51 protein-coding genes (1 of these 51 running past the window's edge) are annotated in these 57,671 nt (G+C 43.7%); 41 read left to right on the plus strand and 10 right to left on the minus strand.

Going from position 1 to position 57,671, the window contains the following annotated elements:
• The 7 genes from L4C38_RS12750 to purF all read left to right on the plus strand — a co-directional run.
• Nucleotides 1–1,907 (plus strand): FimV C-terminal domain-containing protein (locus L4C38_RS12750; RefSeq protein ID WP_428797939.1); only part of this gene is annotated, 1,907 nt, incomplete at its 5' end.
• A 293-nt stretch (nt 1,908–2,200) separates the two neighbouring features.
• Nucleotides 2,201–2,995: a tRNA pseudouridine(38-40) synthase TruA gene (gene truA / locus L4C38_RS12755; protein WP_428797940.1), complete on the plus strand. Its 795-nt coding sequence runs from the start codon at nt 2,201–2,203 to the stop codon at nt 2,993–2,995.
• 220 nt (nt 2,996–3,215) lie between these two features.
• Nucleotides 3,216–4,142, plus strand: a complete 927-nt coding sequence (accD, locus tag L4C38_RS12760) for an acetyl-CoA carboxylase, carboxyltransferase subunit beta (protein ID WP_428797941.1) — start codon at nt 3,216–3,218, stop codon at nt 4,140–4,142.
• A gap of 43 nt (nt 4,143–4,185) precedes the next feature.
• Nucleotides 4,186–5,451 carry a bifunctional tetrahydrofolate synthase/dihydrofolate synthase gene (folC, locus tag L4C38_RS12765; RefSeq protein ID WP_428797942.1) on the plus strand — a complete coding sequence of 422 codons (1,266 nt, stop codon included), beginning with the start codon at nt 4,186–4,188 and terminating at the stop codon, nt 5,449–5,451.
• Complete coding sequence (locus tag L4C38_RS12770) at nt 5,452–5,988, plus strand: SPOR domain-containing protein (protein WP_428797943.1); 537 nt, start codon at nt 5,452–5,454, stop codon at nt 5,986–5,988.
• A gap of 62 nt (nt 5,989–6,050) precedes the next feature.
• Nucleotides 6,051–6,542 (plus strand): CvpA family protein, encoded by a 492-nt coding sequence (locus tag L4C38_RS12775; RefSeq protein ID WP_428797944.1) that lies wholly within the window; start codon nt 6,051–6,053, stop codon nt 6,540–6,542.
• 35 nt (nt 6,543–6,577) lie between these two features.
• The gene (gene purF, locus L4C38_RS12780; RefSeq protein ID WP_428797945.1) at nt 6,578–8,092 is read left to right on the plus strand and encodes an amidophosphoribosyltransferase; all 1,515 of its coding nucleotides are present in this window, start codon (nt 6,578–6,580) and stop codon (nt 8,090–8,092) included.
• A gap of 42 nt (nt 8,093–8,134) precedes the next feature.
• Here the strand turns inward: purF and znuB are convergent, their stop codons facing one another.
• Both znuB and znuC read right to left on the minus strand, forming a co-directional pair.
• On the minus strand, nt 8,135–8,917 hold the full coding sequence (znuB, locus tag L4C38_RS12785) for a zinc ABC transporter permease subunit ZnuB (RefSeq protein WP_428797946.1): 783 nt from the start codon (nt 8,915–8,917) through the stop codon (nt 8,135–8,137).
• Nucleotides 8,910–9,698 (minus strand): zinc ABC transporter ATP-binding protein ZnuC, encoded by a 789-nt coding sequence (gene znuC / locus L4C38_RS12790; protein ID WP_428797947.1) that lies wholly within the window; start codon nt 9,696–9,698, stop codon nt 8,910–8,912. The genes znuB and znuC overlap by 8 nt, the downstream gene beginning before the upstream one ends.
• Before the next feature lie 82 nt (nt 9,699–9,780).
• Here znuC and znuA point away from each other — a divergent pair, with 82 nt between their 5' ends.
• The 5 genes from znuA (at nt 9,781) to L4C38_RS12815 (ending at nt 17,970) form a co-directional block, all read left to right on the plus strand.
• Nucleotides 9,781–10,659 carry a zinc ABC transporter substrate-binding protein ZnuA gene (gene znuA, locus L4C38_RS12795; protein WP_428797948.1) on the plus strand — a complete coding sequence of 293 codons (879 nt, stop codon included), beginning with the start codon at nt 9,781–9,783 and terminating at the stop codon, nt 10,657–10,659.
• A 417-nt stretch (nt 10,660–11,076) separates the two neighbouring features.
• Complete coding sequence (locus tag L4C38_RS12800; RefSeq protein ID WP_428797949.1) at nt 11,077–14,421, plus strand: helix-turn-helix domain-containing protein; 3,345 nt, start codon at nt 11,077–11,079, stop codon at nt 14,419–14,421.
• Between the two features lie 824 nt (nt 14,422–15,245).
• Nucleotides 15,246–15,476, plus strand: a complete 231-nt coding sequence (locus tag L4C38_RS12805) for a FeoA family protein (protein WP_428797950.1) — start codon at nt 15,246–15,248, stop codon at nt 15,474–15,476.
• A complete protein-coding gene (gene feoB / locus L4C38_RS12810) occupies nt 15,473–17,743 on the plus strand; it encodes a Fe(2+) transporter permease subunit FeoB (RefSeq protein WP_428797951.1) in 2,271 nt (756 codons plus the stop codon). The genes L4C38_RS12805 and feoB overlap by 4 nt, the downstream gene beginning before the upstream one ends.
• Nucleotides 17,740–17,970: a FeoC-like transcriptional regulator gene (locus L4C38_RS12815; RefSeq protein ID WP_428797952.1), complete on the plus strand. Its 231-nt coding sequence runs from the start codon at nt 17,740–17,742 to the stop codon at nt 17,968–17,970. The genes feoB and L4C38_RS12815 overlap by 4 nt, the downstream gene beginning before the upstream one ends.
• A gap of 52 nt (nt 17,971–18,022) precedes the next feature.
• On the opposite strand, the gene L4C38_RS12820 is transcribed toward L4C38_RS12815, so the two are convergent.
• On the minus strand, nt 18,023–18,451 hold the full coding sequence (locus L4C38_RS12820) for an HIT domain-containing protein (protein ID WP_428797953.1): 429 nt from the start codon (nt 18,449–18,451) through the stop codon (nt 18,023–18,025).
• Between the two features lie 105 nt (nt 18,452–18,556).
• Entirely contained in the window at nt 18,557–20,290 is a 1,734-nt protein-coding gene (gene argS, locus L4C38_RS12825; protein ID WP_428797954.1) for an arginine--tRNA ligase, read from the minus strand.
• Nucleotides 20,291–20,526: 236 nt separating this feature from the next.
• On the opposite strand from argS, the gene L4C38_RS12830 reads away from it, so the two are divergent.
• Complete coding sequence (locus L4C38_RS12830) at nt 20,527–21,126, plus strand: VOC family protein (protein ID WP_428797955.1); 600 nt, start codon at nt 20,527–20,529, stop codon at nt 21,124–21,126.
• Here the strand turns inward: L4C38_RS12830 and L4C38_RS12835 are convergent.
• Entirely contained in the window at nt 21,118–23,892 is a 2,775-nt protein-coding gene (locus L4C38_RS12835) for an insulinase family protein (protein ID WP_428797956.1), read from the minus strand. The genes L4C38_RS12830 and L4C38_RS12835 overlap by 9 nt on opposite strands.
• 289 nt (nt 23,893–24,181) lie before the next feature.
• On the opposite strand from L4C38_RS12835, the gene sixA reads away from it, so the two are divergent.
• The 23 genes from sixA to L4C38_RS12950 all read left to right on the plus strand — a co-directional run bounded on the left by sixA (nt 24,182) and on the right by L4C38_RS12950 (nt 45,564).
• Nucleotides 24,182–24,646 (plus strand): phosphohistidine phosphatase SixA, encoded by a 465-nt coding sequence (gene sixA, locus L4C38_RS12840; RefSeq protein ID WP_428797957.1) that lies wholly within the window; start codon nt 24,182–24,184, stop codon nt 24,644–24,646.
• Between the two features lie 112 nt (nt 24,647–24,758).
• Nucleotides 24,759–26,855: a flagellar biosynthesis protein FlhA gene (gene flhA, locus L4C38_RS12845; protein ID WP_428797958.1), complete on the plus strand. Its 2,097-nt coding sequence runs from the start codon at nt 24,759–24,761 to the stop codon at nt 26,853–26,855.
• A 32-nt stretch (nt 26,856–26,887) separates the two neighbouring features.
• Nucleotides 26,888–28,375 (plus strand): flagellar biosynthesis GTPase FlhF, encoded by a 1,488-nt coding sequence (gene flhF / locus L4C38_RS12850; protein ID WP_428797959.1) that lies wholly within the window; start codon nt 26,888–26,890, stop codon nt 28,373–28,375.
• Nucleotides 28,376–28,384: 9 nt separating this feature from the next.
• A complete protein-coding gene (locus L4C38_RS12855; protein ID WP_428797960.1) occupies nt 28,385–29,272 on the plus strand; it encodes a MinD/ParA family protein in 888 nt (295 codons plus the stop codon).
• A complete protein-coding gene (locus tag L4C38_RS12860) occupies nt 29,265–29,999 on the plus strand; it encodes an RNA polymerase sigma factor FliA (protein ID WP_428797961.1) in 735 nt (244 codons plus the stop codon). The genes L4C38_RS12855 and L4C38_RS12860 overlap by 8 nt, the downstream gene beginning before the upstream one ends.
• Before the next feature lie 45 nt (nt 30,000–30,044).
• Nucleotides 30,045–30,413 (plus strand): chemotaxis response regulator CheY, encoded by a 369-nt coding sequence (gene cheY, locus L4C38_RS12865; protein ID WP_075649797.1) that lies wholly within the window; start codon nt 30,045–30,047, stop codon nt 30,411–30,413.
• 46 nt (nt 30,414–30,459) lie between these two features.
• A complete protein-coding gene (locus tag L4C38_RS12870; RefSeq protein WP_428797962.1) occupies nt 30,460–31,182 on the plus strand; it encodes a protein phosphatase CheZ in 723 nt (240 codons plus the stop codon).
• A 10-nt stretch (nt 31,183–31,192) separates the two neighbouring features.
• Entirely contained in the window at nt 31,193–33,424 is a 2,232-nt protein-coding gene (locus L4C38_RS12875) for a chemotaxis protein CheA (RefSeq protein ID WP_428797963.1), read from the plus strand.
• A 26-nt stretch (nt 33,425–33,450) separates the two neighbouring features.
• A complete protein-coding gene (locus L4C38_RS12880; RefSeq protein WP_428797964.1) occupies nt 33,451–34,584 on the plus strand; it encodes a protein-glutamate methylesterase/protein-glutamine glutaminase in 1,134 nt (377 codons plus the stop codon).
• A 10-nt stretch (nt 34,585–34,594) separates the two neighbouring features.
• Nucleotides 34,595–35,371 carry a ParA family protein gene (locus tag L4C38_RS12885; protein ID WP_428797965.1) on the plus strand — a complete coding sequence of 259 codons (777 nt, stop codon included), beginning with the start codon at nt 34,595–34,597 and terminating at the stop codon, nt 35,369–35,371.
• Nucleotides 35,364–36,437, plus strand: a complete 1,074-nt coding sequence (locus L4C38_RS12890) for a chemotaxis protein CheW (protein ID WP_428797966.1) — start codon at nt 35,364–35,366, stop codon at nt 36,435–36,437. The genes L4C38_RS12885 and L4C38_RS12890 overlap by 8 nt, the downstream gene beginning before the upstream one ends.
• Nucleotides 36,438–36,471: 34 nt before the next feature.
• Nucleotides 36,472–36,966, plus strand: a complete 495-nt coding sequence (locus L4C38_RS12895) for a chemotaxis protein CheW (protein WP_182108428.1) — start codon at nt 36,472–36,474, stop codon at nt 36,964–36,966.
• Complete coding sequence (locus L4C38_RS12900) at nt 36,966–37,454, plus strand: DUF2802 domain-containing protein (RefSeq protein ID WP_428797967.1); 489 nt, start codon at nt 36,966–36,968, stop codon at nt 37,452–37,454. The genes L4C38_RS12895 and L4C38_RS12900 overlap by 1 nt, the downstream gene beginning before the upstream one ends.
• A 215-nt stretch (nt 37,455–37,669) precedes the next feature.
• A complete protein-coding gene (gene ccmA / locus L4C38_RS12905; protein WP_428797968.1) occupies nt 37,670–38,290 on the plus strand; it encodes a cytochrome c biogenesis heme-transporting ATPase CcmA in 621 nt (206 codons plus the stop codon).
• A gap of 14 nt (nt 38,291–38,304) precedes the next feature.
• Nucleotides 38,305–38,961 (plus strand): heme exporter protein CcmB, encoded by a 657-nt coding sequence (gene ccmB / locus L4C38_RS12910; RefSeq protein WP_428797969.1) that lies wholly within the window; start codon nt 38,305–38,307, stop codon nt 38,959–38,961.
• Between the two features lie 111 nt (nt 38,962–39,072).
• Nucleotides 39,073–39,825 (plus strand): heme ABC transporter permease, encoded by a 753-nt coding sequence (locus L4C38_RS12915; RefSeq protein ID WP_428797970.1) that lies wholly within the window; start codon nt 39,073–39,075, stop codon nt 39,823–39,825.
• A 2-nt stretch (nt 39,826–39,827) separates the two neighbouring features.
• Nucleotides 39,828–40,034 carry a heme exporter protein CcmD gene (ccmD, locus tag L4C38_RS12920; protein ID WP_428797971.1) on the plus strand — a complete coding sequence of 69 codons (207 nt, stop codon included), beginning with the start codon at nt 39,828–39,830 and terminating at the stop codon, nt 40,032–40,034.
• Nucleotides 40,031–40,516, plus strand: a complete 486-nt coding sequence (gene ccmE, locus L4C38_RS12925; RefSeq protein WP_428797972.1) for a cytochrome c maturation protein CcmE — start codon at nt 40,031–40,033, stop codon at nt 40,514–40,516. The genes ccmD and ccmE overlap by 4 nt, the downstream gene beginning before the upstream one ends.
• Nucleotides 40,513–42,471, plus strand: coding sequence for a heme lyase CcmF/NrfE family subunit (locus tag L4C38_RS12930; protein ID WP_428797973.1), 1,959 nt, complete (start codon nt 40,513–40,515; stop codon nt 42,469–42,471). The genes ccmE and L4C38_RS12930 overlap by 4 nt, the downstream gene beginning before the upstream one ends.
• On the plus strand, nt 42,472–43,023 hold the full coding sequence (locus tag L4C38_RS12935) for a DsbE family thiol:disulfide interchange protein (protein ID WP_428797974.1): 552 nt from the start codon (nt 42,472–42,474) through the stop codon (nt 43,021–43,023). It begins immediately after the preceding gene.
• Nucleotides 43,023–43,499: a cytochrome c-type biogenesis protein gene (locus L4C38_RS12940; RefSeq protein ID WP_428797975.1), complete on the plus strand. Its 477-nt coding sequence runs from the start codon at nt 43,023–43,025 to the stop codon at nt 43,497–43,499. The genes L4C38_RS12935 and L4C38_RS12940 overlap by 1 nt, the downstream gene beginning before the upstream one ends.
• On the plus strand, nt 43,499–44,716 hold the full coding sequence (gene ccmI / locus L4C38_RS12945; protein WP_428797976.1) for a c-type cytochrome biogenesis protein CcmI: 1,218 nt from the start codon (nt 43,499–43,501) through the stop codon (nt 44,714–44,716). Before L4C38_RS12940 ends, ccmI begins: the two co-directional genes overlap by 1 nt.
• A gap of 77 nt (nt 44,717–44,793) precedes the next feature.
• Complete coding sequence (locus L4C38_RS12950; protein WP_428797977.1) at nt 44,794–45,564, plus strand: MlaA family lipoprotein; 771 nt, start codon at nt 44,794–44,796, stop codon at nt 45,562–45,564.
• Nucleotides 45,565–45,800: 236 nt separating this feature from the next.
• Here the strand turns inward: L4C38_RS12950 and L4C38_RS12955 are convergent, their stop codons facing one another.
• From L4C38_RS12955 to L4C38_RS12970, 4 genes are all read right to left on the minus strand, one after another.
• Nucleotides 45,801–47,069 (minus strand): outer membrane protein transport protein, encoded by a 1,269-nt coding sequence (locus L4C38_RS12955; RefSeq protein ID WP_428797978.1) that lies wholly within the window; start codon nt 47,067–47,069, stop codon nt 45,801–45,803.
• Between the two features lie 333 nt (nt 47,070–47,402).
• Nucleotides 47,403–48,647, minus strand: coding sequence for an outer membrane protein transport protein (locus L4C38_RS12960; RefSeq protein ID WP_428797979.1), 1,245 nt, complete (start codon nt 48,645–48,647; stop codon nt 47,403–47,405).
• Nucleotides 48,648–48,885: 238 nt separating this feature from the next.
• Nucleotides 48,886–49,617 (minus strand): DUF3379 domain-containing protein, encoded by a 732-nt coding sequence (locus tag L4C38_RS12965; RefSeq protein ID WP_428797980.1) that lies wholly within the window; start codon nt 49,615–49,617, stop codon nt 48,886–48,888.
• Nucleotides 49,610–50,116 (minus strand): sigma-70 family RNA polymerase sigma factor, encoded by a 507-nt coding sequence (locus tag L4C38_RS12970; RefSeq protein WP_428798090.1) that lies wholly within the window; start codon nt 50,114–50,116, stop codon nt 49,610–49,612. Before L4C38_RS12970 ends, L4C38_RS12965 begins: the two co-directional genes overlap by 8 nt.
• Before the next feature lie 596 nt (nt 50,117–50,712).
• On the opposite strand from L4C38_RS12970, the gene fadI reads away from it, so the two are divergent.
• The 4 genes from fadI (at nt 50,713) to L4C38_RS12990 (ending at nt 56,451) form a co-directional block, all read left to right on the plus strand.
• On the plus strand, nt 50,713–52,020 hold the full coding sequence (fadI, locus tag L4C38_RS12975; RefSeq protein WP_428797981.1) for an acetyl-CoA C-acyltransferase FadI: 1,308 nt from the start codon (nt 50,713–50,715) through the stop codon (nt 52,018–52,020).
• Nucleotides 52,020–54,143 carry a fatty acid oxidation complex subunit alpha FadJ gene (fadJ, locus tag L4C38_RS12980; RefSeq protein ID WP_428797982.1) on the plus strand — a complete coding sequence of 708 codons (2,124 nt, stop codon included), beginning with the start codon at nt 52,020–52,022 and terminating at the stop codon, nt 54,141–54,143. Before fadI ends, fadJ begins: the two co-directional genes overlap by 1 nt.
• A 199-nt stretch (nt 54,144–54,342) precedes the next feature.
• Complete coding sequence (trpB, locus tag L4C38_RS12985) at nt 54,343–55,566, plus strand: tryptophan synthase subunit beta (RefSeq protein ID WP_428797983.1); 1,224 nt, start codon at nt 54,343–54,345, stop codon at nt 55,564–55,566.
• A 336-nt stretch (nt 55,567–55,902) separates the two neighbouring features.
• The gene (locus L4C38_RS12990; protein ID WP_428797984.1) at nt 55,903–56,451 is read left to right on the plus strand and encodes an NAD(P)H nitroreductase; all 549 of its coding nucleotides are present in this window, start codon (nt 55,903–55,905) and stop codon (nt 56,449–56,451) included.
• A gap of 96 nt (nt 56,452–56,547) precedes the next feature.
• Here the strand turns inward: L4C38_RS12990 and L4C38_RS12995 are convergent, their stop codons facing one another.
• Complete coding sequence (locus L4C38_RS12995; RefSeq protein WP_428798091.1) at nt 56,548–57,423, minus strand: LysR family transcriptional regulator; 876 nt, start codon at nt 57,421–57,423, stop codon at nt 56,548–56,550.
• 246 nt (nt 57,424–57,669) lie between these two features.
• On the opposite strand from L4C38_RS12995, the gene L4C38_RS13000 reads away from it, so the two are divergent.
• Nucleotides 57,670–57,671, plus strand: partial view of a response regulator gene (locus L4C38_RS13000; RefSeq protein ID WP_428797985.1) — a 2-nt sliver only. The gene runs 1,093 nt beyond the window's last position; just 2 of its 1,095 coding nucleotides fall inside the window; only part of the start codon is in view: it crosses the right edge, with 2 bases visible at nt 57,670–57,671; its stop codon lies beyond the right edge, outside the window.

The raw sequence follows: 57,671 nt of genomic DNA on the forward strand, positions 1-57,671 counted from the left end.
CAGAGCCAGAGCCAGAGCCAGAGCCAGAGCCAGAGCCAGAGCCAGAGCCAGAGCCAGAGCCAGAGCCAGAGCCAGAGCCAGTTGAAAAACATAACAGTACGCTGCCTACAGTCGACAATGAATTTGGTACGCCAAGTGATGATGATTGGCTGTTAGATGGCGATATCGAAGCCGAAAGCGCATTGGCGTCTCTCCGTGGCGAGGAGATTGATCAACAACCAATCGATCCGATTGAAGATGTTGAAGCAACGCCAGAGCTGGCTGAAATCAACACATCTAGGGTAAATGAAGAAGCTTCTGATGAGGTTATCTCTGAACCTACTGAGGAATCAGCGCCATTATTGGAAGAGTCTTTCGACTTGCCTGAGCAAGGGGAGGCGCTTGCTGAATTAGGTGCGGAATTAGATAAGCTGTCAGCCGCTGAAACTGCTGAGAATATAGTTCCGGCAGATCAAGATGAAGATGCAACCGTTGCAGAAGATGAAGAGTTTGAACTCGATGTAGAAGATCCGTTTGATGTAGAGTTGCCTGAATACGGAGTTGAGCCATCTACAGAAGATGTTGCTGTTGAGTCGATAGTTGAGCCACCGGTTGAAGAAGTCAGTGCAATTGTGGAGGATGCACTTGAAGCTGATACGAATGAGGCGTTCGAGTTTAGTGATGTAGATTTGCCTGAGTATGGTGAAGAGCAAGCCTTAGCAGATTTTGCTGGTGAGCCGATCTCTGAACCACGAGTTGAAGAATCTAACGTAAGTGTAGACGATACAGTTGAAGATGATGCTGATGAGTCGTTTGACTTTAGTGATATCGAGTTACCTGAATATGGTGAAGAGCAAGCGTTAGCGGATTTTTCAGCCGAGCCATCTGACCCAAGTGAAACTCAAAGTTCTGTTACGGATAGTACCCAACCGTTAGCAGAAGAACCTCGCTTAATTGTTGAGGACGAGTTTGAAGCCGAAGATAATGATGAGGCAGAACGACCAGAAGATAATGAAGAGCACACGCTTACAGAAACTTCTGCCGAGAACTTAGAATCAACCCAAACTCAAGATCCTGTTGAAGACAATGTTGAGCCGCAAGTCAATGAAATAGATTCCAATGCAGACGACAGCATTGCGAACTATGTTGATGAGGCGTTTGATTTTGGTGAGCCAGAGTTATCAGCTGTTGAAGAGTTAGCGGGAGACCAGTTCTTAGATAGAACGTTGGACGAGCATGATGTTCTATCGGGTTTATTTGGTGCGGACAATCATAGTGATGCGGTAGTTGAAAGTGAAAAGCTTGAAGATGATTATGATGAGAAAACCTTAAATGAGCTGCTAACAGAGGGTGATGGAAGCTATTCGCCTATTTCGAAGCCTGTCGATCGTGATGTCAGCGATTCGGCTGGGTTGGATCTGCAAGCTATGCTTGAGATTGGCGGTGAAGATTGGAATGGTTTTAGTCTGTCTCCTGATCAACAGGCAAATATCTCTGATGATATTCCTGATGATGAAATGCAAATATGGTCAGATGAAAATCAACCAGCACAAGCCAAAGTTCAAAATGAAGATTGGGAAAGCCAAGAAGATTTGGCGGATTTTAACCCCAAGGAGCATCAATACCGTACAATAGATGAGTTGATGGCAGAAGTCGAAAGACAAGAAGCCGGATTCGACCCTGATACGGAAGAACTTAAGTTAGATGTGGGTTTAGCGGATTTTCCGGATGTGATCGGTGAGATGAGCGATATAGACGTTGACTCTAACTCTGAAGCCGCAGGAAAACTTGATCTGGCTAAGATCTACATTGAAATGAACGATGCTGCTGGGGCGGTTAGATTGTTAGAAGAAGCTATCGTTGACGGCAGTGATGACATTCGTCGCGAAGCTAAAAAGCTGATTGATACTCTAAACAGCCGCGCATAAGCAAATAACATTGATATTAAAGGGGCTTAGGCCCCTTTATTGTTTATACCCAGGTAACCTCAAGAAGCTTAGTTCAGCGAGAGTCTGTCACTGCAACCATTTTTGCGTCAAATAACTAGGAAATAGATGGCTATTCCGCGTCGTTATTTTCCTTGAACTGGTGCCAATGACAAGACTCTGAATCCTGCATCCTGAAGTAACTTGGGTATATTCCAATCATCAAACTAAGATGGGCTAGCTTGGGTATAGCAGTTTCGCTATACTTTCGACCCCATTTTTTAAGAGAGACGAAGATGAGAATCGCTTTAGGTATTGAGTATAACGGTACTCACTACTTTGGATGGCAACGTCAAAAAGACGTTCAGAGCGTTCAAGAAGAGCTTGAACGAGCACTAAGTGTTATCGCCAATCATCCAGTAGCCGTTCTGTGTGCAGGGCGCACTGATGCAGGCGTGCATGGTACTGGGCAAGTAGTCCACTTTGAAACAACCGCCAACCGCAAAATGGTGGCTTGGACAATGGGGGTGAACGGTAAACTACCAGGTGATATCGCAGTGCGATGGGCTAAAGAGGTTCCTCAAGAGTTTCATGCTCGATTCTCAGCAACAGCACGCCGCTACCGCTATATTATTTTTAATAGCCAAATAAGACCGGGGATCTTGCACTCTGGGGTTAGCCATTATCATGGTGATTTGGATGAAGTGAAGATGCATCAAGCCGCGCAGCATTTGTTGGGTGAGCATGACTTTACATCTTTTAGAGCCATGCATTGTCAATCAAAAAGCCCTTGGCGAAATATGATGCATTTGAATGTCACTCGTTACGGACAGTATGTAGTGATCGATATTAAAGCCAATGCATTTGTGCATCACATGGTGAGAAATATTGCTGGTAGCCTCCTTTGTGTTGGTCGTGGTGATAAAGACCCAGAATGGATAAAATGGTTAGTTGAGGCGAAAGATCGCAAATTAGCTGGCGTAACGGCGAAAGCCGAAGGTTTGTACCTAGTAGAAGTGGATTACCCTAAAGAATTAGAGTTGCCACGCGCACCGATCGGACCATTATTTTTGCCAGATAATTTGAACTAATTGGCTGTAAATAGCTCATAATTAATAAGAATAACCAATAGGCGCTGATAAAAACTCGCCTATTTGTTTGGTTTGACGCAGCATAAGGACAAGTTGAGAAAAATAGGTACAACCAGTTTTTTGTCTACACTTGGCATTTTATATGTTTTAATCCTCACGCATAAATTCAGGTTTTTTTTCTTTCGCATTGCGCGGAAGATTGATAGAGAAAAGGTCTTCCATGAGTTGGCTTGAAAAAATTTTAGAAAAAAGCAATATCGTAAATTCACGTAAAGCGTCTATCCCTGAAGGTGTTTGGACAAAATGTACTTCATGTGAGCAAGTGCTTTATCACGCTGAACTAGAACGTAACCTAGAAGTGTGTCCGAAATGTGACCATCATATGCGTATGAAGGCACGCCGTCGTTTGGAAACCTTCCTTGATGCAGAAAATCGTGTAGAGCTGGCGAACGAGCTTGAGCCACAAGACAAGTTGAAGTTTAAAGACTCTAAGCGTTATAAAGATCGTCTTTCTGCTGCGCAAAAGAGCAGTGGTGAGAAGGATGCGTTGATCGTGATGCAAGGTGAAGTCATTGGCATACCTGTTGTGGCTTGTGCATTTGAATTTTCCTTTATGGGTGGTTCGATGGGCTCTGTTGTCGGTGCTCGTTTTGTGCGTGCCGTTGAAGCCGCGATGGAAAACAATTGTGGTTTAGTTTGTTTCTCCGCAAGTGGTGGTGCTCGTATGCAAGAGGCATTGATGTCTTTAATGCAAATGGCAAAAACCAGCGCCGCTTTAGAACGCTTATCTCAGAAAGGTTTGCCGTTTATCTCGGTAATGACGGACCCAACAATGGGTGGCGTATCGGCAAGTTTAGCAATGCTAGGCGACATTAACATTGGTGAACCTAAAGCATTAATTGGCTTTGCAGGTCGCCGTGTTATTGAACAAACCGTGCGTGAAGATCTACCTGAAGGCTTCCAACGAAGTGAATTCTTACTTGATCATGGCGCGATTGATATGATCGTTGACCGCCGTGAGATGCGTCAGCGCGTGAGCGGTATGTTAGCAAAATTGACTAACTCTGCGTCACCGTTGGTTGTTTCTGTGAATGATTCTCCGCAAGAACCTGAGTATTCTGTACCAGAAGCCAGCGAAAAAGGTTAAAGTACCACTAACAAACAACCACGGATTTATTGGTTAAAGTTAGATGAGTCAGACTCTTACTCCTCAAGCCACATCTCCACTTGTGATGTGGCTTGATTATTTAGCAAATATACACACTTCAGCTATCGACCTTGGTTTGGATCGCGTTCATGCGGTTGCAAGCAAAGCCAACCTGATCAAACCCGCACCTACAGTGATTACCGTTGCTGGCACCAATGGCAAGGGCTCTACTTGCGCCATAATGGAAGCAATCTTACTTGATGCTGGCTATTCGGTCGGTGTTTACAGTTCCCCCCACTTAATTCGTTATAACGAGCGTGTGCGTATCAACGGACAAGACTTGTGTGATGAAAAGCATGTGCAAGCCTTCGACTTTATCGAAAAGCAACGCGGTGAAATTAGCTTAAGCTTTTTTGAATATGGCACTTTGGCAGCGCTGCGTTCGTTTCAAACTGAACAAGTCGATGTTGTGTTGCTTGAAGTGGGGCTGGGGGGGCGTCTTGATGCAACCAATGTGGTTGATCATGATGTTTCGGTGATTACTAGCCTTGCGATTGATCATGTCGATTGGTTAGGGGATGACATCAATGTGATTGGGTTTGAAAAAGCCGGAATTTTTCGTACTGATAAACCCGCCATTTGTGGTCAACCAAAAGCGCCAGCAACAGTTGCTGCTCATGCTGATGATATAGGGTCTAAGCTGTTTCAGGTGGGTATTCAATATCAATACGCATTAACAGATAACAATACTTGGTGTTGGAGCCATGGTTGTTATCAACTTGATGCCCTCCCTGTTCCAAACCTTCCATTACCGAATGCCGCGACGGCGCTTATGGCGCTAGCCAGCGCGCATCTCGATATTAGCGATGTAAATATCGTCAATGGTTTACAACAAGCAACACTACCGGGGCGGATGCAGCAGATTTGCAAGCAACCGACGGTATTGCTAGATGTTGCGCATAATCCACATTCGGCTGAATATTTAGTTGAACAAGTAAAGCGACTGTACACCAATAAAACCATTCATATGGTGGTTGCAATGCTGCACGACAAAGACATTAAGTCGACATTAGAGATCTTATCTCCGCTAACTAGTTACTGGTACCCAGCTTCTCTATCGGGTCCTCGTGCTGCAACAGCAGTGGAGTTGTGCCAGTATCTGCCAGTGGGGCAGATTGAATATTCAAAACCGGTATTAGCATTTGATGCCGCAATGACACGAGCGAAACCAGAAGATGTCATTATCGTTGTCGGTTCGTTCCATACTGTCGGTGAAGTACTTGAGCACTGGCAGGTAAAAGGAGAGTAAATGGCAAGCAAGTTCCAAAATCGTCTAGTTGGAACCATTCTTTTGGTATCCATTGGCGTGATTGTGTTACCTGATGTGCTTGATGGGGAAAAAACACATTACAAAGAAGAAATCGCCAGTATTCCGATTAAACCTGAGTTAGATAGTGATATTGAATCTTTCGAGGTGTTGGAACCTGAAGATGACAGTGCGTCGCTGCCTCCTTCACCGGTAGAGGTTGTCGTGGAGAATGAGCAAGATGCCGATGAGTCATCAGTTTCCGTCGTGGTTAAGGATGTCCCTGAACGCAATCAATACCAAGAGAGCGCTTGGATCATTCAATTGATGGCTTTGAAGAATGCGGAGAACGCAGAAAATGTCGTAACGGATCTTAAAAAACGCGGCTATCAGGCTCACACAAAACTCGAAAATGGTTTTACTCGAGTGATTATTGGTCCTGATGTGTCAAAAAATAAGCTAGAGCGTCAAATTGTAGAGCTGCAAAAAATAACGGGCTCAAAAGGTCGTTTGCTTAAATTTAAACCACTAAATCCTTAAGAAAACGTTTGCGTCGGCGTTTTTTCTGTTAAAATGCGCGCGAACTGAAGATGTGAATACACATGAATTGGTTAGATATTGTAATTTTGAGCGTGATTGGCCTGTCGGCTTTAATCAGTTTAGTTCGTGGCTTCGCGAAAGAAGCTTTGTCTTTGGTTATTTGGTTTGGTGCATTTTTTATCGCCAGTCAGTACTACAGCCGATTGGCGGTGTACTTCACCAAAATTCAAGATGAGATGTTTCGTGATGGCGCGGCCATTGCTGCTCTGTTTGTTGCCACGCTGATTGTAGGTGCGTTGATAAACTATGTTATTGGGCAGTTGATTCAGAAAACGGGTCTGTCAGGGACAGATCGAGTGTTAGGTGTCGTATTTGGCGGGTTGCGTGGTGTATTAATAGTCTCCGCGGTACTGTTTTTCGCTGATACATTTACCACACTAAATCAGAATGAGTGGTGGACAAACTCTGAGCTTGTACCACATTTTAAACTGGTCATTCGTCCGTTTTTTGAGCACCTGCAAGCATCATCGAGTTTCTTATCTGGCGCGGGATAACGCGCCAGCCATTGTCGCAAATCGAGGGTTAGGACATGTGTGGTATTGTTGGAATCGTAGGCACAACGCCTGTAAATCAGTCTATTTATGACGCTTTGACTGTATTACAGCACCGAGGCCAAGATGCCGCTGGTATTTGTACCATAGAAAGCAATCGTTTTCGTCTGCGTAAGGCGAATGGTCTAGTCAAGGATGTGTTCGAAGCAAGGCACATGCAGAGGCTCCAAGGAAATGTCGGTATAGGTCACGTACGTTATCCTACCGCTGGCAGTTCAAGCGCTTCAGAAGCTCAACCTTTCTACGTAAACTCCCCATTCGGTATCACCCTAGCTCACAACGGCAATCTCACAAACGCGAATGATGTTCGCGAAAAGCTTTTCGCTAAAGACCGTCGTCACCTCAACACCACTTCTGATTCGGAAGTTCTACTTAACGTCCTTGCACACGAAATTGATACTGTAAAAGGTAACGTTGCTGCTGAAGATGTATTTCGCGCTGTAATGAACGTACATCGTACGATCCGTGGTGCGTATGCTGTTGTTGCGATGATTATTGGTCACGGTATGGTTGCGTTTCGTGACCCTAAAGGGATCCGTCCTATTTGTTTGGGCAAGCGTGAAGTAGAAGGGAAAACTGAATACATGGTTGCATCAGAATCGGTTGCACTTGACGCAGTCGGTTTTGATTTTATGCGAGATATTTCTCCTGGTGAAGCTGTCTATGTCACTGTTGATGGCGAGTTGTTTACCCAACAATGTGCTGATAATCCGTCATTGAACCCTTGTATGTTTGAGTATGTTTACTTTGCTCGTCCAGACTCATTTATTGACAAGATTTCAGTTTATGCCGCTCGTGTAGAAATGGGTAAAAAACTGGGTGAACGTATTCGTGATGAATATAGCCATCTAGATATTGATGTGGTGATTCCAATCCCAGAAACATCATGTGATATTGCCTTACAGATTGCACAAGCGATAGATATACCATATCGCCAAGGTTTCGTTAAAAACCGCTATGTTGGTCGTACCTTTATTATGCCGGGGCAACAGTTGCGTAAGAAGTCTGTGCGCCGCAAGCTCAACGCAATACGCTCAGAATTTAAAGATAAAAATGTACTGTTGGTCGATGACTCAATTGTACGCGGCACGACATCGGAACAAATTATTCAGATGGCTCGTGACTCAGGTGCAAAAAAGGTATTTATTGTTTCGGCTGCGCCTGAGATTCGATTCCCTAATGTATATGGCATCGATATGCCTAGTGCGAATGAGCTGATTGCACACGGTCGTGACAATGAGCAAATTTGCAAACACATTGGTGCCGATGAGCTTATTTTCCAAACATTGGAAGATCTGGTTGCTGCAGTAGGCTCGGGAAATACAGATATTGAGAAATTCGAGACATCTGTATTTAGCGGAGAGTACGTGACAGGTGATATTACTCAAGAATACTTAGAGTATCTTGATTCACTTCGTAGCGATGACGCTAAAGTTCAGCTTGAACTCCAGCAAGACTTAGCCAGTTTAGAGCTTTATAACGAAGGTGCTTAACTCAAATTGATGTAAAAACGGCTTCCTTTGGAAGCCGTTTTTTTATGCCGCTTGTTTGAATTGGCTTAGTAGGAAGAGCGCTGCGGCACTGATCACCACCGATGGACCTGCTGGGGTGTCGAAATGCCAAGACAGAGTTAGACCGGACAAAACCGAAATCGCGCCTAATACTGAGGCAAACATAGCCATTTTTTCTGGAGATCGAGCAAATCGGCGTGCTGTCGCGGCAGGGATAATAAGTAATGAGGTGATAATGAGTGCGCCAACGAACTTCATACCAACAGCGATAACTAAACCGACGAGCAGCATCAAAATAAGTCGCATTAAATCGATATTGTGCCCTTCAACACTAGCAAGCTCTTCGTTAATAGTCGTTGATAACAGTGGTCGCCAGAATATAGCCAACACAAGACCTACTACCACAACCCCGAGGTAAATAAAGGTAAGATCGCTAGATGAAACGGCGAGAAGATCACCGAATAGGTAGCTCATTAGATCAATTCTTACATTGTCTAAGAAGCTTACCGCAACTAAGCCAAGTGACAATGAGCTGTGGGCTAGTATTCCAAGTAATGTATCAGCGGCAACCACTTGTTGCCTTTGTAACGTGACAAGAAGGACGGCAAGCAACATACAGCAAGCGACCAAAGCTAAGTAAAGGTTAACGTCTAACAAAAAACCAAACGCTAACCCCATCAAAGAAGCATGCGCTAGCGTATCACCGAAATACGCCATTTTTCGCCAAACGACGAATGATCCTAATGGACCGGCTATGAGGGCAATCCCCAGACCAGCGAGAATCGAAGGAAGTAAAAACTCAATCATGATGATGATGACCGTGTGTATGATGTGCGCATTTTGATCCCGTACCTTTTACTGGTTGTCCGGATAGGTCGTGATGGTGATGATCATGTTGATGGTGATAAAATGCGATTGTTTCTTGGCGTGTTTCACCAAACAGTGCAATGTATTTTGGATGTTTTGCAATGGCAGCAGGAGCTCCTGAACAACAGATATGGTGTTGGAGACAAACGACATGGTCAGTTTTCGCCATTACGAGATGTAGATCATGGGAGACCATGAAGACTGCACAATTAAAACGATGGCGAATAGTGTCGATCAAATCATATAAGTCGATTTGTCCTTGAACATCCACTCCTTGTGCTGGTTCATCTAAAACAAGCAAGTCAGGTCTTTGCAGCAATGCGCGCGCGAGAAGCACACGTTGAGTTTCACCTCCTGAGAGTGAATGCATGTTGCTGATGAGCAGATGCTGTGCACCAGTTAATGCTAATGCATCTTGGATCTCTTGTTGGCTATAGCGACCTGCTAAGCGCAAAAAGCGTGATACATCGAGCGGTAAAGCTTCATTGAGTTTTAGTTTCTGTGGTACATAACCAATCTTCAGCTTTTTAGGTTTGCTGATCGTGCCTTTATAACGTTTTTGCAAACCGAGTAATACTTTCACTAAGGTCGATTTACCTGCTCCATTAGGGCCGATCAAGGTGGTAATTTCACCTTTGTTAATACTTAAGCTGACATTATCGAGAATTTGTCGCTCATCAAATTGAACGCTGATATTCGAAAGTTCGATTAGCGCAGTCATGAATGGAACTCATTTGCAATTGACTAATGTTATAATGTAACATTTATTACTAACCAATACCATATACCGGTGTCATAACACGATGAAAACTAAATTCGCTCTTTTACTCACGTTGGTGAGTAGTGCTGTCACGGCTCAAGAAAACCTGGTTTTAACCAGTATTAAGCCAATTCAGATGATTACTCAAGAAATTATGCTAGGGGTTGGTGATCCTGATGTTTTGTTGACATCAAATGCGTCACCACACGATTACGCACTTAAACCATCTGACGTCAAAAAAATAAAAGATGCCGATTTGGTTATTTGGTATGGCAAAGATCTCGAACCATTTTTAGCCAACGTACTAGAAAAACAACCATCGACTATCGAACTCTCTAAAATTGACGGTTTAGCGTTGCGAGAGTTTAGTCACGATGGTGATGATCATGACGGACACGACCATGGCAATTATGATCCTCATTTTTGGTTAGGTCACCAACCAACACTACAAGTCGCTAAGTACATAGCTAATCAACTCAGCAAAATGGATGAGGAAAATGCTAAGTTGTACCAAGCGAACTATCATAATTTGGAACAAAAATATGCAGCAAAAAAATCCGAAATTACAGATCGTTTAGCCCCTGTAAAGCACCATGGTTATTATGTGTTTCATGATGCCTACGGCTATTTTGAACAGGATTATGAACTGAATCACCTGGGACACTTTACGGTTAGCCCTGAGCGTAAGCCGGGGGCAAAAACACTTATAAAAATTCGTAATAAACTCAAGGCACAAGAGGCCAAGTGTGTTTTCTCAGAACCACAATACACACCAGCTGTGATTCAATCTGTTATGCGTGGTAGTCCTGCAAAACTTGGTGTTTTGGATCCTGTAGCGTCCGATATTACAGTTGAAGCGGGTAGCTACTTTGAATTTATCGATCAGATATCACAAAGCTTTGTGAAGTGTTTAAGTGAATAGCGCATAGTTTTAACGCATTACAATATATTATACCCAAGTAACCTCAAGATGCTTAGTTCAGCGAGAGTTATTAGGTTTGCAGGCAAGGCGTTGATTCGAAAATCTAGTCGCTCTAAATTAAGAATCGACAACGCAGTCTGCGAACCTAACAAACTCGCCCTTCGGGAGCCTGTCACTGCAACCATTTTTGCGTCAAATAACTAGGAAATAGATGGCGATTCCGCGTCGTTATTTTCCTTAAACTGGTACCAGTGACAAGACTCTGAATCCTGCATCTTGAAGTAACTTGGGTATATAGGGCGGTTTCAGTATTCAATCAGGTGGTTATCCAATAGAATAAAGCGTAAATTGCATCAGTGAGTACATAAATAGTGTATTCATTTAAATGTTTATTTATGAATTCTAGGGATTTTTTGAGTGAAACACGCCTTTTGGATCACGCTACTCTATTTCGTGACACAGATAGCTTACGCTTTTGATTCTTCACCGTCGGTGTTTTATCCACTTCCGACAGAGAGTCAGGGGCGCGTGTTTACCGCGCAGCAGCTCTTTCTTGCCTCAAGTGGAGGCTTATGGATTCATGATGTTCGCGGCAAAGTCCTTTTTTTCGACGGTCAATCCGTGGCCCCAAAGTGGGGCTCTGCGCTTCCATATTCGACAGAAAAGTTAGTGGTACAAAATGACAGCTTTTGGACCTTTGACTCAAATCTAGTTTATCGTTCCAGTTCTAACCATCAGCGTGAAGTTGTATTTGAGCTCTCACCCGGTAGTGAAATCACCAAAATGGGTTCAGTGAAAAACTACATCTGGGTTGCGGACGAAGCAAATTTTTATACTTATCGTATATCAGATGGCGATTTTGAAACCTACTCATTGATGGAGCTGTACCGCTACAATCAATCTGTAGGCTTTGCGCCTAATGATGCATTGAGGCTGAAAGAACGTTGGGTATTGGCAACGAATGGCGGCGTTTTTGTTTCAGAAGGACAAGGATTTCGACATGTTTCGCGTTCAAAAGGTAATGCGATAGAGCAATTGTATTTTTCTGAAAGTCGTCGTGAGCTTATTCTTGGTTCGAGGAAAGGAGCGGTGGTTTACGATATAAATAATACCGGCAAACCTAAATTTATTATCCCATCACCTAATGTCACTTCGATTTCTGAGACAACGCAAGCTTATTGGATAGGAACGGAAAACGGTCTGTATGTATACTCGTTTATTACTGGAAAAATAAGAAAATACTCAGGTGAAAAAGACGCAGGTTTTGCATTGGAAGGGCGTCGTATTCACTCGATAATTAATGATAATAGCGGGGGGATGTGGGTTGCGACCAATAAAGGCATCTATTTTTTCTCGCTATTTGGCGATATATTCGAACGTTTTCCTACCCAAAATGTGGGCTCTAACTCCTACCACCCCAAAATAAATAACTTGGTTGCTATGGATAGTAAACTCGGTTATTGGGCACTCAAAGATACTGGTCTATATCATTTGCCGAAAGGGCAAGAAAAAAACAAACAATTGGTTTATTCCGCAAATGTACACAATATAGTTGAACATGCAGGTATTGTTTGGCTCGCGACGAACGCGGGTCTTATTGCATTAGATGCAAATACAGGTGAAAGACGTGTAGATATCATCTTGCCCGAAGTTCTAAACAGTAGCGTGGTGACTCATTTAGCAGTTGATAGTAAAGGAAATATTTGGGTAGTAAATGATAAGAATATTTGGTGCTATAACCCTGAAAAGGGTGAACTGAAAACGGTTGCCAATCAATGGATGTTGCCAGCACATGGTACGTCAAAGCTCAAAGTGATGACTCTAACGAGCTTGGATGAGTTACTGTTAGGGACTGAACATGGTGTTTATTTACTTAAAAATAAACAACTTAAGTTTATGACTCAAAGTTCAAAATACGGTTCAGTGCATAGTATGGAGGAGGGCAGTTCTCATCAAATATGGATAGCCAGCAGTTATGGCGTCAATATATTCGATACCAATACTGGCTCGTTGCTTCCTTTATCATTGGTTGATGAACATGTAGGGCCAAAATGTTTAGTAAACAACAACACCGGTACGTGGTTAACTTCTTCAGCTGGTTTAAGCCACTATAGCGCCAATGGTCAACTTCTTGGGCATTATGGAGCGCCGTTTGGTGTCATAAACAATGAGTTCTTGTCTAATTTTTGCTTGTTAGATGCGTACGACCAAGATTCTTTGCTGCTGGGTTCTTGGCATAGTTTGATACGAGTGAATAGTAGAGATTTGATAGTTAGTCCACTGCCTGATGCGACCGTTTTGTTTTCCCAAGTCAGAATTAATCAAAACCTGGTGGCATTCGGTTCGACCCCACAATCAAAAATTATTGCGCCTTATGGGGAGTCTATTTCTGTTCAAATGGGTATATTACCGCATATAAGTGGGTCATCGCTGGAGTATCGACTTAATAATGAAAATACTTGGACGCAGCTTGATGGTTACCAAATTGCTATGGAAGGGCTTGCTCCGGGTCAATATAAGTTGTATGTCAGACCAGTAGTTAATGGTATAGAAAAAGGTGGTGAGAGAAGTATAACATTTCTGGTGACAGAGCCTTGGTTTTTAAGTTCTCTCGCATTTATTGCGTACGTTGCAACAGGGCTAACTATATTGTTTGGCTCGGTATATTGGCGTTCAAGAATGATGACCAATGCAAACCGAAGATTAAAAGCGCAGGTTGCATTAAAAACGAATCAATTACGTCATCAAAGCCGAATTCTTCTTAGTAATAATCACCAATTGCGTAAGCAGTTACAGGTTCGTCGTTTAATATTTAGTCAGGCTATTCAATCGTTTAGAGAAAGGCTACGAACTCCCAATCAAGTTGACGAAAATGTAAATCATTCTATTAAGCGTCAAATGGTTGAACAAATATCCTCGGAGCTCGAATTGCTTCTTAATGTGAGAGAGTCACAAGGGCAGGAGTCTCCCGCTTACAATCTATCGATGATATTTGCTTCCACATTAAATGGTTGGTGTGAAGAGTTATCTAAATCAGGTGTATCTGTAGAGATGGATTCGTCTGGTGAGTGTGATGCCTACGTACTGCTTAAATATTTTAATCTCGATATATTGTTGAACCTACTATTTGATGGGTTGGTTAAGCGTTGCTTCAGGCATCAGGTGGTACATGTTGAGATCACCTGTACAAAGAATGAGGTTCTTCTACAGATTACTGACTATGGCATTCCAATCGATCTCGAAGTGGAAGGATACTGGGGAGAGATCACTAAGTTAGTTGATATCAGTGGCGGCTCATTATCTATTGATGAAAGAGACGGTCAAAATGTGGTGTATCTATCATGGCCGCGCAGTAAAGCATTTGATGAAAACTCCGTTGTAGGTTTAGATAATTTCAACTTGAAGGGCGTAGATGAAACGACATCCGACCCATTTATCGAGCGACTAGAGGAATTGGTGTTAAAGCATTATACAGAACCAGAATTTAGCACCTCAACAGCAGCCAAAATGTTATTTGTTTCTGAACGCAGCCTACAGAGACGATTTAAAGGTGCAACGCAACGAACTTTCTCTGATTACTTAAGTGAAGTTAGACTAGATAATGCTTGTCGACATCTATTGGCGGGCATCAAAGTTGCTGATGTTGCCTATGACTGCGGATTTAACGATCCTTCGTACTTTAGCCAACGATTCAAGCATCGATTTGGTGTTTCTCCTACTCAATTTGTCGAACAAAGCTATAATCGCGAAGAGAGCTTTTAGTTTTTCCGATAGTGTTTAGTGTGACTACCCTCGTTCTCTTACTTCCCACGCTCCGTTGTATGCATTGCTTGTATACAGCGCATCTATTTCTTAGTTGTTTGAAGCAAAAATGGTTCCAGTGACAGACTCCCACTGAACTAAGCATATTGAGTTACTAAGGTATATAAAGTTTATCCCCCATATCAAACCGCTTTGGTCTGCGATTAACTTGCATCCGCATACTAGTATGAAAATTTTAGAAAAGAATTAATGAGTAACGGGTAATGTTTAAGCTGTCGCTTGAAATTGAATCAAGCATCATGTGGGTAAAGCGTTGTGAGATTCTGTTAGGTGTTGATATAGAAGGGATAAAAAAAATATCGTGGTATAGCCGGGGGGACTATACCACGGGTGTCAAGGACACCTTCGCTTGCTGCCGGAGTGGTACGTATGCACCACCTCTGGAATAATTTGTCAAAAGGCACTGTGTGCCCGACGGAAATCACTATAAGCAACTTAACTTTTTTTACTTATAAAATTAACGCCAACATGACATAAGAATCACGACATGTTTTTAAGTTGCTGATTAATATGTAATTATTCGTATTAATCTTTAATATGAATAATTTTTAGGATTAGTGTAAATGCATGGCTAAGTTGTAATTGACGTTTTTGACGTGGAGGTTTTTGACGAGATTCACGTTGAAAGTAGTGGCATATAATGCCGTATCAAAAACGCAAAATTTGATTTCAGACAAGAATTGCAGAGCGGTGTTTAGTTAATATTAGAAATATAAATAATAATTACTCTTATTACCAAGAGCACTACAAAACTGGAATGCTTAATGCAATTATCAAAATTACAACAAGGGCAAGAGGCAACCATTACTGGCTTTTCTGAACTATCTAACGATGTACGAAAAAAGCTAATGGTAATGGGGCTGCTGCCTAACACACCGATAAAACTTATCCGTTTTGCTCCAATGGGGGATCCGTTGCAGGTTGAAGTGCGCGGTGTCGCTTTGGCGGTTCGTTTGAACATTGCTGACTCGATTTTGGTGGAGGTCAGCCAATGAAATATCAAATATTAACGGTAGGTAACCCTAATAGTGGTAAGACAACCCTTTTTAACGGCTTGACTGGAGCAAAGCAGCAAGTTGGCAACTGGGCTGGTGTTACTGTTGAAAAGAAAACCGGTAGATTCAACCATTCTGGCGACGAATTTTTACTTACCGATCTACCGGGTATTTACGCTCTTGATAGTGGTAATGATGGCAACAGTATCGACGAATCAATTGCTTCTCGTGCTGTGCTTACTCACCCAGCCGATATAATTATCAACGTTGTGGATGCGACTTGTTTAGAACGTAGCCTCTATATGACGCTACAACTTCGAGAACTTGGGCGCCCGATGGTGGTCGTACTTAACAAGATGGATGCGTTACAACGTGAACGTCAGGTTATTGATATCAAAGCGTTAGAGAAAACACTTGGCTGTCCTGTTATTGCAATTTCGGCGAATAACAAAGGCCAGATTCATGAGTTTAAGCAATGGTTGCATAAAGTGGTCGTGCAAGGAGTCAATCTTGACGAGATCACGTTGAATTATGGCATTGAATTTGAAAATGCTTTACGAACACTCGCTCCAAACTTTTTAGGTCAAGAATCGGCGTCTCGCGCATTAGCTATTCGAGCGCTGGAAAATGATGTTCTCGTCTTGAATTCGCTCAAATCAGAGCAACGTGATTTAGTCACACAGCAGCGTTTGTTACTTGATATAGACGTTGATTTGCATGTTGCTGACACCAAATACACATTCCTACATGAGCAGTGTAAAAAAGTACGTCGAAGTGAAGGAAAGCTCAGCCATAGTTTCACCGAAAAAGTGGATGGTATTATCCTGAATAAATGGGTTGGCGTACCATTTTTCTTTGTTGTGATGTACTTAATGTTTATGTTCTCTATCAATGTTGGTGGTGCTTTCATCGATTTCTTTGATATCGGTGTTGGAGCATTATTGGTTGATGGTGGACATTACTTGCTTGATGACCATTTACCCGTGTGGTTAGCGACATTGATTGCTGATGGTCTTGGCGGTGGTATTCAAACGGTGGCGACTTTTGTTCCCGTTATCGCATGTTTGTATTTGTTCCTAGCGCTATTAGAAAGCTCTGGATACATGTCTCGTGCGGCGTTTGTTCTTGATAAAGTTATGCAAAAAATTGGTTTGCCTGGCAAAGCATTTGTCCCACTCGTTCTGGGCTTTGGCTGTAATGTCCCATCGATTATGGCTACCCGTACTTTGGATCAAGAGCGTGAACGTAAATTGGCTGCTTCAATGGCACCATTTATGTCATGTGGTGCGCGTCTACCAGTATACGCATTATTTGCAGCTGCATTTTTCCCAGAAAGTGGACAAAACGTCGTATTTTCCCTCTATATTTTGGGTATTGTAGCGGCAGTATTCACTGGCATGGTTCTGAAAAAGACCTTGTACCCAGGTTCTAGTGATAGCTTGGTGATGGAAATGCCCGATTATGAACTGCCTACTATGCAAAATGTACTGATCAAAACATGGCAGAAATTAAAGCGTTTTGTTCTTGGTGCAGGTAAAACAATCGTTATTGTTGTGACTATTTTGAGTTTCTTCAATTCGTTGGGTATGGATGGTTCGTTTGGTAATGAAGACACGGAGAACTCAGTACTTTCTCGTGCGTCTCAAGTTGTTACGCCAGTCTTTGGGCCAATAGGCGTGCAAGATGACAATTGGCCAGCAACGGTTGGCATCATCACAGGTATTTTTGCTAAAGAGGCGGTGGTCGGTACATTGAACAGCCTTTATGCACCAGCAGAAGACGAAGAAGCTGAGTTTGACTTAATGGCGAGTCTTGAAGAGGCGGTAATGAGTATTCCAGCTAATTTAGCTGGGCTAAATTATTCCGATCCTTTAGGTGTTGAGGTGGGTGATCTTACTGATAGTTCAGCAGTTGCTGAAGACCAAGAAGTGGACGCATCGATCTTTGGTAATCTAAAAGGTTACTTTGCTTCAGGTCATGCAGCGTTCGCTTATTTGATCTTTATCTTGCTTTACACACCTTGTGTTGCCGCTATGGGTGCTTATGTTCGTGAGTTTGGTCAAAAGTATGCCTGTTTTATTGCGGTATGGACGATGGGATTAGCCTACGGTAGTGCAGCATTGTATTATCAAACAGCACATTTTTCAGACCATCCGGTGAGCAGTTCAGTATGGATAAGCATAATTTTGCTCGGTAGCTTCATCGTCTACCAACGAATGAAAGCAGTCGGCAAAAGACAGCAAACCCTAGAGGTACAGATTGCATGATATTGGCTGAATTGAAACAACACATCGATACGCAGGGAAGTACATCGCGTAGTGACTTGGCGAAAAAATTTGCCTTAAGTGAAGATGGTGTAGACGCAATGCTATCGGTGTGGGTAAAGAAAGGTGTAATCTCTCGTATGATTGATACCAATCGTGCAGAGAAAATTACGCGAATAAGATACTCATCAAATAAACAAGATGGGCTGTCACTAACCGTGACGATGTAAATAAAAAAACGCCACGATTAACGTGGCGTTTTTTTATGATTAGATAACTTGACTAAGCTTTGCGAAACAAACTGCTTAAACTCAATACATTTGCCACTCGAACAGCTAAATCATGCTGTGCTTGTTCACTCCGCAATTCGCTTTTGGTATTGCCCCAAATTGGACCAGGCCAAGCAATGTCATCTTTAAAGCGTGCGATATGGTGAATATGTAGCTGAGGTACCATATTACCGAGTGCGCCTAAATTCAGTTTGTCGGGCTGGAATGTGGCTTCCAATGCTTGGCTTACTGCCTGAGATTCAATAAGAAACAGCTGTTGCTCTTGCATCGGTAGGTGGTGCAACTCTTTGAGGTTTTCTCGCTTAGGCACGAGGATAACCCAAGGTACAGCATTGTCTTTATGCAACAATGCAACACAAAGTGGGAAGTGCCCAAGAACAGTGGTGTCCTTGGACAATTGTGGGTGCAATTCAAAGCTCATTGTAACTGTCCGATGTTGAGAGGGGTAGTTTAAGTATATCCCAGATAAAACAAAAGGTTGACGTACTCACGGCAACCTTTTTCTTTTAGCTATGAACCAATGAGGTTACATGCGATCTAGTGTGTCAATGCCAAGTAGAGACAGACCTTGCTTAATTGTCTTCGCTGTCAAAGCTGCCAATTTAAGACGGCTTTGCTTAACCGCTTGATCTTCAGCAATCAAGATTGGGCAAGCTTCATAGAAGCTAGAGAATAAACCCGCTAGTTCGAATAGGTAACTACACATGATATGCGGTTGACCTTCACGAGCTACTGACTGAACGGCTTCTTCAAACTGTAACAGTTTCGCAATAAGAGCTTTCTCTTTTTCGTCGGTGATTATAATGTCACCTTGAAGCTCATCCATTGATACGCCCGCTTTAGCAAAGATAGATGCTACGCGAGTGTATGCGTATTGCATGTACGGCGCCGTGTTGCCTTCGAATGCGAGCATATTGTCCCAATCAAACACATAGTCAGTCGTACGGTGCTTAGATAGGTCAGCGTATTTAACGGCAGCCATTGCAACAGTGCTAGAGATTTTTGCTTTCTCATCGGCTGCAAGATCTGGATTTTTTGACTCGATCAGTTTAGCTGCGCGTTCTTCAGCTTCATCAAGAAGATCAGCTAAACGTACGGTTCCGCCAGCACGGGTTTTAAATGGACGACCATCTTTACCCAACATCATGCCAAAAGCATGGTGTTCAAGAGATACCGATTCAGGTACATAGCCTGCTTTACGCACGATAGTCCATGCTTGCATCAGATGTTGGTGTTGACGAGAGTCAATGAAGTAAAGCACACGATCAGCACCAAGCTGTTCATAACGGTATTTCGCACAAGCGATGTCCGTTGTCGTGTATAAGAAGCCACCATCACGTTTTTGAACGATAACACCCATAGGTTCACCGTCTTTATTCTTGTATTCGTTCAGATATACAACTTGTGCGCCGTCACTTTCTACAGCGAGACCTTGCTCTTTTAGGTCGGCTACAATCGTTGCAAGCATGCTGTTATACATGCTTTCACCCATCACGTCATCGCGAGTCAAAGAAACGTTTAGACGGTCATAGTTGTGCTGGTTCTGAATCATAGTAACGTCAACCAACTTCTTCCACATGTCTGCGCAGAATTGATCACCGCTTTGCAGTTTCACGACATAGCCGCGAGCTTTTACTGCAAACTCTTCGTCTTCGTCATATAACTTTTTCGATTCACGATAGAAGGTTTCTAAGTCAGCCAGCTCCATAGAGATTTGACCAGACTCTTGCTGCACACGTTCTAAGTTAGCGATAAGCATACCGAACTGAGTGCCCCAGTCACCAATGTGGTTTGCACGCACAACGTTGTGACCTAAGAATTCCAGAGTACGAACGACAGCGTCACCAATGATGGTTGAACGCAGGTGACCCACGTGCATTTCTTTCGCTACGTTTGGAGCTGAGTAGTCTGCAACAATAGTTTGGGTTTCTTCAGCGCTTACACCAAGACGAGCATCTGAAAGTGCTGCGTCGGCATGTTTTGCTAGAAAAGATTCATCTAGAAATATATTGATGAAGCCAGGACCTGCGATTTCAGTTTTGCTTGCAATGCCATCAAGATCGAGAACATCCAATACTTTTTGCGCGAACTCTCGAGGGTTAGTACCTAGCTTTTTAGCCACGCCCATGACGCCGTTAGCTTGGTAATCACCAAATTGTACTTTTGCTGATTGACGAACGGCTGCAGGGCTGCCTGCCGGTGCGCCAGCGGCTTCAAGAGCCTGAGAAATTTTTTCATTAATAAGTGCTTGGATATTCACACGAGCTTCCTTCAATTCTAGGAATTATTGTGGTTTGCATTTTGCCGGAAAATGGTTGTTACACACTTAACATCGGCCAGTTAGTTGAATCGATGCAAACCTAATCGAGTTCACAAATTTGCGCACATGATATCAATTTTATTAAAGGGCATATAGGGAGTAATTTGAGTATTTTTCTACTTTTCTTGATGATCTTGTTAGTATTGGGGAAAAAGTAACTTTTTACTTGAAGGGAAATGCGTATGTCGCTAGAAAATGCTCAGCTATTACCAGAGCAGTTGAAACAAAAACTGCCTGACTTTATGTCGAAAATTCAAGAGTTAAGCGAAGTGTTGAATCTTGATTTAACAGCCTTTCGGGCGGATCATATTGCCTTGCGCATTAATGACTTAGAGTTGGCAGAACTAGCACATAAGTCGTGGTTAGAGCACGGCGAACAAATCTCAAATGCTCAAATTAATGGTCGACCGATCATAGTATTGGCGTTTAATCAGCCGTTAACCGCACTCAACTGGCAAATTGAATGCTTAGAGTTGCCGTACCCAGCGCCCGGAAAAACCTATCCAGAACAAAGCTGGGAGCATATAGAGTTTGTCGTTCCTTCAGTGGCTCAAACAGCAGAGAAGTTTGCTGATGAGCTAAAACAGCGTTTTCCTCTGCTCGCGAAACAATGGGATACGTTGCATGAGCAAGGGATCAAAGTGAAGCTATCTAGCCCTCAAGGGGAAGGGGAGCGTTTAAATAATCCTACAGTGGCATTTAAGTATCAGGGAGTGTGCATCAAGCTACACCCCCATTCATTAAAAGCGATTGTTGAATCAGAACAATCAGCCTAGTTCGATATCTTTAGGTCTCAATTGGAATTCTTCAATTGAGCCAATTTCTAATCCAAGGCTTAGTGCTTCCGCTTCATGGTGAGCATTGCCTTGGGTATGCATAATCAGGCGATTAGCGGTTCTTGGTTTGAGTTCATTAACCACAAACCGGATCATATCGCTACGAGTCAGTTTTTTTAGCTCGGCAAGCACGCGTTGACGCTGGTCAAAATTGGCATCTTTGTTACCAATCGCGACCCATAACCTTTGCGCTCGACCGCGCAAAGTTGTGTCAGGTGTTGATATTTGGTTCCACAGTCCACGTTTACTACTGTGCCATTGATACTCATTCAATTCTAACAACACCATATAAAATGCATTGAGAAACTCGTCGATCGAGCTAATGAGATCAATTGGCGCGGCGTTAGGTGATTGGACATAAAGCACAATACCTGGGTGTTTGTTCAGTGGCATATTGCCGGTGCCCACCATATAACCAAGCTGTTGTTTTGTGCGTATTTCATGGAAAAACGTTGCCGACATTAAATGGTTGGCCAATGAGTACAGCGCGATATTCTTCGCCTCAGTATCATCACATTGATAGTAAACAACAATCGCGGAATCTTCTTGATTGCATTGTACTTCACGCTGAAAGGTTCCATTTGCGCCAAGCATGACCAATGGACGCAGAGCTTCTTCGTATTGTTGCCCGTGAACTCTCAGTGCTTCTTTGAGTGTTTCTCCTAGTGTTTCTGCATCGGTACGTGTCCAATCACCATACACAAACATTTCCACATGCAGTTCGGCAAGTATTGCTTGCACAAAACTTGCCAGCGAGTCGACTTCGATGCTCTCTAGTGCTTCTACTAGCACTGCGTAAGGAGGGTTGTTCGGCTGTAATATTCCTGTCATTGCATTAAAAAGCTGCGATATAGGGCGATCTTGTACCGAATTATTCCAATTTCGTAGAAGTTGAGTCTTTATTGCGTTAAAGCGCTTTTCACTAAACTCGCGTTTGGCGAAGCGCTGCAGTATCATTTTAATCAGCTCGGGTTGTTTTTCGGTAAAGCCCGATACGGCAAGTGTCACACCACCTTGATGGGCGTATAGGTTATATCCCATACCGGCAATTTCTGCTTGATAGGTCTCTTTTGCCAGCGCATCTAAGAACATTTCAACACAAAGACGAGTCTTAACGATATTTATCGGATTGGCTACTGCATGAGGGCTATCGATTGCAACGTAAACGACACCTTTGGGTACTAGGAATTCACTGTCTTGTAAGTGCCAAAGTTTAAAACCGGGTAGTTCGCTGATGATAGTTGGTTCATTAGACTGCTCATCAAGCGGCTTTGGTGTTAGGTCATAACAGATGAAAGGGTTTCTTTCAGGCAGCTCTGCCTTTATTTTCGAAGGTTGTTGATAAAACTCTCTTTGATATTGACTGAGCAATTTGACCGAGTAAGGGGTGAAATACCAACTAGCTGTTTGGTCGTAATCCAGATCTTTGGCGATTAATGTCACACGCAAATTGTCGACAGTAAAAAAACGAGTGAACTGTTTTAGTTGTTCTGGCTGATATTCAGCCATTTTAAAATCACCGTATATAGTGTCTTGCTCTTGGTAGTGTTGCATGTTCACAACTAGGTGGCTGGCTAAATCCAGCGGACGGGTAGGCTCTTGGAAGCGAAATGCTGACTCGAGTACGGCTTTTTTTTCAAGGTAACGCCACTCATCAAAACCGCGTGCTTTGATCAATGCTAAATAGTTGAAAACGGCTTGTATGATTTCATCGGTTCGCTCAAGCCCTTCTTGAGTTAAGGTGCAGCTAATGGTGAACTCTCGGTAGTTACTTCCACTAGCACCGCCACCTGCCGAAAGTGAAGTTATCCATCCAGCTTCTTTCAATTCCAGCATCAAACTATTCTCACCTTCGTAGCCAAGTAGGTGAGCAAAGTAAGATAGTGGTTTTGTGTGGTAATAGTCTTCGCTACTCGACATCGGAAATGTAAGAATGAGCTTACGGATCTCTTTTACCGGCTCCACATTAACCCATATGCTGGTTGAACTTTGGTCAATATATGGTTCAGCCACGGTTTTGTCACTTAAACCATGATTAACAATATGGGCAAATTTCTCGTGCGTCCACGCTTCTAATTCATCGAGTTGGTGTGAGCCAATCATGGCTAACGTCATGAGGTCAGAGGAATATTCTTGGCTGTGAAAAGCAATGATTTCGTCGCGGATTGATTGACCATCATGGTCACCAAGAGTTTCGATGTTACCGACAGAAAACTTAGCAAAAGGGTGCTTTGGATTGATGACTTCTTTATGCACTTGGTAGAGACGACGTGAATCATCGTTCAGTTTGAGTTTGTATTCCGAATCTACCGCTTGACGCTCTTTGTCTAAGGCATCCGCATTAAAAAGTGGTGCGGTAAAAAATTGACTGAATCGGTCAAGGCTGTTGGCAAAAGCATTGTTATCTACATCAAAGAAAAAGCAAGTGTGTTCGGTTCCCGTCCATGCGTTATTCATACCGCCATGTTGGTTAATGTAGCTTTGAAACTCACCAATGCTTGGGTATTTTTCGGTACCTAAAAACAACATATGTTCTAAATAGTGTGCCATACCTTGGCGCTCGATTGGGTCATCAAAATGACCGACATTGACGGCAAGAGCAGCAGCGGATTTTTGTGCATCAGGATCATGAATCAATAGCACTCTCAAATTGTTTGAAAGGGTTAAGTAGCGATATTGATTAGTATCATTAGGGCTTACATGCACAGTATTTCTCCAAACCTTGAGAGTATGTCTAAGTATGAACGCGTTTATAGGTGCTGCAAACTTCAATTATCAAATGGCTTGCCAGCCGTTGTTATTTTGCTATCGAGCATTGATTTGTTAGGCTCGTCAGGGCTTACTTGGCACATATTGAAACAAAAACGCGTTGTTTATCTTTAAGATTGTTAAGAAAGTCTGAGTCTTTGGCAAGTTACTTGATATAATTAATTTTATTATTGATGCCCAGAATAATCGGTGAGACCAGTGGAGTACTCACGTTACAGGAAAAATTATGAAAATCGTGATTATGCGTCATGGTGAAGCAGAAACATTCGCTCAAACTGATGCCGAGCGAGCGTTAACTAGCTTTGGTCGGACCGCTTCAAAAGATGTTGCTCAGCGCTGTACTCAGCACGGCGTAACGCAGTTTGATAAGGTGTTAGTTAGCCCTTACAAAAGAGCGAAGCAAACCTGGCAAGAGCTTGAAGATATCTTTGATGCGAAAGGTGTAGTGTTGTGCGAAGACATTACTCCTTACGGAGATTCTGTAACCGTCGCTGATTTTTTACAGGCATTGATTGAAGTCGAAAGTTTAGATTCAGTTTTACTTGTTTCGCATTTACCACTAGTTGGTTACCTGACAGCTGATTTGGTGGCTGATATTTCGCCTCCGATGTTCCCACCTTCAGGTATGGTCTGTATTGATTACGATGTAGATAAACGCTGTGGTGAAATACTGTGGAACCTCAAACCGTAACAATTTAAATGAAAAAGCGACATATATTTGACTTTTTGGGTGGACTAAAACTTGCATAAATGGCTAACTACCTGTGCTAACAAAATAATTTAGTTGTATCAGTCCCTGATTTATGAAGTTTACTCTACCATTTACGGATAAGTTACCTCCGTTACCTCAACGAGCAATGCCTGCGATTGGCGCCCCTATAATGGTGCTGTCAACGCTGGGTATGATAGTGCTGCCTATGCCAGCCTTTCTGCTCGATCTGTTTTTTACTTTTAACATCGCTATATCCATGGTGGTGTTGTTGGTGACTGTCTATACTCGACGTCCGCTTGATTTCGCCGCTTTCCCCACAGTACTGCTTATAGCTACATTACTTCGTTTGGCACTGAACGTTGCCTCTACGCGAGTGGTGTTACTGTATGGTCATGAAGGTCCAGGCGCAGCTGGTAACGTGATTGAGGCGTTTGGTAATGTTGTAATTGGTGGTAACTACGCGGTTGGTTTAGTTGTGTTCCTTATCCTTATGATCATTAACTTCATGGTTGTAACTAAAGGTGCAGGGCGAATATCGGAAGTAAGTGCCCGCTTTACGTTAGATGCGTTACCTGGTAAGCAGATGGCAATCGATGCGGATTTAAATGCCGGTTTGATTGATCAAGATCAGGCTCGGACTCGTCGCCAAGAAGTGACCAAAGAAGCTGACTTCTATGGTTCAATGGACGGTGCATCCAAATTCGTAAAAGGTGATGCTATCGCCGGTATATTGATTTTATTTATCAATATTATTGGTGGTCTTTCAATCGGCATGGCTCAGTACGGTCTGGGCTTCTCCGAAGCGATGCAAATCTACACGCTACTAACAATTGGTGATGGTCTAGTGGCACAAATACCATCGCTATTGCTCTCTATCGGCGCTGCTATGATGGTAACGCGTCAGAATACTGATGAAGACATGGGGCAACAACTTGTCTTTCAGCTATTCGACAATCCAAAAGCATTGATGATCACTGCCGGTATCCTATTTATCATGGGTATCGTGCCGGGCATGCCTCATTTCTCCTTCTTGTTTCTTGCTGCAATGGCTGGTGCTGGCGCCTATTGGATTCAACGCAAACAGAAAAAGAAAACAGAACAAAAAACCAACCTTCCAGCCACTCAATCTGCCGAGCCTTCGACACCGAAAGAGCTTTCTTGGGAAGATGTTCAACCGGTCGATATCATTGGCTTAGAAGTGGGTTACCGCTTGATCCCACTGGTTGACCGTGATCAAGGTGGTGAATTATTGGAGCGTGTGAAAGGGGTACGCAAGAAATTATCGCAAGATTTTGGCTTCTTGATCCCTGCTGTTCATATTCGAGACAACCTCGAGCTTACGCCCAATAGCTACCGAATTACACTAATGGGCGTTGCCGTTGGCGAAGCTGAAATTCGCCCTGATCAAGAGTTGGCTATTAATCCAGGTCAGGTATATGGTGTGATTGAAGGTGAACCGACGATTGATCCAGCTTTTGGGCTTGAAGCGGTCTGGATTCGTGAAGAGCAAAGAGAACACGCTCAGGCATTAGGCTATACCGTGGTTGATTCATCAACAGTTTTGGCGACACACTTGAGCCAGCAACTGACTAACAACGCTTCGCAGTTGATTGGCCACGAAGAAGTACAGAACTTGCTTGAAATGCTCGGGCGTAGTACTCCAAAATTAGTTGAGAGCTTTGTTCCGGATCAGCTTCAGCTGGGTATCGTCGTAAAAGTGTTGCAAAATCTACTCAATGAAGGTGTACCGATACGAGATATACGGACAATTGTTCAAACCCTGTCTGAATATTCATCAAAGAGTCAAGAACCTGACATTTTGACCGCGGCAGTGCGAATAGCCCTTAAGCGACTTATTGTACAAGAAATCAATGGTATAGAGCCGGAGCTACCAGTTATTACTCTCATTCCTGAGCTGGAACAAATCTTGCATCAAACTATGCAAGCTTCGGGGGGAGAGTCAGCCGGAATTGAACCAGGACTAGCAGAGCGTCTGCAGGTTTCATTGAGTCAAGCAACTCAAGAGCAAGAGCTTAGAGGTGAAGCAGCAGTATTGCTGACATCGGGCGTGCTTCGTTCAACTCTCGCTAAATTTGTAAAGAATACGATCCCATCGTTGCGTGTGCTCTCGTACCAAGAGATCCCGGATGAAAAACAAATCCGAATTGTGCAAGCGGTGGGTAACTAAATCCTGTTACTAACCAATAACGGATATCGATTTTGAAAATTAAACGATTTTTTGCTAAAGACATGCGAACAGCTCTGCTTCAAGTGAAGGAAGAGCTAGGTTCTGACGCTGTGATCATGTCGAATAAAAAAGTCGCTGGTGGTGTAGAAATTGTAGCGGCAGTGGATGGTGATTCATCCGCAGCGCAAGCTAATGGAAGTTACAATACTCAACCTCGTACGACACCATCACAAGTGTCTCCTAGTTTGGCGGCACATACAGCATCCCGCAGTTTGGATAACGACCGCGTCAGCCTTAACTCTAGTGCGGAGACCGGTCATACCATGACCAAGCGATTTGCTAGCATGTTGAAACAGTACAGCAATAATCGTCCTGGTTACGATGAGTCTGAAGAAACACCAGGTGAAGACTCACTAACGGCTTTGTTAAAACGTCAGTCATCGCATCGTACGCAAGGGCATGATGTCAAACTGAAGGAAGATTCACCTCTAGCGCGTCTTATTGCAGAAGATAGACGTATAGAGAGACCGAAGCCTCAACTGGACCCATCGCGCTATGAGCGTGGAAATTCAAATACCTCTCGAGATCAGGCTGTCTCACCGGAAGAATTAACAGATATGCGCGAAGAGATGACTTCTATTCGTCGATTGTTAGAACATCAAGTTTCCGGTCTTATGTGGCAAGAAGTTGAGCGACGCGAGCCGCTACGAGCCATGTTGATAAAGCGACTTGAGAGAATGGGACTATCGTTAGAGTTGGCTGATCAACTGGCTTGCTATATTCCAGAAGATACGCCGCCGAAGAAAGCATGGAAAGCATTGCTTGGCTTGGTGGCAGATCAGATCCCTATCTCCAAACAAGATATTTTAAAACGTGGCGGTATTGTCGCCCTCTTAGGACCGACTGGTGTAGGTAAAACAACGACGGTAGCGAAGTTGGCTGCGCGAGCTGCAATGGAGTTTGGTTCTGATAACGTCGCCTTAGTAACAACAGACACTTACCGCATCGGCGCACACGAACAATTGGCTATTTATGGCAGAATTATGGGTTGTCCTGTAAAAGTTGCTAAAGATTCCAACGAGTTAGCCGATGTAATATATCAATTACGCCATCGCCGCCTTGTTTTAGTTGATACTGCGGGCATGGGGCAGCGAGATGTTCGCCTTTCAGAACAGCTTGATACGTTAATGCAAGAGAGTGGAGAAATGATTCACAGTTACCTTGTATTACCAGCAACAGCACAGCGTAAAGTGTTACAAGAAACCATTGACCATTTTAAACGCATTCCTCTTTCGGGCTGTATCATGACAAAACTTGATGAGTCACTTAGCTTAGGAGAGTTTGTTAGCGTTGTAGTGCAAAATGCACTGCCAGTGGCTTATATCGCGAATGGACAGCGCGTACCCGAAGATATCGTCATTGCTCAGCCTAAATATATGGTGGCTAAAGCGAATGATTTACTTGAGAAATCGGCGGACGATGAACCGCACTATTGGAATAGTGAAGCAGAGAGGTTCTAGGCGGCGATGATGACAGAGAATATGATACAAGACCAAGCTAGCGGATTAAGGCGTTTAACCCAGCCATCACTAACTAAAGTTATTTCTGTAACTGGCGGTAAAGGTGGTGTGGGTAAATCTAATGTCACACTCGGGCTTGCAATATGCATGGCTCGGCAAGGCAAGAAAGTCATGGTTTTGGATGCCGATTTGGGTTTGGCTAATGTCGATATCATGCTTGGCATTCGACCAAAACGTAACCTGGGACATGTGTTGGCAGGTGAATGTGATCTAGTCGATGCGATTGTTGAAGGTCCACACGGTATTAGGATTATTCCAGCGACTTCAGGCACCCAGTCGATGACTGAGTTATCCCACGCACAACATGTGGGACTGATTCGTGCGTTTGGTAGCCTAGAAGACGAGATGGACGTGCTACTTATTGATACGGCAGCTGGTATCTCAGACATGGTGATAAGTTTTTCACGAGCGGCACAAGATGTGGTTGTGGTCGTCTGTGATGAACCAACTTCTATCACTGATGCTTACGCTCTCATCAAACTGCTGAGTAAAGAACATCAAGTTCAGCGCTTCAAAATCGTTGCAAATATGGTCAGAAGTTACCGTGAAGGACGAGAATTGTTTGCAAAGTTGACCTTAGTCACAGAGAGATTCTTGAATGTGAGCCTTGAACTAGTCGCATGTATCCCACTAGATGATAAAGTTCGCCAAGCTGTGAAACGACAAAAAATTGTGGTGGATGCATTTCCACGCTCACCTGCCGCATTAGCGATAGGATCGTTAGCAAATAAAGCCATTACTTGGCCAATACCGAAAGCGCCAAGTGGGCATCTGGAATTTTTCGTCGAACGTTTACTAAATCGACCAACACCATTAGAGGAACCATTTGGTGAATAAGGCGTTGACCTATGACCAACACGGAAATCATAACAGTCAAAGAGTATTCCTAGAGAAGTACTCTGTACTTGTGAAGCGTATTGCTCATCACTTGCTTGGCCGTTTGCCTCCGAGTGTTCAGGTTGAAGATCTTATCCAAGCGGGAATGATTGGTCTTCTTGAAGCGCAGAAAAATTACGATGGCAGCAAAGGGGCGAGTTTTGAGACCTATGCTGGAATACGTATCCGTGGAGCTATGCTTGATGACATTCGTCGTGGAGACTGGGTACCGCGTTCGGTACATAAACACAGCCGTGAAATTAATCAGGCTATCGCGATTTTGGAAGGGCAATTTAAACGAGACCCTACAGATGCTGAAGTGGCGAATTATGTGGGTATGTCCTTGTCTCAGTACCATACGGTTCTGACTGATATCAACTGCTCTCGTTTGGTAGGGATTGAAGACTTAGGTGTATCGGAAGATGTAATAACTTCTGGTGGCACTGATGAAGAAAATGCACCTTTTCAAGGTGTTGCTGATGAATACTTTAGGAATGCTCTGGTAGAATCGATAAAATCATTACCTGAGCGAGAAGCTTTAGTTCTATCTCTTTATTACGATGAAGAGTTGAATTTGAAAGAAATCGGTGAAGTCATTGGAGTTAGCGAATCACGCGTTAGCCAAATACTAAGCCAATCAATGCAACGCCTGCGCACAAAATTAAGTGCGTGGACAAACAATGACTAAAAATCACTGACATCATAATCAGTGGAGGCAATTTTGAATAAAAACATGAAAATCTTGATTGTTGATGACTTTTCAACAATGCGCCGTATCGTTAAAAACCTACTTCGTGATTTGGGTTTTAATAACACCCAAGAAGCGGATGATGGTTTAACTGCATTGCCTATGCTCAAGAAGGGCGATTTTGATTTCGTTGTTACAGACTGGAACATGCCCGGTATGCAAGGTATCGACTTGCTTAAGCATATCCGTGCCGACCAAGAGCTGAAGCATCTACCTGTACTTATGATCACGGCTGAAGCAAAGCGTGAACAAATCATTGAGGCAGCTCAAGCTGGCGTAAATGGCTATATCGTAAAACCATTTACTGCGGCAACGCTAAAAGAGAAGTTAGATAAAATCTTCGAGCGTTTATAGTCAAGTAGTCGACTATGTTGTTTTGGGCGAAAAAGGCCATATAGGAATGATTTCATTAGAACAGGCAAAACAACTCGTTGAGCTTTTGGAATGTGGTAAGCAACAAGACGCGGATGACCTCGTTAAAGGCATTTACGACATACCAAGCGAACCTATGCTGCAAGAGATAGGTGCGCTGACTCGCGATTTGCATGAATCGATTAAACAGTTTCATCTTGATGAGCGAATTTCACAGCTTGCCAATGACGAAATCCCGGATGCACGGGATCGCCTTCAATACGTTATTGAAAAGACTGAAGTCGCAGCGAATCAAACAATGGATGCAGTTGACCGCTGCATGCCAATAGCAGATAACTTACATGATGGTTTACTTCAAGTCAGACCACAATGGAATCAGTTGATGCATGGCAAGATAGACCTGAGTGAGTTTAAAGCGCTTTGTCACCGTATCGACGACCTATTAGGCAGTGTTGAAGGTAACAGTAGCGAGTTACGTAGCTTACTGACAGATATCTTAATGGCGCAAGGCTTCCAAGACCTAACTGGGCAAATAATTGGTCGAGTGATTGAGCTAGTTAACGAAGTTGAAATGCGACTCGTTGATATACTTACAGTTTTTGGTCAAAATCAGTTGGAAGAAGACTTATCCAATAACAAGAATAAAGCATCAACCGAAGCGGAAGGACCGATTATCAATCCCCTTCAAAGGGATGATGCGGTTTCATCGCAAGACGAAGTAGACGACTTACTCTCCAGTCTTGGGTTTTAGAGGTTAACTTATGAGCTACGATTTAGACGAAGATATTCTTCAGGACTTTTTAGTTGAGGCGGGGGAAATCTTAGAGCTACTTTCTGAACAGTTAGTAGAACTGGAAAATAACCCGAATGACAAGGATTTGCTCAACGCTATCTTCCGTGGTTTTCACACGGTTAAGGGCGGAGGCGGCTTCTTAAGCCTTACCGAACTTGTTGATACTTGTCATGGTGCGGAGAATGTGTTTGATATTCTTCGAAACGGACAGCGTGAAGTAACTGCAAGTCTTATGGATACAATGCTTAAAGCACTTGATACCGTGAATGCGCAGTTCAAAGCAGTACAAGATCTTGAGCAGATGGAAGCCGCGGATCAGTCACTTCTAGATGAACTTCATCGTCTAAGCAAACCTGCTTCAGAAGACGAAGTAGCCGTAGCTCCAGTTGAACCTGAAATTATTATTGAAGAGCCAGCAGTTATTATTGAAGAGCCAGCAGTTATTGTTGAAACGCCAGCGGTTGCAGCACCGAGCGCTCAAGTGGATGTGGGTTCTATTGATGAAATTACCCAAGATGAATTCGAAAAATTACTCGATGAATTGCATGGTGTAGGTACGGCTCCAAATGCTCATACAACACCAGTTGCACCAGTAGTAACTCCGACAGCACCAGCGCCACAGTCTGTTAGCGAGACTGGCGATATTACTGATGATGAGTTTGAGAAGCTTCTTGATGAACTTCACGGTGTCGGACAAGGTCCAGCAAACAAAGAAGAGGCAGTGCCGGTAGCGCCAGCGGCACCAACACCAGCCGCTTCCATTGATGAAGATTTAATGTCAGATGATGAGTTCGAAAAATTACTCGATCAACTACATGGTCAAGGCAAAGGTCCAACGCTTGAAGAGCTAGAAGCTGCAACTAAGCCAGCGGTGTCGAATGTGGCTCCTCAGTTGGATCCTGTTGTTGCTCCAGTTGCTGTTGCAACGCCTGCGCCAGCACCTGTTTCTGCGCCAGTAGTAAAAACAGAAGCCAATGTTCCAGCCAAGAAAGACGCTGCGCCACCAGCTAAGAAACCACAAGTAGAAGCAACGGTACGTGTTGACACATCAACTCTTGATATCATCATGAACATGGTGGGTGAGTTGGTATTGGTTCGCAACCGTTTGTTAAGCCTTGGATTAAATAGCAGCGACGAAGAAATGTCGAAAGCGGTTTCGAATCTTGATGTTGTTACTGCTGATCTGCAAGGCGCAGTAATGAAAACGCGCATGCAGCCAATCAAAAAGGTATTTGGTCGTTTTCCTCGTGTGGTACGTGATCTTGCGAGAACCCTGAATAAAGACATCACGCTTGAAATGCGTGGTGAAGATACGGATTTAGATAAGAACTTGGTAGAAGCGTTGGCTGACCCACTAATTCACTTGGTTCGTAACTCGGTTGATCATGGTATCGAAATGCCGGAAGATCGTGTGAAAGCAGGTAAATCTCGTACTGGTAAAGTAATCTTATCGGCGGCGCAAGAAGGTGACCATATCCAACTAGCCATTGTTGATGATGGCGGCGGTATGGATCCTGACGTTCTGCGCGGTATCGCTGTGAAACGCGGCATGATGGATGAAGATGCAGCTTCTCGTTTAACTAACAAAGAGTGCTTCAATCTAATCTTTATGCCTGGTTTCTCAAGCAAAGAGAAAATCTCAGACATTTCTGGTCGCGGTGTTGGTATGGACGTTGTTAAAACGGCGATAAATACCCTAAACGGCTCGATTGATATTGATTCAGAGATGGGCAAGGGTACGCAAATCTCAATCAAAGTGCCATTGACTCTCGCAATCTTGCCAACCTTAATGGTTGGTGTTGGTGGCAACCCATTTGCATTACCTTTAGCGAGTGTGAACGAGATATTCCACTTAGACCTAAGCCGCACTAATGTGGTTGATGGTCAGTTAACGATTATTGTACGTGAAAAGTCTATCCCATTGTTCTACCTACAGAACTGGTTGTCGCCACGCTCTTCAACGGTGGAGCAACGTAAAGGGCATGGTCACGTCGTGATAGTACAGTTGGGAAGCCAACGCGTAGGTTTTGTTGTTGATACCTTAATCGGGCAAGAAGAAGTAGTGATCAAACCACTAGATAACTTATTGCAAGGTACACCGGGTATGGCAGGTGCGACCATTACAAGTGATGGGCACATCGCCTTGATCTTGGATGTACAAAACCTGTTAAAACGCTACGCAGCTGCATCACGAATCTAGATCGTTAAGTATTAAAAAGGGATATCATGGCAATACGAGTTTTAGTAGTTGACGATTCAAGCTTTTTCCGTCGTCGAGTTAGCGAGATTATTAATTCGGACACTCGACTAGAGGTGATTGATATCGCGACCAACGGCAAAGAAGCCGTAGAAAAAGCGCTGAAAATTAAGCCTGACGTGATCACTATGGATATTGAAATGCCAGTTATGGATGGTATTACTGCCGTTCGTGAAATTATGGCATCGAATCCAATTCCGATTTTAATGTTTTCTTCGTTGACTCACGATGGTGCTAAAGCGACTTTAGACGCGCTAGATGCAGGCGCGTTAGATTTTTTACCGAAAAAATTTGAAGATATCGCCCGTAATCGCGATGAAGCCGTAAGTCTATTGCAACAACGAGTAATACAAATCGCGTCACGTCGTAGTTTTTTACGTCGTCCTGTTGCGCCTAGAGTGGCTCCGACTGCGGCGCCGTTAGATCGCACGGCGGCACGTTCTACAGTTTCAGCATTGTCACGCCCCGCAGCAGTTCCTGTTGCGCGAGCGCCAGCGGCAACGACACGCTTTAAAGCAAGTGGTAAAAAGTATCAATTAACTGCTATTGGCACCTCAACCGGTGGACCGGTCGCACTACAAAAAATATTGACCAAATTACCAGCTCACTATCCTCACCCGATTTTGCTTATTCAACATATGCCGGCAACATTTACCGCAGCATTCGCAAGTCGTCTGAACTCGCTGTGTAAGATCCAAGTGAAAGAAGCGGCTGACGGTGATGTTTTAAAACCGGGTGTTGCATACTTAGCCCCAGGTGGTAAGCAAATGATGGTTGAAGGGCGTGCCGGGAATGCGAAATTGCGCATCATCGACGGTGGTGACCGAATGAATTACAAACCTTGTGTGGATGTATCTTTCGGTAGTGCGGCGAAAGTCTATGCTGACAAAGTCCTATCTATGGTGTTAACCGGAATGGGAGCTGACGGTCGTGAAGGTGCGCGCATGCTAAAAAATGCGGGTGCAACGATTTGGGCACAAGACGAAGAAAGCTGTGTTGTATACGGCATGCCTCAAGCAGTGGCAAAAGAGGGTATTTCAACAGAAGATCTACCTCTAGAACGTATTGCTGAACGTATGTTGGTCGAAGTAGGCCTAGCGTAGAGGTGAGGCTATGATCGTTTGGAGTATTGCAAACCAAAAAGGCGGTGTTGGTAAAACGACAACCACCATCACTTTAGCGGGTTTGCTTAGCAAGCAAGGAAAGAAAGTTTTGTTGGTCGATACCGATCCTCATGGCTCTCTTACAACGTATTTGGGCTTTGACTCAGACCACGTGCCATCAAGCTTGTTTGATCTGTTTCAGGTCCAAGAGTTCACAGAAAAAACAGTTATGCCGCTAGTGATGGACAGTGATATCCCGGGAATCGACATTATTCCGGCGCATATGTCTTTGGCGACGCTAGATCGTGTTATGGGTAATCGAAGCGGGATGGGGCTGATATTGAAGCGAGCTTTGATGGCAATTAAAGACCGTTATGACTATGTGTTGATTGATTGTCCGCCTATTTTGGGTGTGATGATGGTTAATGCATTGGCTGCAAGTCACCGAATTCTTATTCCTGTCCAAACTGAATTTCTGGCGATGAAAGGCTTGGAACGGATGGTTCGCACGCTAGCGATCATGCAAAAGTCACGTAGTAAGCCATTTAAAGTCACTATTGTGCCAACGATGTATGACAAACGAACTCGTGCATCGTTGCAGACATTACAGCAACTTAAGAAAGATTATCCAAGCCAAGTTTGGTCGTCAGCGGTACCGATCGATACCAAATTTAGAGACGCGAGCTTAAAACATTTACCAGTGTCGCATTTTGCCTCAGGTAGCCGAGGTGTATTTGCTTATAAACAGTTGCTACTTCATCTAGAGAGGTTAGCGATTAATGAGTGAAGACACGCTACTCTCTAGCGAACAAGCTTTAGACAACTACTTTACCTCACTATTAAGTGAGGATGAAGAGTTGCAGGCGCTTGTTACCCAAGATGTAGATGAAACAATCTTTGCAGAGCCAGAGCCAGAGCCAGAGCCAGAGCCAGAGCCAGAGCCAGAGCCAGAGCCAGAGCCAGAGCCAGAAGTTTTAGATTACTATCAATTTGAGCCTAAGGTGCAGTCGTTAGAGCCGAAGAGCTTTTTCCACGCCACAACTGCTGAAATTGAAGTTCCGAATTTGGAAGATGTCGAAAGGTTGCTTAAGCAACTTGAAGCGTCAAACTCAGTAGAAGATTTGCAACTTGCTAGCGTGATGGATCAAAACACGCTAGAAATAGCCCAAGCTGTATCGACTCTTCAACAAGAAGAAGAGATTCAAGAGTGGGATTTAGATCCTTATGTAACACCAGAGAGTATTGAAAGCGCGGTAGAGCCAGTCGTTGAGGTCGAGACTATTGTCGAGACTGAAACAGTGGAAGAGGCAGCAGTTGAACAAGCTGCTGAGCTAGCGCCTCAAGTAGAGCTTGAAACTCAGTCTGGGGCAAGTTTTGTCAAAGATTGGACTAGCACTAAACGTGAGCAGGATTTTCAGGTTCTCTATTTTGATGTTAATGGTGTCACGTTCGCAGTTCCTCTTGATGAACTGGGAGGAATTCATAGGTTGGCAGAGCTTAATCATTTAATCGGTCGACCAGAATGGTATTTAGGTCTGCAAACAAGCAGAGAGTTACAGCTTGATGTTGTTGATACCGCAAAGTGGGTCATGGCAGAGAAGCTAACAGATGATAGTTATCGAGAACAATATCAGCATGTTGTGATGCTTGGTGGAAGTCTGTGGGGACTAGCCTCTACTCAATTAATGGGAACAGAGCTACTTAACACAGAAAAAGTTCGCTGGCGTGAAATGGCGGGCAAAAGACCATGGCTAGCTGGTATGGTTAAAGAAAAAATGTGCGCTTTGATCCATGTTGAAGCATTGATCGCTATGCTAAATGCTGGACTTGATGTAAAAGCATTAGATAAATAGTAATGTGCCCTAAAAGGCTTAGAGAGGATAAGGTATGTCTCATACTAGCGAAGTAGAAATGAGAAAAGAACAGTCAAATGACGAAGTCCTTCAGTGGGTGACGTTCCAGTTAGAAGAAGAAACGTACGGCATTAATGTAATGCAAGTTCGCGAAGTACTTCGCTATACGGAAATAGCGCCTGTTCCAGGTGCTCCTGACTACGTTCTAGGCATCATTAACCTTCGTGGTAACGTAGTGACAGTGATTGATACTCGTTCACGCTTTGGTTTGATGGAAGGCGAGATCACAGATAACACGCGTATTATTGTCATTGAGTCAGAGCATCAAGTTATTGGTATCTTAGTGGATAGCGTAGCTGAAGTGGTTTACCTACGTTCATCTGAAATTGATACCACACCAAGTGTTGGGACAGATGAAAGTGCTAAGTTTATCCAAGGTGTAAGTAACCGCGAAGGTAAGCTTCTGATCTTGGTTGATCTTAATAAACTTCTTTCAGATGACGAATGGGATGAGATGGCTCATCTATAATGGATATTAGCTGGATCACTGATGCTCCTGCAGTCGCAGGGGCAGTTGCGTTTATATCACTTGTGTTCTTATTGGTCGTGTTACGCTCCAAGCGAACACAACGTCAGGCCGCTGAGAATTCTCGGCAGCAGCATCGCCATTTGGAACGAGAACTTCAAAAAGCCAATAAACAACTTCTAGAAGTACGTTCAGTGGTTGTGGGTCTCGGTCAAAAGGTGAGTGAGCAAGAAGACATCATTCAACATCTTGTTGGAAGGATTAAAGATCTGGAACAAGCGGATGGTGATGGGCGGCTTTATTCTAGAGCGACGAAGATGGTCCAGTTAGGCGCAGATTTAAATGAGCTAATCGAAGAGTGTGAACTGCCAAAAGCAGAAGCTGAACTTATGCTTTCATTACAAAATAAGTTGGCGGGTCGCGAAAAGATCCCACCTCTAGAAGGTATGCCTGACCAGTCATTTAAGCCTCGGCGCAATATTCATAAATAATTAAAAAAGGATGCTATATGCATCCTTTTTTATTGTTGGAAGCCTAATTTATAAGTAATTATTTCCAGTTGTGAATGTTTGGTGTTAATTAATGCACACTGTGATGAATTATTAACAACTTCTTACGTAGTTTCGTGACTCGTAAAGCGCATTCACTATGTTGTAGAAAAACGGCTGTGGTAATATAAACGTCTACGTTTTTATAGTGGTCGCCAATGCTAGAAGTAAAACAATTAACCGCAATTCGTGATGAAAGAATTTTGTTCGAATCCCTGTCTTTTAGCATAGGCAGTGGAGATTTGGTGCAAATTGAAGGTCGCAATGGTACCGGTAAAACAACTCTGTTGCGTATTGTAGCAGGCTTAGGTGACCGTGATGATGGTGAGATTTTCTGGAACGATGAGAGTATTGAATCGAATCGTGATAGCTATCATCAAGATCTGTTGTTTTTAGGTCACCAAACAGGGGTCAAGCGAGAGTTAACCGCGTATGAAAATCTGCGCTTTTATATTTCGGTTCATACAAACCAACCTGCCGATAGGGCAACCATTTATCAAGCGTTAGTCAAAGTTGGTTTGGCAGGTAGAGAAGATGTACCTGTCGCTCAGTTATCTGCGGGGCAGCAACGTCGTGTTGCTTTAGCTCGTCTTTGGTTAAGTAACCACAAATTATGGATACTTGACGAGCCTTTGACCGCAATTGATAAACAGGGTGTAAAAGTCTTAGAAGCTCTGTTTCTAAATCACGCAGAGCAGGGTGGTATTGTCGTGTTAACGACGCACCAAGACATGTTTGCTGATAATCCTAAATTACGAAAAATAAAACTAGGTGGTTAACAGTGCTTGCCCTAATGAATAACATCATCCACCGAGAATTGTTGATTGCTTATCGTCGACAAGCAGATATTTTTAATCCACTTTGGTTTTTTATCATAGTCATTACCCTTTTCCCTCTTAGTATTGGACCTGAGCCAAATCTACTTGCACGTATTGCTGCGGGGATTGTTTGGGTTGCAGCATTGTTATCTGCGCTACTCTCTTTAGAGAGACTTTTTCGTGATGACTACCAAGACGGCGCATTAGAACAGATGATGCTGTTGCCTATTCCTTTGCCTTTGGTAGTGATGTCAAAGGTGATTGCTCATTGGTTATTAACTGGTTTGCCGTTGATTGTCATTAGTCCACTGCTCGCGGTGTTGCTATCGCTTGATTTTGATACATGGCTGGCGGTTGTTTTAACCTTATTAGTGGGTACACCTACATTGAGTTTTATCGGCGCAATTGGCGTTGCGCTGACGGTAGGATTGCAAAAAGGTGGCGTTTTGCTTAGTTTGCTTATCTTGCCGCTTTATATCCCGATTTTGATATTTGCTACGTCTGCGATTGATGCTGCATCACTTGGTATGGCGTACAACGGACAACTAGCCATATTAGGCGCAATGTTTATGGGGGCACTAACTTTAACGCCATTCGCGATTAGTGCCGCATTGCGAGTAAGTGTTAATTAGTTGTTTTCGATCAAGCACGAAAATTTCCCAGATTATAAATTACACGCTATTAAAATCGAGAGTTTGACTACTCGATAACATAATAAAATGAAGTGAAGAGTGAGACCGACAATGTGGAAATGGCTCCATCCATATGCAAAACCTGATTCAGCTTATCGCCTATGTGGCAAGTTGTTACCCTGGTTTTCTATTCTAGCCTTTGCCTGCCTATCGGTAGGTACCGTTTGGGGGTTAGCATTTGCGCCTTCAGATTATCAACAAGGTGATAGTTTCAGGATTATATACATCCATGTACCTTCTGCTATTTGGTCAATGGGTGTATACATGTCGATGGCTATTGCCGCCTTTATCGGTTTGGTATGGCAAATTCGTATATCGAATATGGCGGCTCTAGCTATGGCGCCGATTGGTGCGGTATTTACCTTTATTGCCCTTTTGACTGGTGCGGTTTGGGGTAAACCTATGTGGGGTGCTTGGTGGGTATGGGATGCTCGCTTAACATCAGAGCTGATCCTGCTATTTTTGTACTTAGGTGTTATCGCCCTTTATCACGCATTTGATGATCAAAAAACAGCGGCGAAAGCTGCAGGTATTTTGGCGATGGTGGGTGTGATTAACTTACCGATTATTCATTTCTCGGTCGAATGGTGGAATACCCTGCACCAAGGTGCAACGATTACCAAGTTTGACCAGCCTTCAATTTCAAACGACATGCTATGGCCACTGCTATTAAACATTTTTGGTTTTGCATTCTTCTTTGGTGCACTAACGTTGATCCGCTTACGTAATGAAATCATTAGCAAGGAAAGCCATCGACCTTGGGTGATTGAAATGTCAACTCGTCTTACTCAGAGAGGTAACTAACCATGCATTTTGATTCTTTGAGCGATTTCTTTGCTATGGGTGGCTACGCCGCTTACGTATGGGGAGCATTTGGTATCACTTTTTTCGCGATGATTGCGTTGCTAATTACTAGTGTCCGCCGTCATTCATCTCTACTTAATGAAGTTCAGGATAAAGTGGCTCGTCAAGCTCGTATTGATGCCGCTAAGAATTTGGAGAACATTCTATGAACCCAAGACGTAAAAAGAGGCTCGCTATTGTTCTAGCCATAGTTCTTGGTATTGGCTCTACCATCGGTCTAATGATTTATGCATTAGGACAGAATATGGACTTGTTCTACACCCCTACCGAGCTAGTATTAGGAAAACCTGATGGTTCTAAACCGTACGTTGGGCAACGCTTACGTATTGGCGGAATGGTTGTGGAAGACTCGGTAAAACGTGATTCTGAATCACTGAGAGTGACATTTAAGCTGCATGATGTAGGACCGAAAGTGACCATTTTGTACGATGGCATTTTGCCCGATCTTTTCCGTGAGGGGCAGGGCATTGTGGCACAAGGCGTATTGGTGGATGCAACAACAGTGGAAGCTTTTGAAGTGCTAGCAAAGCATGATGAAGAATACATGCCACCAGAGATTGCAGAAGCGATGGAAAAAAACCATACGCCACTTGATTATTCTGAACAACAAAAACAAGGAAGCAGTCAATGATAGCTGAAATTGGCCACTTTGCGCTGATCGTATCGCTAGCGATGGCAGCGCTACTCAGCGTTTTGCCCTTGGTAGGAGCTTCCAAAAATAATACTGTATTAATGAATACTGCTCGTCCTCTTTCATGGGCAATGTTCCTTTTACTGGCGTTCTCATTTTGTATTTTGTTGTGGGCGTTTTATACCAATGACTTTACGGTCAGCTACGTAGCGAATAACTCCAACACTCAGTTACCTTGGTACTACCGACTCACCGCAGTTTGGGGTGCTCACGAAGGTTCATTGTTACTTTGGGTTCTCATCCAAGCAGGTTGGACGGTTGCTGTAGCGTCATTTAGCCGTGGAATGCCGCAAGAATCGGTTGCTCGTGTACTCGCCGTGATGGGTATGATCAGTGTCGGTTTCCTGCTGTTCGTTATTCTGACTTCGAACCCATTTTTACGTACGTTACCATTCTTCCCTGTTGACGGACGCGACCTTAACCCATTGCTGCAAGATCCGGGTTTGATTATTCACCCACCAATGCTGTATATGGGCTACGTGGGCTTTTCGGTGGCTTTCTCATTTGCGATTGCATCGCTAATGACTGGTCGTTTAGATACCGCTTGGGCGCGTTGGTCTCGTCCTTGGACAACTGCAGCATGGCTGTTTCTTACGTTAGGTATCGCACTTGGCTCTTGGTGGGCATATTACGAACTCGGCTGGGGTGGCTGGTGGTTCTGGGATCCAGTAGAAAACGCGTCATTCATGCCTTGGCTAGCGGGTACCGCTCTAATGCACTCATTGGCTGTCACCGAAAAACGTGGCACGTTCAAAGCTTGGACGGTTTTGCTGGCGATCTCTGCATTCTCACTAAGCTTATTAGGCACCTTCCTAGTTCGCTCAGGTATTCTAGTTTCAGTGCACGCGTTCGCGTCTGATCCGTCACGTGGCATGTTTATTCTAGGTTTCCTTGTGTTTGTGATTGGTGGCTCGCTCCTGTTATTTGCAATAAAAGGCGCAGCAGTTCGTGTTCGCGGTAATTTTGACTTAATCTCGCGTGAGAACGCATTACTGACTAATAACATATTGCTTATGGCAGCTTTAGTTGTGGTGTTAGTGGGTACATTGCTACCCCTTGTACATAAACAGCTTGGGTTGGGCTCGGTTTCTATCGGTGCGCCATTCTTTGATATGTTGTTTGCATGGTTGATGATCCCATTCGCATTTGTTTTGGGTATTGGTCCTCTAATTCGTTGGAAACGTGACAACCTATCAAGCCTTGCTAAACCAATGGCAGTCTCAGCGGTTGTTTCAGCTGTTCTCGCTGGCTTATTTAACTGGATATACTCGGACTATTTCGTCTTTATGACCTATCTAGGTTGGCTGATGGCGATGTGGATTGTGGTTATGCACTGTTTCGAGCTTTATCAGCGCGCCACTCACCGCCATAGTTTCCTTACTGGTGTTGGTAAGTTGCAGCGCAGCCATTGGGCAATGATGCTTGGTCACATCGGTCTTGCTGTATCAATTATTGGTATTGCGATGGTGCAAACACACAGTGTTGAACGTGACGTTCGTTTAGCGCCGGGTGAGAACTTCCAACTTGATGAGTACAATTTCTACTTTTCAGCTTTGCGTGACAAAGATGGTCCGAACTACGATGGTTACATCGCTGATTTCGAGATTACTTTAGATGGTAAGTACATAAATACGCTACATGCAGAGAAACGCTTCTACCGCACAGCTCGCTCTATGATGACCGAAGCGGCCATTGATCGTAGCTTAACGCGTGATCTTTACATTGCGATGGGTGATCGCCTTGATGATAATAAGTCATGGGCGATACGTATTTACTACAAACCATTTGTAAACTGGATTTGGGCAGGTTCTATTATTATGTCATTGGGCGGTGCCATCGCGATCAGCGATAGACGTTACCGCTTTAGAAAAAATGCCAACAAGCAGGAGGCATAAATGAACAAGAAACTTTTATTTATCCCGCTGGTTGTATTTTTAGCATTGGCGGCAGTATTTACGACTCAATTGGTACGCAACGCAGAAGGTGACGACCCAACCAAGTTAGAGTCAGTATTGATTGGTAAAACAGTGCCAGAGTTCCGTCTAGAAGATTTGGCGGAACCGGGTAAGTTGTACGACCAAGCTATTTTTAAAGGCGAGCCTTTGCTGCTAAACGTGTGGGCAACTTGGTGCCCTACTTGTTATGCAGAACACCAATATTTAAATACCTTGGCTGGTGAAGGGGTAAAGATTATTGGTCTTAACTATAAGGATGAGCGTGACAAAGCGGTTGGGTGGTTAAACGATCTAGGCAACCCTTACTTGATCAGTTTGTTTGACGGTAATGGTATGTTAGGTCTCGATCTTGGTGTTTACGGTGCTCCTGAAACTTTCCTCATTGATGCCAATGGTATCATTCGTTACCGTCATGTTGGTGATGTCAATCCGCGTAACTGGAAAGAAAAACTCGAGCCTATGTATCAGCAATTGGTAGCGGAGGCAAAATAATGAAGAAATGGTTTATTGCGTTCTTCGTAGCCGCAACATTTTCAATGGCGGCACAAGCAACAATTGAAGTGTATGAGTTTGAAAACCTGCAGCAAGAGCAGCAGTTTAAAGAGCTTGGTAATACATTGCGCTGTCCCAAATGTCAAAACAATACTATCGCAGACTCCAATGCTGAATTGGCTCAAGATTTACGCCACAAAGTGTATGAGATGACTAAACAAGGCAAATCGAAAGACGAGATCGTCGATTACATGATTGCCCGTTACGGAAATTTCGTTACTTACAATCCACCTTTTACTGTCGCAACTTCAATCTTATGGTTGGGTCCGTTAGCAGTGGTTTTATTTGGCTTTGGCATCATTATTATGCGCAGTCGTAAAACCAAAAAAGTGGCAACAGATGAAAAATGGGATCAAAACAAAGAACAGCGTCTAAAAGCGCTGTTGGATGAAGAAAACAACGGAGATAAGCAGTAATGACTCTATTTTGGATTTCTTCTATCGTTCTTATTGCTCTCAGTTGTGTACTGGTTGCTCTGCCTTTTATTCAGAAAAAAGATAACATAGATGAAGCACTGCGTGACGAGTTAAACAAAGCACTCTATAAAGATCGCATTTCTGAACTTGAAGAAGAAACGGAAGAAGGTTTAGTGGCAGATCAGCAAGAGTTGATTGATGATCTTAAACAATCACTGTTGGATGACATCCCTACGGAAAAACAAGCCTCTGAAAATACACAGCTTAACCCGTGGGTAGTGATTATCCCTTCAATGTTACTCACCATTGGGTTGAGTTATGGTCTTTATGCGAAATTTGGTGCGGCGGAAGATGTACAGCAATGGCAACAAGTTACCTCAAATTTACCTGCTTTATCAAAGAAGCTGATGTCTCCGGAAGGTGCGTCTTTAAGCGATGATGAGATGCAAGATCTAACATTGGCTTTGCGTACTCGCCTTCATTACGAACCAAGTGATGCAACAGGTTGGTTGTTACTTGGTCGAATAGCGTTAGCAAACCGCGATGTTGAGACCGCCATTGGTGCAATGAACAAAGCGTATCGACTTAAGTCTGACGACCCAGACATTATGTTGGGCTATGCTCAATCGTTGATGATGTCTCAAGACGAAGTTGACCAAGATACGGCTCGTGCAACACTGGGCAAGCTAGTTCAACGCAACTATATGGATGTGCGTGTATTCTCTTTGTTAGCTTTTGATGCTTATGAGCGTAAAGACTTCGCAGCAGCTGTGCGTTACTGGAGCATTATGCAACAGATGATTGGTCCACAAGATGAGCGTTATGAAATGCTGTCGCGCAGTATTGAAAATGCTCAGAAACAAATGGGGTCAAACGCTGAAGGCAATAAATCGGTTTCTGTAGCGATCAATTTAGCGCCACAGGTATCGGCAAACCCTAATGCTGCATTAATCGTCTCTGTTCATCGTGCTGATGGCTCACCAATGCCAGTAGCTGCAGCGCGTTATCCGTTGGGATCTTTCCCACGTACCATTGTACTTGATGATGGTAACAGCATGATACAAGGGCAGAAATTATCACAGTTAGAACAGTTTTTAGTGCGTGTTCGTATAGATAACGATGGTAATGTTGCGACCAAAGAAGGCGACTGGTATGGTGAGAGCCACCCCGCTAAAATGGGGCAAGCGGTAGAGGTTATCGTAGATACACAGTATTAATATTTGGTGTTAATAAGCACTAAATATCAGTAAACTAAGGCCGGAAACTCACCGGCCTTTTTCATGGAATAAGAATAATGAAGAGCCTTAAGCCAAAGGTATGGACATCGCTTCTATCTGCATTGTTGCTTGCTGGTTGTGCCAGTGCACCAGACAGTGACTTAGACAGCGATCTTAACGCATCACACGTTAGTGACCCATTTGAAGGTTTTAACCGTTCAATGTGGGCGATTAACTATGACTACCTCGACCCCTACGTCGTTCGCCCTGTTTCTCTTGCCTATGTTGGTTACACGCCACGTCCTGTTCGTCTTGGTATCTCAAACTTTTTAAGTAACCTTGATGAGCCAGCTAGCATGGTTAACAATCTAGTGATGGGCAATGGTGGTAAAGCGTTTGACCATTTCAATCGTTTTTTGATCAACAGTACGTTCGGTCTGCTTGGTTTGATTGATATTGCTTCAGACGCAGGTATTACTGATCACAATGAGAAAGCGCTAGGCGATGCGCTGGGTCATTACGGAGTGGGTAACGGACCTTATGTGATGGTGCCGGGTTATGGCCCTTGGACTGTGCGTGAAACTGCGGATTTCGCTGATGGCATGTACGTACCACTGTCACTGCTGAACTTCTGGGCAGGGTTAGGAAAGTGGGCATTTGAAGGCATGGAAACTCGTGCTTCTTTGGTAACACAAGAAGCAATGCTTGAAAACTCGCCCGATCCATATGCACTTACTCGTGAAGTGTATATTCAGCATCAAGATTTCAAAGCTGAAATTGAGAGTAAGCAGCAAGAAATTGATCACGACGAAGAAGCTTATCTAGATGAGTATTTAGAAGATCTTTAATCGAAATCTGATACTTTTGATCCTCAGGTGAAGCAAACGCAACAAACGAAAAAGGCTTGGATAAATCCAAGCCTTTGTTATCTATACCCAAAAAACTTGAAGATGCAGGTAGGCGGCAAGTAAGAAAGTCCCCTGAGCATAGGTGAACTATGTGATTGGGGTGCACAAATACAGCCAACACCGCTGCAGCTTCAAGTATAACGGGTATATTAATCTAATAATTTGTTAGCTCAAGCTTAGAACTTGTAGTTCGCTTGTACACCCACTAGCCAAATGCTGCCAGATACTTCGCCTTCAAATGTGCCACCGAAAGCGTCTGCTTTTGGATCGCTTTCATGCATTTTGGCATCTTTAGCGATAATGTAAGTAAAGCCCGCATCCAGTGTAAGTTGCTCAGACCATTGGTAACCAGCACCAATACTTAGCCATAGGCGGTCGGTTTCTGGAATGGTTGCAGTGCGGTGCTCTTCACTTACAGCTGAGGTGTCATACGCCACGCCTGTACGAAGTTGTAGCTTATTGCTGTATTGGTACGTTGAACCAATCGCAAAGCGGTAGTTATCTTCCCAGTTTTCTTCTTTGATATCTTGTGAACTAGCAGACCCGAACTCTGGGATATTAGCAACCAACTCTTTAAAGCTGCTCCAATCTGTCCAATTGATGCTGGTATGGATGGCGACTTTGTCATTTAGCTGATGATAAGTTGCTAGCTCAGCCGTTGCTGGCAAAGCGAGGTTCATTGAGCCTGCATATTGAGCCTTAGGCACTGGGGCATCCGAGAGGAAACCAAGTCCTTTTGCATGCCCTTCTAACGTCAGATCAACTTCTGATTTATAAGTAAAACCGATACGGTTAGTTTCGTTAACCTGCCAAACTGTACCTACTTGCCATGCAAAAGCAGTATCGTCACCTTCCATGTATTTAAGTGTTGTGCCAGTAGGCAGTGTATCTGTTGCTGTAGCTCCGAAACTACCTTCCGCCTGTACAATACGCAGACCGCCACCAATACTTACCGCTTCTGTTAACTGGTAGGCAGCATTCAGGTTAGCTTCCATTGAAATGACACTGGCTTCGTTGCCGTGGTTTGCACCACGAAAGTCTTTGCCTAAGTCGGTTTCCATACCGTAGTTGGTACCCAGCGCAAAGCCTAGTGCAAATTTGTCATTGTACTTATGCGAAACATAGAAGTTGGGGATCACAGCATCATGAGCGAAATCAGATGAACTCGCTGGAGTTGTACCACCGCTGGTGCCGTCGATATCAATATTAGGATCTACATAAATAGCGCCTACAGAAATTTGAGTCCCTTCTAGGTAGGTTAGCAACGCAGGGTTACGCCATTGTGAGCTTGCGTTGTCAGCCATTGCTGCTTCACCCGCGTATGCACGACCTAAGCCCGTCGCTGAGTATTCTGCTAGTTGGAAGCCAGCGGCGTTAACAGTTGCTGAAGCTGACATTAAACCACATGCCACTGCAAGTGATAGGAGAGACTTATTTGTTTTCATTGTAATGTTCGCTGAATATGATTTGACTCGATGCAGGGATGTTAAATTTAGAGTAAAAACTTTAAAAATAAAAAACACAACAAATGACGTTTTCGAGATTAAATTCTTTAAATAATCATTGTTGCGATATAAACAACCAGTAAAGTGGTAAGACCACTCATTGGCTCGGCGAACACTTGTGTTGTTTAATTTGCGTGAAATTTAACATTTGCTTCGTTAGTAAACATGTATACGTGTACGCTGAAAAGATTGGCAGGATCTGATGGTCAATTGATAGGCACAAAAAAGGGCTGGAAAACCAGCCCTTTTATATAGTACTTAAAGCGTTAGCAATTAGAAGCTGCGGCTGTATTGTACGCCCATCAAGATTGCATCTGCGTGGGTTGTTGCTGTGATTGAAGTTCCTAAATCGGTTGATTCTTCGACTTTTACGTCATCACCCAGCAAGTAAGTGAAGCCAAAATCTACGTTAGACGCTGTATCAATATGGTAAGTGAAACCAGCTGAAAACCATTGGCGGTCTGAATCTGGTACAGAAATTGATGTTTTTTCATCTTGTGCGCTGGTGTCATACATATAACCCGCACGTAGCGTCCAATCGCTGTTTAGGTAGTAAGTACCACCAATTGCGTAGTGCCAACCGTCTTGCCACATGTATTCGCTTGAATATACACCGCCATTTAGAGCAGCTGCGCCCGCCGCTATTGTTGACTGTGTTCCATCTAAGTTGGAGAAATCTATTTTATCAAAATCTCCCCAAGCTATGTATTGGATAGAGTAGTGCACCGCGAACTTGGTGTCTTCAATTTTGTGGTAACCAGAAAACTCACCAATATCTGGTAATTGCAGCGTTACTTTTTGACCGTAATCATCTTCGGCTTCAAATTCTGGACTGTAGTGATAAGCCAGACCAAAACGGTTGTTTTCGTCTAACTCATACACGGTACCCACATTAAACCCAACCGCCCAGCCGTCAGCTTTATCAATATCAAGTACAGGTGTGCCGTTACTAAAGATTCGTTTAAAGGTGCCTTGTGCATAAATCAGGTCAATACCCGCACCAAAGCTCCATTGTTCATCGAGGCGGTAAGAGCCCGCTAAACCAAAGTTAAAGCTTTTAACGTCAGTTAACCCGGCGAATTCACTTGCAGGATAGCTATCTTCAAATTCAGTCTTAGTACCAAAGTTAGAGTAGGCGTTAACACCCCATGCAAACTTGTCATTGACTGGTACGATAAGGTGGATGTTTGGTGCGATTGAGGTGGCACCGACATCATCAGTATCTGGAATACTGGTACCATTATATTTAGCATCGCTCACTTCAATCAAAGAAGTAATGCTTTCAAAACCGAGCGACAGTTCCATTTTGTCAAATAGAGCCATAGCAGCTGGGTTACGAGCCATGACCGATGCGTTATCGGCGATGACAGCGTCACCAGCAAATGCACGACCAATACCAGTCGCGGATTGTGCGTTTAACTGAAAACCTGCGGCGAGAGCTTGTTGTGCTGTCAGTGACGATGCGAGTGAGATCGTTACTGCAAGCAGTGTCTTTTTATACAGACGCGTTTTGTTCATTGCTTTTTCCTTTTTTAGTCACCTCTAATGGGCGCTGTTTTTGAGCATTTGCTCATTTGGGGCTGATAGTATTCCGAAGTATAGAAGAATGAAATCCGACCATTGGCTAATTTGATGATAAAATTGCGGAAATGAAGGCTATCAAGCAGGAAAATGCGGTTAAAATCGACTTTATAGAGTATTAACTCTAATTTTTGAGGGTAAAAAGAGCCCTAGTTATTAACTAGAGCTCATTCAGTTAGATAGCAACTGGTTTGATAAGTTTTTTGATAGAATCGGCGATGTTGGTTACATTTTCGCCTTTCTCACCAACAATCACTAAGCTCGCATTGCCAACAGGTTCAACGATACCTTCCATGCCCGCTTTGTGGAAATCTTCAACATGGCTAGAAGGGATATTGGTCATAAATAGAGTGACCTTGCCGCGCTCACCTTGGAATACCATGTGCAGTGCGTTCGCATCACCAAATCCACAATGGTTTAAATAATACACATGGAACGGGAATGGTTCGTTCAACTGGTGAGTAAACGGTGCCATCTTGGCGTTAATCTGCCGTGTATTGACTTGTTCATCAAGGTGGTCGACAAACGGCTTTTCAGCAATCACGTGTTCGATAGCCGTATCAGCCAAACTGGCTTGAGCGGGAGTGACTATTACATTGCCCCAGTTGATCTGTCCGACTAATAAACCGACGATAAAGGCAACCGATGCTGCCATCGCCATGCTGCGTTTAATGAAGTTTGGTTTGATCACATTAGCTTGATTACGCGAACTTTGATTAAACAAAATACGGTCAGCAAGGTCTTCCGGTACTTCAACATTCATCGCCTTAGCGATGCGGCTGTCGAGATCCAAAATATCATCGGCAAACTTGTTGTTGCTGTCATTGGTACGCATCGCATCGATAATGTCGTTATCCCGTTGTTTGGGATCGGACATAATTCGACGACGGAATTCTAGTTCATCCATTGTGCGCTCCTTTGTGATTGCCTTCGGATTCCAACATATCTTTTAGTTGGTTCCTTGCTCGGAATAGACGTGTCATCACGGTATTCTTGTTCAATTCTAAAATTTGACCGATCTCATCACCACTGAAGCCACCAACTACTTGTAGAAAAAGCGGTTCGCGGTATTCCACTTCGAGTTTCATGATTTGTGCATGAATCCACTCAGTTTGATGGTGGGCGTCATCGCTGACTTTGGCTTCATTGGTATGGTCGTCAATATCAACCAAATCAAATTGCTTTCGCTCGAAGCGACGTGCGTTTTCGCGGCGCAAAATCGTGATAAGCCAAGATTTCGCGGCCTTTTCATCTTGTAAGCTGTCTAGTGATTTCCATGCTCGCAAACAGGTTTCTTGAACCAAGTCTTCGGCAATCGTCGGATCTTTACATAACCAGTATCCATAGCGATACAAGTCCCGATGATACGCTCTCACTAGCGCTTCGTATTTTCTGTGTCTGTCCATATCTAATTCGACCGGACGTTGTGACTTTTTCTTTCCAAAAAAATCTAAGATGGCCACAAAGCCTCCCAAACTGAGCTCGTGATTGGAGTAAATATACAGAAAGATGTAATAAAACCGTCACTAAATGGCGTTTTTGAGTTAAAGAAAACGATTACCCGTGCAATAACGGTAGAAATCGAATCAAAAATTGATCTAATTCAAAAAACATCATAACTCAGCGGTTATAGTACACCTTGTCATCTAGTTAGTGTTCGCACTAACAGTTGAGCAAGATGACACTTCCTTTTGAAGGCTGACTTTACTTTCTCCTAATCAGGAAACTGATTATTTTCAATTGGCGTGAGTTAATTGCTTTATACATTCCGACCACACAGCTTTGTGTGGTTTTTTTTTGCCTGTCGTTTTTCCTTTCACAATCTTTGGCGAACTAACTTGCCTTAACTATAGTTAATTCTACTTCCGTCACAACCATATTATTCATCGTGTTAGCGAAAATTACTAACGGTAAATCACGTTTATTTAAACAGATGTTTGATTGATTTAACAAACTGATTACAATAACCGTGGTCAGACCTCTTATTGATTAAGGAGAAACAATGAGTAAGCAGGAAGTAACCACTCGCTCAGGAGAACGAGTCGCTATCGTTGCTGGGCTGCGCACCCCCTTTGCGCGGCAGAGTACTGAGTTTAGCCAAGTACCCGCAGTTGATTTGGGAAAAATGGTGATCAGTGAAATGCTCACTCGTACCGATATCGATCCAAAATTGATCGAGCAGGTTGTTTTTGGTCAAGTGGTGCAAATGCCCGAAGCACCGAATATAGCGCGTGAAATCGTACTGGGAACCGGAATGAATGTTCACACTGATGCTTATAGTGTGACACGTGCATGTGCTACCAGCTTTCAGGCGGCGGTTAACGTGGCAGAGAGCATAATGTCAGGGACGATTGATGTTGGTATTGCTGGTGGTGCTGATTCATCATCTGTATTGCCTATCGGTGTATCGAAGACGTTGGCTGCAAATCTACTGGCGCTGAGTAAAACCAAAACAATGGCGCAGAAGTTGGCTATTTTAAAGAACTTATCCTTAAAAGATTTGATGCCTGTCCCCCCTGCGGTTGCTGAATACTCAACGGGTTTATCAATGGGGCAAACTGCCGAACAGATGGCGAAAAGTCATGGCATTACCCGAGCAGAGCAAGACTCTTTAGCACACCGCTCCCATTCGCTGGCTTCTCTTGCATGGAAAGAGGGAAAAATTGCTGGTGAAGTGATGACGGCTTTCCCTGAACCTTATAAAAAGTGGCTGGCAGAAGACAATAATGTTCGCCACGACTCTCAGCTAGAAAGCTATGCCAAGCTAAGGCCTGCATTTGATCGCCAATACGGCACTGTCACTGCGGCGAACAGTACCCCGCTAACCGATGGTGCTGCGGCTATTATGCTGATGCGTGAAGGGAAAGCGAAAGAACTAGGGCTTGATATCCTCGGTTATATCCGTTCTTACGCCTTCTCCGCCATTGGTGTAGAACAAGATATGTTGATGGGTCCATCGTATGCCACGCCACTGGCACTTGATCGCGCAGGTATCACGTTAAATGACTTAACCTTAATCGATATGCATGAAGCTTTTGCGGCGCAAGCACTGTCAAACGTGAAGATGTTCGCTAGTGATCAGTTCGCTCAACAGAAACTTGGGCGAAGCAAAGCGATTGGTGAAATTGATATGGATAAGTTCAATGTGCTCGGTGGTTCACTTGCTTATGGCCACCCATTTGCCGCAACGGGCGCGCGTATGATGACGCAAACACTACGTGAATTAAAACGTCGTGGCGGTGGTTTAGCATTGAATACCGCATGTGCTGCAGGCGGTTTGGGCGCAGCAATGATTTTGGAGGTTGAGTAATGACTGATTTGAAAGCATTCAATCTGATTATAGATGAGCAAAATATAGCTTGGCTGTGTATTGATGTACCCAACGAAAAAATGAACACCTTACAAGCGGAATTTGTTGCGAACATGGAACAAGTGTTCGCTGAAATCGAACAGCAGAAAGCAACACTTAAAGGACTGATTGTTCATTCGGGTAAGCCGGATAACTTTGTCGCAGGTGCTGATGTTCGCATGCTGGATGCTTGTCAAACAAGTGAAGAAGCACAAGCTTTAGCCACTAATGGGCAAGAGATGTTCCAAAAATTGTCCGCGCTCCCTTTTTCGGTTGTAGCGGCAATTCACGGTCCGTGTTTAGGTGGTGGCTTAGAGCTCGCGCTGGCTTGTGATTATCGAGTATGCAGTGATGATGATAAAACCCGTATTGGTTTGCCGGAAGTGCAGCTAGGCTTATTGCCAGGTTCTGGTGGTACGCAACGTTTACCGCGACTCATTGGTTTATTGCCTTCACTGGATTTGATCTTAACGGGTAAGCAGCTAAGGGCGAAGAAAGCGAAAAAACTCGGCGTGGTTGATGCGTGTGTTCCTCATTCAATCTTGTTGGATGCTGCCAAGCAATATATTGAGAAGAAGAAAAAAGCCAAACGCAAAGAGTCAACCAAAGAGAAGTTAATCTCGAAAACGGGTTTAGGTCGCAAGGTTATTTTTGAACAAGCAGCAAAAAAAACTCAACAGAAAACTCGTGGTAACTACCCAGCTACTGAAGCCATTTTAGAGGTCATTCGTTATGGCTTAGAGAAGGGCATGAGCAAAGGGCTAGAATACGAAGCGAAGCGTTTTGGTGAGTTAGTAATGACACCGGAGTCAAAAGCGTTACGTTCAATCTTTTTTGCTACTACTGAAATGAAAAAAGAGCATGGTGGTGATGCAAAACCACTTCCCGTTAAGTGTGTGGGCGTGCTAGGTGGAGGATTGATGGGCGCGGGTATTGCCCACGTCTCTGTCGCAAAAGCTAAGTTGCCCGTGAGGATTAAAGATGTCAGTAATGATGGCGTACTCAACGCCCTTAGCTACAACTACAAACTGTTTGATAAACAACGTAAACGCCGAATTTTAACCAAGCCTCAACTGCAAGCAAAAATGGTCCAACTTTCAGGCGGTACAGACTTTACCAGTTTTAACCAGATAGATGTGGTGATTGAGGCGGTATTTGAAGACTTAGCGCTTAAACAACAAATGGTGAGCGAGGTGGAACAAAATGCGAAGCCGACAACCATATTTGCCACCAACACTTCATCATTGCCCATTTCTCAAATAGCGGAGAAAGCAGAGCGCCCAGAGAATGTGGTTGGGCTGCATTACTTTAGCCCGGTAGAGAAAATGCCGCTGGTGGAAGTGATCCCACATGAAGGCACGTCTGGTGAGGCGATTTCAACCGTGGTTGAATTGGCGCGTAAACAGGGCAAAACGGCAATCGTAGTAAAAGACCAAGCAGGTTTTTACGTTAACCGAATTCTTGCCCCTTACATGAATGAAGCCGCGCAAATTTTGTTAACCGGTGAGCCGATTGAGCAGCTCGATACCGCACTGCTCAATGCAGGGTTCCCAGTTGGTCCAATTACCTTACTTGATGAAGTCGGCATCGATATAGGCGCGAAAATTATGCCAATCCTTGTTAAGGAGCTAGGAGAGCGTTTCCAAGGACCTGACGTGTTTGAAACCTTACTTAATGATGGCAGAAAAGGGCGTAAGAGTGGCAAAGGCTTTTACACTTATAAAGGCAAGGATAAGCAAGTAGATAAAACGGTCTATCAGCTGCTTAATCTAAAACCTGAAGCTAAATTAAATGAAGAAGAAATAGCGCTACGCTGTTTGTTACCAATGTTAAATGAAGCCACCCGTTGCTTAGATGAAGGCATCATTCGTTCACCAAGAGATGGTGATATAGGCGCAATTTTTGGTATCGGTTTTCCGCCATTCTTAGGTGGACCTTTCCGTTATATGGATCAAATTGGAATCGTAAAATTAGTAGAAATAATGAACGAACATGCATCGAAGTTCGGTGCACGGTTTGCGCCATGTGATGGTTTACTAACCAGAGCAAGCGTAGGTGATTCGTTCTATACCCGTCATACTTGAAGTTGCAGCGGTGTTCTACAAATTGGTTATTACGTATAAATTCAAGGTGGGTGTAATGCCCACCTTTTTTACATCCTTGCGTATATTTTCTGTTATAAAAGTGTGACTTAGTTAGCTAATGTCATTTGTTGCATTTGTGGGCAATACACTTTAACCATATGATGTTCAGGTGTACTAGTTAGATAGGACAAGGAGTCCAATGAAAAACACATTCAATCATGCTCTACCTAATGCGGAAGGCTATTTTGGTGAATATGGCGGTAGTTTTATTCCACAAGAACTGCAAAAGGTAATGAACGAAATTACGGCTCAGTATGACGAGTGTCGCCAAGATCCTGCGTTTCAAACTGAATTAGCGCGACTTTATAAACATTTTGTTGGTCGTCCTAGCCCTATTTTTCATGCTGAGAACCTATCTCAAAAATACGGTGTTGAAATCTATTTAAAACGTGAAGATCTCAACCACACCGGAGCGCACAAAATCAATCACTGTCTGGGTGAAGCATTATTAGCTAAAAAAATGGGTAAAAAGAAGCTAATTGCCGAAACCGGAGCAGGACAACATGGTGTTGCGCTGGCGACAGCCGCAGCATTGGTTGGGCTAGAATGTGATATTTACATGGGTGAAGTGGATATTGCGAAAGAGCATCCAAATGTTGTGCGTATGCGCATTCTTGGGGCGAATGTTATCCCTGCAACCCATGGGCGGAAAACCCTTAAAGAGGCGGTAGATTCAGCATTTGAAGCCTACTTAAAAGATCCGATTAATCAACTGTATGCCATCGGTTCGGTTGTTGGTCCTCATCCTTTCCCTATGATGGTCAGAGATTTCCAATCGATTATCGGTAATGAAGCTCGTGAGCAATTTCAAGAGATGACGGGCAAACTACCAGACAATTTAGTTGCTTGTGTTGGTGGTGGTTCTAACGCTATGGGGTTATTCACTGCGTTTTTGGAAGATGAAACGGTTGCCATGCACGGTGTTGAGCCTGCGGGGCGTTCGCTGGATGAAGTGGGTGAGCACGCGGCGACTCTGACACTTGGGCAGCCCGGTGTCATGCATGGATTCAAGTCTTACATGCTAAAAGATGACGCTGATGAGCCACAAGAGGTGTACTCCGTTGCGAGTGGGTTGGACTATCCATCGGTAGGACCTCAACACAGTTACTTAAAAGATCTAGGTCGTGTTCAATACGGCACAGCAGATGATAACGAATCAATAGCTGCGTTTTTCGAGCTCTCGCGTATAGAAGGTATTATTCCAGCGGTAGAATCATCTCATGCAGTCGCTTATACGATAAAACTGGCAAAACAAGGTTTGAAAGGTTCGGTGTTGATTAATTTATCTGGTCGCGGTGATAAAGATATCGACTTTGTTGTAGAGAATTATGGCAAAGACTATGGTATTGAGTCACTTATATAGTGATTCCTCAGAGATTGTTCGTTTATACCCGTCATACTTGAAGTTGCAGCGGTGTTGGCTGTGTTCGTGCGCCTCAATCACATAGTTCACCTATGCTCATGGGACTTTCTTACTCGCCGCCTACCTGCATCTTCAAGTTTCTTGGTTATAGTAAAAACTGGCTTATAAGCCAGTTTTTTTATGCCTATAATTGCGTAAATTGTTAAAAAACGGTTATTATTAATAATAAAAACAATGAGTAAAACCATATAATCTTGGTGATGACAGTCGATGGGAGTGAATTTGTTTAAGCTTCTAGTCTTATCTCAGGTTCAGGTTAATTAAATAGGAATGCTTATGGATGCTCTAGATCTACTTCTTAATCGTCGCTCGATTGCACGTTTGTCTGCGCCAGCTCCTGAAGGAAAAGTACTTGAAAACATTATTCGTGCGGGTTTGCGCGCGCCAGACCATGCCGGTTTAACCCCATGGCGGTTTGTGATTTCTCAAGGAGAGGGCTTGCAGAAACTGGCTAATATATTGGTTGATGCAGCAAAGGCTGATAACCGTGATGATGCGGTAATTGAGAAGGCGAGCCACGCGCCGTTTCGTGCGCCGATGGTGATCACGGTGATCGCAAAAGTGACTGAACATGACAAGGTTCCAGCGTTTGAGCAGTATCTATCCGCTGGTTGCGCGGCGCACGCGATGCAAATGGCAGCGGTGGCGCAAGGCTATCAAGGATTTTGGCGCTCGGGAAAGTGGATGCTTCATGAGAAAGTACGAGACGCTTTTAAACTAAAGGGTGAAGACAAGATTGTTGGCTTTCTCTATTTAGGTACGCCGGGCTGTACGCCAATGAAGGTGCCTGAGCGTGAATTGAGCAAGTTTGTCGAGTTCTTATAAAGCGATATACCCGTCATACTTGAAGTTTATTGGGTATAGTTCGATAAAAAAAGAGCTTGGTATTACCAAGCTCTTTTTTTATTAATATCGATTCAATTAGTGAATGTTGTATGCAATCACGAAATCGATGAATAACCGTACCTTTTCAGGTAAGTGATCTTTGTGGTTGTACAGCATATAGATATCACGTGGGTTTGCGCTCCAATCTTGTAATACCTGAACCAAACTACCATCTTCAATATATTCACGAATCATCACATCGGGCATAAGAGTGATGCCTAAGCCTTCAGAGCATGCACTACGAATAACATTGAGCGCGCTGGCTTGGAAGCGGGCTTTTTCGTTATTGATGACAACTTCACCGCTTTCATTGATTAGTTGCCACTTAAGTAGAGGATGACCTTTTAGTAGGGTGTGGTCATGCAGTTCTTCAGCATGCACTGGAGCTGCGTTCAAGCTCAAATATTGTGGGCTTGCGACCAAAATATCTTTCACTGAGCTTATTTTTCTGGCGATCAAACTAGAGTCGCGTTGAGGGCCAACGCGGAAAATAACATCCCACTCAGTAGGATCAAGCTGATCTGCATGGTTGCTGGTTGTGAGTTCAATGCTAATGTCAGGAAATTGACACATAAATTCATTGAACATCGGCATCATCATCCGCTTGGTCAGATTTGATGGTGACGAAATTCGAATCTTACCTGCTGCTCCGCGGCATTCATCCGAGATCTCTTCAGTGACATTGGATAGGCGTTGCAATAGTGGTGAGCATTCACTGAAAAAGCGTTCCCCAGCTTCGGTTAGCGATAGCTTGCGCGCATGACGGTTGAGCAGACGAAGGTTCAATGAATCCTCTAAAGCTTGAATACGTCGCGTAATAGTTGCAACTGGGATCATCGTTTTTCGAGATGTTGCTGTGTAGCTCCCATTTTCGACAACCAATCGAAACAGGTTAAGGTCATCTAATTTCATCATTCAGACACATTTATTTACGATTTACGTTAATTTATATTGATCATCTCTGCTAAAGATTGAGACACATCAACAAGTAATGAGATCATATGTTATTTCGAATATATCTAGTATGCAACAAAGTTAAAAATTGACAGATTTGTATAAACTATGGTTCGAGTCTAAGGTAAGAGGAGCATTTTGTTTAGTTAATAAATATAACAATAGTTAAATCTCATCACCAAAGAGGGGATGTAAGGCGGTACTAT

Source organism: Vibrio kasasachensis (assembly GCF_050337565.1).
GTDB lineage: Bacteria > Pseudomonadota > Gammaproteobacteria > Enterobacterales > Vibrionaceae > Vibrio > Vibrio kasasachensis.

What these genes read in the sequence shown, in the direction of transcription:
- truA (WP_428797940.1), top strand. Translation starts at nt 2,201, where the DNA reads ATGAGAATCGCTTTAGGTATTGAGTATAACGGTACTCACTACTTTGGA.
- accD (WP_428797941.1), top strand. Translation starts at nt 3,216, where the DNA reads ATGAGTTGGCTTGAAAAAATTTTAGAAAAAAGCAATATCGTAAATTCA.
- folC (WP_428797942.1), top strand. Translation starts at nt 4,186, where the DNA reads ATGAGTCAGACTCTTACTCCTCAAGCCACATCTCCACTTGTGATGTGG.
- L4C38_RS12770 (WP_428797943.1), top strand. Translation starts at nt 5,452, where the DNA reads ATGGCAAGCAAGTTCCAAAATCGTCTAGTTGGAACCATTCTTTTGGTA.
- L4C38_RS12775 (WP_428797944.1), top strand. Translation starts at nt 6,051, where the DNA reads ATGAATTGGTTAGATATTGTAATTTTGAGCGTGATTGGCCTGTCGGCT.
- purF (WP_428797945.1), top strand. Translation starts at nt 6,578, where the DNA reads ATGTGTGGTATTGTTGGAATCGTAGGCACAACGCCTGTAAATCAGTCT.
- znuB (WP_428797946.1), bottom strand. Translation starts at nt 8,917, where the DNA reads ATGATTGAGTTTTTACTTCCTTCGATTCTCGCTGGTCTGGGGATTGCC.
- znuC (WP_428797947.1), bottom strand. Translation starts at nt 9,698, where the DNA reads ATGACTGCGCTAATCGAACTTTCGAATATCAGCGTTCAATTTGATGAG.
- znuA (WP_428797948.1), top strand. Translation starts at nt 9,781, where the DNA reads ATGAAAACTAAATTCGCTCTTTTACTCACGTTGGTGAGTAGTGCTGTC.
- L4C38_RS12805 (WP_428797950.1), top strand. Translation starts at nt 15,246, where the DNA reads ATGCAATTATCAAAATTACAACAAGGGCAAGAGGCAACCATTACTGGC.
- feoB (WP_428797951.1), top strand. Translation starts at nt 15,473, where the DNA reads ATGAAATATCAAATATTAACGGTAGGTAACCCTAATAGTGGTAAGACA.
- L4C38_RS12815 (WP_428797952.1), top strand. Translation starts at nt 17,740, where the DNA reads ATGATATTGGCTGAATTGAAACAACACATCGATACGCAGGGAAGTACA.
- L4C38_RS12820 (WP_428797953.1), bottom strand. Translation starts at nt 18,451, where the DNA reads ATGAGCTTTGAATTGCACCCACAATTGTCCAAGGACACCACTGTTCTT.
- L4C38_RS12830 (WP_428797955.1), top strand. Translation starts at nt 20,527, where the DNA reads ATGCGTATGTCGCTAGAAAATGCTCAGCTATTACCAGAGCAGTTGAAA.
- sixA (WP_428797957.1), top strand. Translation starts at nt 24,182, where the DNA reads ATGAAAATCGTGATTATGCGTCATGGTGAAGCAGAAACATTCGCTCAA.
- flhA (WP_428797958.1), top strand. Translation starts at nt 24,759, where the DNA reads ATGAAGTTTACTCTACCATTTACGGATAAGTTACCTCCGTTACCTCAA.
- L4C38_RS12855 (WP_428797960.1), top strand. Translation starts at nt 28,385, where the DNA reads ATGACAGAGAATATGATACAAGACCAAGCTAGCGGATTAAGGCGTTTA.
- cheY (WP_075649797.1), top strand. Translation starts at nt 30,045, where the DNA reads ATGAAAATCTTGATTGTTGATGACTTTTCAACAATGCGCCGTATCGTT.
- L4C38_RS12870 (WP_428797962.1), top strand. Translation starts at nt 30,460, where the DNA reads ATGATTTCATTAGAACAGGCAAAACAACTCGTTGAGCTTTTGGAATGT.
- L4C38_RS12875 (WP_428797963.1), top strand. Translation starts at nt 31,193, where the DNA reads ATGAGCTACGATTTAGACGAAGATATTCTTCAGGACTTTTTAGTTGAG.
- L4C38_RS12880 (WP_428797964.1), top strand. Translation starts at nt 33,451, where the DNA reads ATGGCAATACGAGTTTTAGTAGTTGACGATTCAAGCTTTTTCCGTCGT.
- L4C38_RS12885 (WP_428797965.1), top strand. Translation starts at nt 34,595, where the DNA reads ATGATCGTTTGGAGTATTGCAAACCAAAAAGGCGGTGTTGGTAAAACG.
- L4C38_RS12890 (WP_428797966.1), top strand. Translation starts at nt 35,364, where the DNA reads ATGAGTGAAGACACGCTACTCTCTAGCGAACAAGCTTTAGACAACTAC.
- L4C38_RS12895 (WP_182108428.1), top strand. Translation starts at nt 36,472, where the DNA reads ATGTCTCATACTAGCGAAGTAGAAATGAGAAAAGAACAGTCAAATGAC.
- L4C38_RS12900 (WP_428797967.1), top strand. Translation starts at nt 36,966, where the DNA reads ATGGATATTAGCTGGATCACTGATGCTCCTGCAGTCGCAGGGGCAGTT.
- ccmA (WP_428797968.1), top strand. Translation starts at nt 37,670, where the DNA reads ATGCTAGAAGTAAAACAATTAACCGCAATTCGTGATGAAAGAATTTTG.
- ccmB (WP_428797969.1), top strand. Translation starts at nt 38,305, where the DNA reads ATGAATAACATCATCCACCGAGAATTGTTGATTGCTTATCGTCGACAA.
- L4C38_RS12915 (WP_428797970.1), top strand. Translation starts at nt 39,073, where the DNA reads ATGTGGAAATGGCTCCATCCATATGCAAAACCTGATTCAGCTTATCGC.
- ccmD (WP_428797971.1), top strand. Translation starts at nt 39,828, where the DNA reads ATGCATTTTGATTCTTTGAGCGATTTCTTTGCTATGGGTGGCTACGCC.
- ccmE (WP_428797972.1), top strand. Translation starts at nt 40,031, where the DNA reads ATGAACCCAAGACGTAAAAAGAGGCTCGCTATTGTTCTAGCCATAGTT.
- L4C38_RS12930 (WP_428797973.1), top strand. Translation starts at nt 40,513, where the DNA reads ATGATAGCTGAAATTGGCCACTTTGCGCTGATCGTATCGCTAGCGATG.
- L4C38_RS12935 (WP_428797974.1), top strand. Translation starts at nt 42,472, where the DNA reads ATGAACAAGAAACTTTTATTTATCCCGCTGGTTGTATTTTTAGCATTG.
- L4C38_RS12940 (WP_428797975.1), top strand. Translation starts at nt 43,023, where the DNA reads ATGAAGAAATGGTTTATTGCGTTCTTCGTAGCCGCAACATTTTCAATG.
- ccmI (WP_428797976.1), top strand. Translation starts at nt 43,499, where the DNA reads ATGACTCTATTTTGGATTTCTTCTATCGTTCTTATTGCTCTCAGTTGT.
- L4C38_RS12950 (WP_428797977.1), top strand. Translation starts at nt 44,794, where the DNA reads ATGAAGAGCCTTAAGCCAAAGGTATGGACATCGCTTCTATCTGCATTG.
- L4C38_RS12955 (WP_428797978.1), bottom strand. Translation starts at nt 47,069, where the DNA reads ATGAAAACAAATAAGTCTCTCCTATCACTTGCAGTGGCATGTGGTTTA.
- L4C38_RS12960 (WP_428797979.1), bottom strand. Translation starts at nt 48,647, where the DNA reads ATGAACAAAACGCGTCTGTATAAAAAGACACTGCTTGCAGTAACGATC.
- L4C38_RS12965 (WP_428797980.1), bottom strand. Translation starts at nt 49,617, where the DNA reads ATGGATGAACTAGAATTCCGTCGTCGAATTATGTCCGATCCCAAACAA.
- L4C38_RS12970 (WP_428798090.1), bottom strand. Translation starts at nt 50,116, where the DNA reads ATGGACAGACACAGAAAATACGAAGCGCTAGTGAGAGCGTATCATCGG.
- fadI (WP_428797981.1), top strand. Translation starts at nt 50,713, where the DNA reads ATGAGTAAGCAGGAAGTAACCACTCGCTCAGGAGAACGAGTCGCTATC.
- fadJ (WP_428797982.1), top strand. Translation starts at nt 52,020, where the DNA reads ATGACTGATTTGAAAGCATTCAATCTGATTATAGATGAGCAAAATATA.
- trpB (WP_428797983.1), top strand. Translation starts at nt 54,343, where the DNA reads ATGAAAAACACATTCAATCATGCTCTACCTAATGCGGAAGGCTATTTT.
- L4C38_RS12990 (WP_428797984.1), top strand. Translation starts at nt 55,903, where the DNA reads ATGGATGCTCTAGATCTACTTCTTAATCGTCGCTCGATTGCACGTTTG.
- L4C38_RS12995 (WP_428798091.1), bottom strand. Translation starts at nt 57,423, where the DNA reads ATGAAATTAGATGACCTTAACCTGTTTCGATTGGTTGTCGAAAATGGG.